Raw genomic sequence first — 56,846 nt, 5'->3', positions numbered from 1 at the left:
TTGACAGTTGCAAATCATTCCTAAATGCATGTGGGGCGACAGGGAGAATCCGATGATCTGCAGACGAGCAATTTTGAGTATGGCCACAGGCCTTGCCCTGACCGGCCTGACAGCGGCCGCGGCCGCCGCGCAGGAGCGGCTGAAGGTCGTGACCACCTTCACCATCATTGCCGATATGGCGCAGAATGTGGCCGGTGATGCGGCCGAGGTGGTTTCGATCACCCGCCCCGGTGCCGAGATTCACGGTTACGAGCCGACGCCGCGTGATCTGGTGAAGGCGCAGGGGGCGGATCTGATCCTGTGGAACGGGCTGAACCTTGAACGCTGGTTCGAGAAATTTTTCGTGAATCTGCGCGATGTACCCGCCGCGACCGTTTCGGACGGGATCGCGCCTATCGCGATTGCGGGTGGAGATTATGCAGGCAAGCCCAATCCGCATGCCTGGATGGCGCTCGACTCGGCCGAAATCTACATCGACAACATTCGGGATGCGCTCAGTGTCGCAGACCCGGACAATGCTGCCGTCTATGCCGCAAATGCCGATGCCTACAAACGGCAGGTGGCTGCGGTCATCGGCCCGCTGCGCGAGGCAGCGCGGGCCCTGCCGGAAGGGCGCCGCTGGCTGGTGACCTCGGAGGGCGCATTTTCCTACCTCGCGCGGGATTTCGGATTGCAGGAGGTCTACCTCTGGCCGATCAATGCCGATGCGCAGGGCACGCCGCAACAGGTGCGGTCGGTGATCGACACCGTGCGGGCCGAAAGCATCCCGGTGGTCTTTTCCGAAAGCACCGTATCGGACAAGCCCGCGCGGCAGGTCGCACGCGAGACCGGCGCCGCCTATGGCGGAGCGCTGTATGTCGACAGCCTCTCCGAACCGGACGGGCCGGTGCCGACCTATCTTGACCTGCTGCGCGTCACCTCGGAAACCATCGTGACGGGCCTTCAGCCATGAGCGACGGCATCCGCGCCAGCGGCCTGACGGTTACCTATCGCAACGGTCATACCGCGTTGCGGGATGCCAGTTTCGCCATCCCACGCGGCAGTATCGCGGCGCTGGTGGGGGTGAACGGTGCGGGCAAATCCACGATGTTCAAGGCGCTGATGGGGTTCATCCCCGTTTCCGCCGGAAAGATCGAGATTCTGGGCCAGCCGGTGCAGGCCATGATGAAGAAACAGGCCGTCGCCTATGTCCCGCAATCCGAGGAAATCGACTGGACCTTCCCGGTGTTGGTCGAGGACGTGGTGATGATGGGGCGCTATGGCCATATGGGCTTTCTGCGCCGCCCGCGCGCGGCGGATCATGCGGCCACGACAGCGGCGCTGCAACGGGTCAATATGGTTGAATACCGGCACCGCCAGATCGGCGAGCTGTCGGGGGGCCAGAAGAAGCGCGTCTTTCTGGCCCGCGCACTGGCCCAGAATGCGCAGGTGATCCTGCTGGACGAACCTTTCACCGGCGTGGATGTGACGACCGAGGAACAGATCATTACGCTGCTGCGCGAGATGCGGGCCGAAGGGCGGGTGATGCTGGTGGCGACGCATAACCTCGGCTCGGTGCCCGAATTCTGCGACCGGGTGGTGCTGGTGAAGGGCACGGTTCTGGCACATGGCCCGACCGAGGAGGTCTTTACGCCGGACCGGCTGCGCGAAACCTTCGGCGGCGTGCTGCGGCACTTTCTGCTGGAGGGGCCACGGCTGCATGACGATGCCGACCCGCGCCGTCTGGAAGTCTATTCCGACGACGAACGGCCGCTGGTGGTTTATGATGACCGGGCCCGCACCCTGAAGGGCCGGCAATGAACTGGTTCGAGCCCTTTCAGTATGGCTACATGACCAATGCGATCTGGGTGTCGGCGCTGGTCGGCGCAGTCTGTGCCTTTCTTTCGGCCTATCTGATGCTGAAAGGCTGGTCGCTGATCGGGGATGCGCTGTCCCATTCTGTCGTGCCGGGGGTGGCCGGGGCCTATATGCTGGGCCTGCCCTTCGCCCTTGGCGCCTTCCTGTCGGGCGGCCTTGCCGCACTGGCGATGCTGTTCCTGCGCAGCCGTTCGGGTTTGAAGGAGGATGTGGTGATCGGCCTGATCTTCACAGCCTTCTTCGGGCTGGGGCTGTTCATGGTGTCGCTGAACCCGATGGCCGTCTCGATCCAGACCATCATCATGGGCAATATCCTCGCCATCACACCCGAGGACACGCTGCAACTGGCGCTGATCGGGGGTGTGTCACTGATCATCCTGCTGGCGAAATGGCGGGATCTGCTGGCGGTCTTCTTCGACGAGGCGCATGCGCGTTCCATCGGGCTGAATGTCACGGCGCTGCGGCTGGTCTTCTTCACCCTGCTTTCGGCCTCGACCGTGGCGGCCATGCAGACGGTGGGGGCGTTTCTGGTGATCGCGCTTGTCGTTACCCCGGGCGCGACCGCCTATCTGCTGACCGACCGCTTTCCCCGGCTGCTGGCGCTGTCGGTGGCCATCGGATCGGTCACTTCGGCCTTCGGTGCCTATCTCAGCTATTTCCTCGACGGTGCGACCGGGGCGGTGATCGTCTGCTTTCAGACGCTGCTGCTTCTGGCCGCGTTCTTCTTCGCCCCCAAACATGGCATGCTGGCGGCCCGCGCCCGCGCGAAAGCTGCCCTGAAGGAGCCGCTGTGATGGCCGACCTGCTGTTGCCGTTCCAATTCCCCTTCATGCAGAATGCGCTGCTGATCATCCTGCTGATTGCTCCGGCGGCCGCGTTGCTGAGCTGTTTTCTGGTGCTGAAGGGCTGGTCGCTGATGGGCGATGCCACCAGCCACGCTGTTCTGCCGGGCGTTGTCCTGGCCTATGTGGCCGGTATTCCGCTGCTGATCGGCGCGTTTCTCGCCGGTCTGGTCTGCGCGCTTGGCACCGGCTTCATCAAGGACAATTCCCGCATCAAGCAGGATACCGTGATGGGCGTGGTTTTTTCCGGCATGTTCGGTCTGGGCATCGTCATCTACACCCAGATCGAGACCTCGCTGCATCTGGACCACATCCTGTTCGGCAACATGCTGGGCGTTGGCGCACAGGATCTGTGGACCAGCGGGCTGATCTCGGGCGGGGTGGCGCTGATCCTCGGGGTGAAGTGGCGCGACTTCCTGGCCCAGAGCTTTGACCCCGTGCAGGCGCGGATGATCGGGTTGCGGGTGGGGGCGCTGCATTACGGGCTGCTGGCCATCCTGTCCGCCACCATCGTTGCCATGCTGTCCTCGGTCGGGATCATCCTCTCCGTGGCCTATCTGATCGCGCCGGGCGCCATTGCCTTCCTGCTGACACGCCGGTTCGTGACCATGATGATGGCCTCGGTGGCGGTTGCGGTGCTGGCCGGTGCGGGCGGCGTTTATGCGTCTTTCTGGCTGGACGCCGCCCCGGCGCCAACCATCGTGCTGATCCTGACCGGGCTGTTCGTTACGGCGGTTCTGGCCCGCAATCTGCGCAATGGTCGCGCTGCCCTGTCTGCCTCCGGTGCAGAGCGGGGGTCTGGCCTGTAACGGCTGGGGGCGCGCCCTCCTGGTTCACGCCGCTTCTGCGGCGTGGGTCAGATCCACCTGCACGACATCGCAGCGCCCGCTGGCGAAGGTGGCGGCGCAGCCCTCCAGATAGAATTGCCAGCAGCGGAGGAAGGCATCGTCATAGCCAAGCCGCCGGATGCGGGCGCTTTCCTGCATCATCCGTTCAGACCAGATCCGGCAGGTGCGGGCATAATCCTGACCGAAGGCATGGCTGGATTTCACCCGCAGCCCGGCCTTTGCCGCCTGATGCCCGATCACCGTATCGCAGGGGAGCATGCCACCGGGGAAGACGTGCTGGCGGATGAAATCCGTCCGCCGCCGATAGACCGAGAATTCGGCATCGGGCACGGTAATGGCTTGCAGAACGATCCGCCCGCCCGGTGCCAGCCTGTTCTTCAGCGCGGTGAAATAGGCAGGCCAGTAGGCCTCGCCCACCGCCTCGATCATCTCGATCGAAACGATATTGTCGAACCTGCCCCCGACATCGCGGTAGTCCTGAAGCCGCACTTCCGCTCGACCATCCAGGCGCGCATCTGCATAGCCCTTCTGCTGATGCGACAGCGTGATCGCGGTGACAGCGTGGCCACGTTCGGCGGCGGCCTCGGCAAAGCCGCCCCAGCCGCAGCCGATTTCCAGCAGCCGCTCGCCTTTCCCCAGCCGGGAGAGGATGCGCCCGTTCTTGCGGGCCTGCGCTTGTTCCAGATCGTCGCCGGGCCCGAAAAGGGCCGAGGAATAGGTCATGCCGGGATCAAGCCAGAGCTGATAGAACTCGTTCCCGACATCGTAATGGGCGCGGATATTGCGCGCGGCACCCCGGCGGCTGTTGCGGCGCAGGAACAGATCGGACAGCCGCATGCGGATGGCCTGCACCGGCCCCGGCGTTCCCAGTCCGGACAGCGCGTCAAGATTGCGCAGCGCGAGCGTCAGCACGCTTTCCAGCGTGTCGCTGCGCCAGTCACCGGCGATCCAGCCCTCGCCAAACCCCACATCGCCGCGCAGCGCCAGCCGGTGCAGGAGGCGCCAGTCACGGATATGCAATTCAGCCTCGGGGCCAGCATGGCCAAACCTGTGGCGCGTGCCCTCGGGCGTGGTGAGCGTCAGAATCCCGTGCTCTATCCGCTCCAGCGCCGCAAGGAAGCGGCCGGAGAGTGCCCGCTGCGTCATGGTGGTCATCAGGTGATCTCCTGTTCGGGCGGGGTGGGAAGACGGCGGTAGGTGGCGCCCTTGATCCTGAGGCGAAGGGCATGCCAGTAGATCTGCACAATCACCCGCAGTGCGCCGCCGGGGCGTTGCAGCGCCGCGCGCAGGATGCCGCCCGAGGTCAACGGGCGCAGCGGGCCGCCCATGGCGGTATCAATCCCGTCCGCACCGTCCTTGCGCGCAATGCGGATGGCAAGGCGGTCGGGGTGCAGGTCGAAAGCAAATTCATAGTCCCCCGACAGATCCTGAAACGGCGAGACATGAAACATCTTGCGGGCGGACAGCCGCGTTGCGGCGGTGATCGGCGCCTGGCCGGGCGGGATCAGCAGATAGGAATGCCGCTGCCCGAAGGTATTGTTGACCTCGGCGATGGCGGCAATCAGCGCATCCCCCTCGATCAGCAGCCAGAAGCTGACCGGAGCGAACCAGTATCCCAGAAACCGGGGCTGCGTCAGCAGGGCAAGCACGCGGCCCGGCGCGCGGTCTATCCCGGCGGCGGCAAATTGCTGCCAGGCCCAGCCCGCGCCGGAGCCTTCGCCGCGTCTGCCGCCGTGGTCTGCATCGTGAAAGGCAATCAGGTTAAAGCAATTGTGCCCCATCAGGCGGGGTGGGCGACAGGTTTCGGGGGCCAGCAGTACATGGTCGGCAGAGGTGCGGAACGCATGATGCGGCGGCGCGCGGCGGGCATGGGTAATCACTGCCCGCAGGCCCAGCACCTCGCCCGCGTCCAGCCGTGCGGCCAGTGTCATGGCGTCACCTGTTCCGGCCGGAGGCGCCGGGCGATCCGCATGGCACTTGCAAAGCCGTCTTCATGGAAGCCGTTGCGCAGCCATGCTCCGGCAAACCATGTGTTGCGCTGGCCTTGCATCGCCGCGATTTGTGTCTGCGCCTCCAGCGCCGCCTGATCGAATACCGGATGGCGAAAGACCGTCTCGTCCTGGATCAGCCGGGGATCAATCTCCTGCCCCGGGTTCAGCGTCACAAACAGCGGATCATCCTCGGGGATATTCTGAAGCCGGTTCATCCAGTAGGTCACGCCCACCCCCGTCGAGTCACCATGGCTGACCCACGAGCTCCAGCACAGGCGGCGTTTCGGCATGATGGATGGATCGGCATGCAGCACGGCCCGGTTCGGCTGAAACCGGATGGCCGACAGCGCCGCGCGTTCTTCGGCAGAGGCATCGGTCAGCAGGGACAGCGCCTGATCCGCATGTGCGGCCAGAATGACATGATCGAATTCCTCTGGCTCCGCCCCCTTGGCGCGCAGTGTCACGGTTCCTGCGTGGCGCGTGACAGCCCTGACCTCGGCCCCGCGCCGCAGTTTGACCCCGGATTTTTGCAGCGCCGTCGCAAGACGAGCGACATAAACGGTCGAGCCACCCGCCACGGTCCACCACTGATGATGTCCGGTGCGCGACAGCAGCCCGTGATTGCGCATGAACCGTAGCAGCGCCTGTGCGGGAAAGCCCCCGATCTCGCGGTCGGGTGTAGACCAGATGGCGCCGCAGAAGGGGAAAAGGTAGTGATCGCGGAACCGCGGTCCCAGCCCCATTTGCGCGATCAGTTCCGCAATCGACAGATCCGGCGCGGCGGCGACCAGATCCTCTGCCCTGCTGTTGAAGCGCAGGATGTCGCGGATCATCCGGTAGAAGCGCGGGTCAATCAGGTTGCGCCGTTGCGCGAACAGCGTGTTGCCCGACCGCAGTGCATATTCCACCCGCCCGCCGTTCAGCGACACGCCATAGCTCATGTCGCTTTTCTCGACAGGAATATCGAGGTCACGGAACAGCGCGGTCAGATGCGGATAGTTCACATGGTTGAACACAATGAAGCCTGTATCGACCGGCTGGTCGCCCCGGCGTCCGGCCACGACTGTGCGGGCATGGCCCCCCAGCCGGCTTTCACTTTCAAACAGTGTGACATGGTGGCAGGAGGACAGGGCCCAGGCAGAGGCCAGACCGGCAATGCCGCCTCCGACAATAGCGATGCGCCTCGGGGCGCCTTTGGAAAGGTCGAAGGGCATCAGGGCTCCACTTGGTTTGTCCCTGTCCTACGCCGCCGCGCCCGGAACGGATCACTTCGGCAGAAAATTTCCCTGCGCGGTGATCCATTTGATGGGCTTCGGCGTATATTGCACATGGAAACCGCAATCGAGCCCGCCGGACCACGGCCCCGCGCCAGATACAATCCGCCCGAGCATCTGGCGGAGCAGCTTTGCGCGCAGGGGGCGCAGGGAATGGACGAGCCAGTAATACAGGCGCTTTCCAGCCAGACCTGCGATCTGATCGCCGTGCGCGATCAGCGTGACAGGGCCGCCTTTGGCCGATTGTTCGACCATTTCGCCCCGCGCCTGAAGGCGATGATGGTGAAGGGCGGGCTGCGGGACGGATCAGCCGAGGATGCGGTGCAGGATGTAATGCTGGCGGTCTGGCACAAGGCAGCACAGTTCGACCCTCATCGCGCCGATGCCGCAGGCTGGATCTACGGCATCGCCCGCAATCGCCGGATCGACCTTGCGCGGCGGCGGCCTCTGGCCCAGCCGGAAGACCTGCCCGAGATCGAAAGTGATGCGCCCGATCCGGCGCAGATTCTTGCACTGCAACAGGAAGCCAGCCATCTGGTCGCCGCCCTGTGCCGGCTTGCCCCCGAACAGGCAGAGGCACTGCGGGCGGCTTATTTCGACGATATTCCCCACAGCCGTATCAGCGAGATGACGGGTCTGCCGCTTGGCACTATCAAATCCCGCATCCGGCTTGGCCTTGAACGCCTCAGGCATGAACTGAGGAAGATTGCCCCATGACCCAGATCACACACCATATCCCGGACGATATCCTTGATGCCTGGCGCGCGGGCGCCCTGTCACACCCCTATGCCGTCGTCGTCGCGGCGCATCTGTCGCTCTGCGATGAATGCCGCGCTGCGGTGGAAACCGCTGACATGATCGGCGGTGCTCTGCTGGACGGTCTGGAGGGGCAAGCGCTTGGTGCAGGGGCGCGTCAGCGCATGATGGATGCGCTTGATACGCCCGCGCCGCCGCCTGTCCGGGGGTCCGGTGTCTTTCCCGCGCCGGTCGTGGCCGCGCTGGGGGGGCAGCCGCCGCAATGGCGGATGCTGGGTGGCGGTATCCGCCAGCAGATCCTTTCCGCCGACAGGGAAGGGGCATTGCGGCTGCTTTACATCCCGCCGGGACGCGCCGTGCCGGAGCATGGCCATCGCGGCCTGGAACTGACGCTGGTCTTGCAGGGCAGTTTTTCCGACAGCGAAGGGGCTTTCCTGCGTGGCGATGTCGAGACAGCGCATGACTCGATCGACCATCAGCCTGTTGCCGGTCCGGGGGCGCCCTGCATCTGTCTCGCCGCCACTGATGCGCCGCTGCGCTTCCACGCGCTGTTGCCACGTCTGCTGCAACCGATCTTCCGGATCTGAGCGATGGATTTCGCGGGCCAGCGCATCTGGATCATCGGGGCCAGCGCCGGAATAGGGGCGGCTCTGGCCCGCGCACTGGCCGGGCAGGGTGCGCGGCTGGTTCTTTCGGCACGGGATGCAACGGCGCTCTCCGCCCTTGCCGCCGAATGCGGCGAGGCCCGTATCGAGCCTCTGGACCTTGGCGAGGCCGGGGCGCTTGCCGCCACGGTGGCGCGGCTTGCCGATCTGGCGCCGTTTGATGCGGTGATCTGCACCGCGGCGCTTTACGATCCTGCCCGCGTCGCCGATCTGGACCCCGCCCGCACCGAGGCCATGGTGCGGGTAAACCTTCTGGGGACACTTGACGTTGCGCGGCTCTGCCCGCCGCTGATTAAAGAGGGCGGGCAATTGGTGCTGTTCGGCTCAGTGGCCGGATATATGGGGCTTCCCGGCGGGCAGCCCTATTCAGCGACAAAGGCCGCCGTCAACAATCTGGCCGAAACGCTGGCGGCAGAACTGGGCCCCCGCATCCGGGTGCGGCTGGTCTGTCCGGGTTTTGTCCAGACCCGCCTGACAGCCAAGAACCGTTTCGCCATGCCCGCGATCATCACGCCCGAGGAAGCCGCCGGGGCTGTTCTGCGCGGTTTGGCCCGGCGCGGGTTCGAGATCCACTTTCCGCGCCGCTTCACCCTCGCCGTGAAACTGCTGCGTCTGCTTCCCTATGGCCTGTCGCTGCGCCTGACGCGGCGGCTGGGCTGATCTGTCAGGCCAGCCGCCCGCTCAGCGCCGCGACACCGGCCCAGGCGGCAAAGCCGGTCAGGACCGTGCCCCAGATGCCGTCGATGATCACCTGTTCCAGCGACCATGCGGCCAGCGTGGCATAATTCGTCATCTCATAAGTGCCATAGCACAGCAGCCCCAGCACCATGCCGCCGATCAGCGCCTGCAACGGATCACCCGCCTTCAGCGCGGGCCAGCTGACCATCCAGACAAGGCCCGCGACATAGGCGAGATAGAACAGCGCTGCCGGACCCAGCCGGAGCGGCTGGGCCAGAAGATCGCCGATATGGCGTTCAAAGACCGGGCGGATCAGGAACCGGATGCCCAGGGCATCAAGGCCAAGAAACACCCCGGCGGTGACAAGATAAAGCAGCGCGGCTTGCAGCATGATACATCTGTCCTCTGTCAGTCGCGGTCTGCCCGGAACAGTGCGAGCGGGTCGCGCCGCAATTCACCATCGGTCCGCATGCATTCTGGTGGTCTTGTCCGCCGGGCGAGGGGGAGTTTCCAGGGCACCGGCAGTCTGATCGTCCATCCTATACGCGGCATTTTCCGGGGTGGATCACTCGGGCGCCGGCGAGATGGTGCGAGTTCTGAAAGCGAGGCGATGTGCGCGCGGCGTCAGGGCGCCGTTCGGTTTGACGAGGAATCGCGGGGGGGCGTCGTGCCCAGCGGCAGGGGGGAGGCATATCGCGTGCCGCCGCCCCGGCGCTCCAGTTCGGCCCAGGCGCGGGTGCGCAACTCGGGGTCGCGGACCACGCGGGCGGCCGTGGCGGCCATCACCTTCGCTGCCGTCACCATCGCTTTGTGGGCATGAGGCATCGTGCCCTGCGTCACCGTCTGCCATGTATGGAACGGCGTGCCCACAACGGCGGTCGCAGTGAGGCATTGGGCGGTGGGGACGATACAACTGACATCGCCCACATCGGTCGATCCGTAGAACTGCCGTGGCTCCGGCGGCAGCGGCAGGATTTCATCATGCAGGTTGCGCGGAAAACCCGGAGGCGCATTGAAAGCCTCGGCACTGGCGCGGCGGTCGGCATCGGTCAGCGCCGCGGCGGCCAGCCGGTCGGCATAGTCGAAGTCGGCGGCATCGAAGGGCGGGGGGCCGATGTGTTCAAATTCCTGCTGCATCACCTCTTCCAGCGCGCGATTGGGCATGATCCCCGAGGTGGCGCGGTCAAAAATCATCTCAACACGGGTTTCCGTCATCAGCGCGGCGCCCTCGGCGATCTTCTGCACCCGGAGGAAGAGATCCTGCACATCCTGCATCCGGGGCGCCCGGATCAGGTACAGGCCCTCGGCATGGGGCTGCACCACATTGGGTGAAACGCCGCCCGACTGGGTAATGGCGTAATGCACCCGTGCCTCGGAGGGCATGTGTTCGCGCATGAAGTTGATGCCGACATTCATCAGTTCCAGCGCATCCAGTGCCGACCGCCCGACCTGCGGGCTGACGGCGGCATGGGCTGCGCGGCCCGTGAAGCGGAAATAGGCCTGGATATTGGCAAGCGTCGCTGCCGACATGACATGGTTGTAATCGGCAGGGTGCCAGCAGAAGGCGGCGTCCAGCCCGTCGAAAGCCCCGGCTTGCGCCATATAGGTCTTGCCCGATCCGCCCTCTTCGGCCGGGCAGCCGTAATAGCGCACCCGGGCCGCGACCCCTGCTTCTGCCAGCGCATCGCGCAGCGCAACCGCCGCCAACAGCGAAGCCGCGCCCAGAAGGTTGTGATGGCAGCCATGGCCATTCCCCCCGGCCAGCACCGGATCGGGTTCCAGCGCGCCCGCAACCTGTGACAGGCCCGCCAGCGCGTCAAATTCCCCAAGAAAGCCGATGGTTACATCGCCGCTGCCCGCCTCGGCCATGAAGGCGGTGGGCATGCCTGCGATATTGCGGGTGATGGTGAAGCCTTCCGCCTCCAGCGCGGTGATATGTTCCTCGACCGAGCGGAATTCCTCGAACCGCAGTTCGGGCATGGCCCAGACCCGGTCGCTGAGGGCGATGAAAGTGGCGGCCTTGCGGTCTGCGCAGGCAAGGATCTGATCAGTGTTCAGCAAATCGTTGCGGCCCGGAAGCGGCGAGCGGTCCATGTCAAATACTCCGGTCGGGGAAGGGTCAGGCCGCAGTGCGGTCGTTGAGGTGGCAGGCTGACAGCCGGTCCGCTGCGATGGGGCGCAGGGCAGGGGCCTCGGCCCGGCAGCGCGCGGTGGCGGCGGGGCAGCGCGGATGGAAGGGGCAGCCGGGCGGGGGCGCCAGCGGCGAGGGCAATTCACCCCGGATCGGCTGATAGTCCCGCGCGCCTGGCTCCAGGACCGGCAGTTGTTCCATCAGCAACCGGGTGTAGGGATGGTTCGGGTCGGAAAACAGCGCCTCGGTCGGAGCGATTTCCACGACCCGGCCCAGATACATGATCACCACCCGGTCCGAGATATGTTCGACGACCCCCAGATTGTGCGAGATGAACAGGTAGGTCAGGCCGAACTCATCCCGCAGGTCCATGAACAGGTTCAGCACCTGCGCCTGAATGGACACATCAAGCGCGGCCACCGCCTCGTCACAGATAATCAGCTTCGGGTTCACGGCCAGCGCACGGGCGATCCCGATGCGCTGGCGCTGACCGCCGGAAAACTGGTGCGGAAAGCGGTCGGCATAGGCGCCGGACAGGCCCACCTTTTCCATCAGCGCGGTTACATAGGCCCGCTTTTCCGAAGCAGGGACGATGCCGTGACAGACCGGCGCCTCGCCGATGATGTCCAGCACCTGCATCCGGGGGTTCAGCGAGGCGAAAGGATCCTGGAAGATCATCTGCACCTGCAAGGCGAAGTCGCGCTTTTGACCTGCGGTCATCGCGCGGTCAGAGACGCCCTGCCACAGGATATCACCTTCCGTCCGGCTGCTGATGCCAGCCAGCATCCGCGCCACGGTGGATTTGCCGCAGCCGGACTCACCGACGATGCCGACCACCTCGCCGGGCAGGACGGCCAGATCGACCCCGGTCGCCGCGCGGACCTCGATCTTCTTCTGTCTGGCGCCGAACAGATTGGCGATATGCCCCGCGACGGAGACGGGCTTGACGAAGGTCTTGGTCAGGCCGCGCAGTTCAAGGATCGGCTGGGTCATCGGCGGTCTCCGACAGGATGCCAGCAACGGAAGGCGCGCCCCGCGCCGGTCTCGGTCAGTTCGGGGGCAGTGCGGCAGGTTTCGGTGGCATGAGCGCAGCGGGCACTGAAGGCGCAGCCCGGCGGCAGGTTCAGCAGCGAAGGCGTCATGCCCGGAATTTGATACAGCCGGTGTCCCCGCGTCTCGCGCGAGGGGACCGAGGCGATCAGCCCCTGCGTATAGGGATGTTGCGGATTGCGGATGACCTCGGCGGTTGTGCCCGTTTCGACCACGCGGCCCGCATACATCACGGCGATGCGGTCGGCGAGACCCGCCACCACCGCCAGATCATGGGTAATCCAGATCAGCGCGGTGCCGGTCTGGCGGCACAGGGCCTTCACCTCATGGATGATCTGTCCCTGGATCGACACATCCAGCGCGGTTGTCGGCTCATCCGCGATGATCAGGCGCGGGCGGTTGATCATCGCAATGGCAATCGCGATCCGCTGGCGCATCCCGCCGGACAGTTCGAACGGATAGGCTTGCAGCCGTTCGTCGGGCGAGGGGATGCCGACGGCGACCAGCACGTCGCGGGCGCGGCGCAACGCCGCCTGCCGACTGATCTTTTCATGGGCCTGAACCGCCTCGATCATCTGGGTGTCGATGCGCAGAACCGGGTTCAACGTCATCGACGGGTCCTGAAAGATCATCGCGATGTCCTTGCCGCGCAGGCGGCGGCGCTCGGCCTCGGGCAGCGTCACCAGATCGCGGCCGTCAAAGCCGATGCGCCCGCCTGAGATGCGGCCTGGCGGGTCGATCAGACCAAGGATCGAGAAGCCTGTGATCGACTTGCCCGAACCGGATTCCCCGACAAGGCCCAGGATTTCGCCACGCCTGAGCGTGAGGTCGACCCCGTCCACTGCCTTCACCACGCCAGCGCGGGAGTGGAAGTGCGTCTGAAGGTGCTCGACCGACAGAAGGGGCTGTTCGGCTGCGGTCATTGGGCATTCCTCGGGTTCAGGATGTCGCGCAGATGATCGCCCACCAGATTGATCGCAAGGATCAGCAGGGCCAGCGCCATGCCCGGAAAGAACGAGATCCAGTATTGCCCGGACATCATGAATTCAAAGCCGTTGGCGATCAGCATGCCCAGCGAGGGTTCGGTCACCGGGACGCCGATCCCCAGAAAGGACAGCGTTGCCTCGGCGGCGATGGCATGGGCGAGGTCGATGGTGGCGATCACGATCAGCGGCGGCAGGCAGTTGGGCAGCATGTGGCGAAAGATGATCCGGCGCGACCCCAGGTTGAGACAGCGCGCGGCCAGTACATATTCCCGGTTCCGTTCCACCATCGCCGTGCTGCGGGCCGTGCGGGCGAAATAGGCCCATTGCACGATGACCAGCGCAAGGATCACCTTGTCGACGCCTTGGCCCAGTACCGACAGCAGCACGAGCGCGACAAGAATGGCGGGGAAGGACAGCTGGAGATCGACAATGCGCATCAGCACCGCATCGACCCAGCCACCGATATAGGCCGCGACCATGCCGATTGTCGTGCCGATCAGCAGTGCCCCCAGCACCGATGTCACGGCGACGATCAGGCTGGTGCGCATGCCGTACAGCATCGCGGACAGTACATCCCGCGCCTGTCCATCGGTGCCCAGCCAGTAGGTCGTGCCGGTGAATTCAGAGACTGATCCGGGGGGAAGCTGGGAATCGAAGATCTCCAGCGCGCCGATGTCATAAGGGTTTTGCGGCGCAACCCATGGGGCCAGTGCAGCAAAACCCAGAAGCAGCAGCAGCGTCCCGAGGCCCAGTACGGCCAGCGGGCTTTCGGCAAAGCGCTGCATCAACAGGCGGCGCGGACTGGCGGTCTTTGCCGCAGGGATCATCGGAGCTGCCATCAGTCGCGCACCTTCTCGCGGGAGCTGGGGTCGATGGCCATGTAAAGCAGGTCCACCACCAGGTTCAGGATGACCAGGAAGAACACCATGATCAGGACGTAGGCCACGACCACGGGCCGATCCAGCGTGATGATGGAATCGATCAGCAGCTTGCCCATGCCGGGCCAGGAAAAGACGGATTCCGTTACGACCGCAAAAGCGATGGCCTGCCCGAATTCCAGCCCGCTGACTGTCAGGATCGGGATCATGATGTTCTTCAGCAGATGAACGCCAAAGATGCGCCGCGCGGGCAGGCCCTTGGCGCGGGCGAATTTGATGTAGTCCATCGGCAACACCTCGCGCGTCGCGGCGCGGGTGACGCGGATCAGCAGCGCGGCCTTGGCAAGGCCGAGCGTCAGGGCAGGCAGTGCCACATGATACCAGCCTTGCAGCGTCAGCAGGCTGAGCTTCAGCGGCCCCACCTCGACCGCCGGCCCCCGCCCCGAGGCGGGCAGCAAGCCCAGCTGCACGGCGAAAACCATGATGAGCATGAGCCCGATCCAGAAGGTCGGCAGGCTGAAGCCGAAGATCGACAGGGCCATGATGGCGCGCGAGGACGGCGCCTCGGGCCGCATCCCGGCAAGCATGCCCAGCGGCACGCCCACGAGCACGGCAAAGCCCATGGCGACGATCACCAGCTCGAATGTGGCGGGCATCCGTTCGAGGATCAGCTGAAGCGCGGGCTGCCCGGTCAGGAAGCTGCGCCCGAAATCGCCCTGCAAGGCATTGCCCATGAAAGACAGGTATTGCACCAGCATGGACCGGTCGAGGCCAAGCGCCTCGCGCACCATCTGGCGTTCCAGATCGGTTGCCTCGGGGCTGACCAGCATCGCGGTCGGATCGCCGATGAGGAAGATGCCGACGAATACCAGAACCGACATCACCAGAAGGACGATGACGGACTGGAGCAGCCGGTTGATGACAAAGACAAGCACGGGGCGGCGGTCCTCAGAAAGAAAGGGGCGGCATCACAGAGCCCGAAAACCCTGTGATGCGGCCAGTCGGGGAGCGTCAGTTTTCCGTCGTCACGAATTGCGGCAGGGTGAACTGGTCGGCGCGCGCCGCATAGGTCAGCCCGCTGCGCAGCGCCCAGGATGGCACTTCGAAATGCAGTGGAAGGATGGCGTAATCTTCCATCGCCAGCGCATCCGCCTGTTCCAGCAGAGCCTTACGGGCCGCGTCGTCCATCGTGCCGCTGGCCTCGTCCAGCAGGCGATCAAGCTCGGGGTTGGAATAACGCCCGCCATTCGCCGTGCCCTGGCCCTTTGCCTTGTCATAAGTCATCAGCTGCGCCGTCAGCGTCGTGCCGATTTCGGCCGTGTTATTGCCCCAGCTGCCCAGATAGGCGCTGTAATCCAGCGCATCACGGTTCTTGAAGTACACCGGGGGTGCGACAGCATCGACGGCGGTGGTAACGCCGATCCGGCTCCACATCGCGGCGACGGTCTGGCTGACGCGGGCATCATTCACATAACGTCCGCTGGGCGAACCGAGGGTAATGGTAAAGCCGTTGCCCCAGCCTGCTTCGGCCAGCAGCGCCCTGGCGCGTTCAGTGTCCGGCCTGGGCGCGTCGACATGCGCCGGGCTGGTGCCGAACATGGTGCCGGTGCCAAGGCTGCCCGCTGCCACCGCCGCACCGCCCATGATGCGCTCGACAATGGCCGCGCGGTCGATGGCCAGTGACAGGGCCTCACGCACGCGCTTGTCCTTCAGCGGGTTCTTGCCCCCGGCGCCCCCGATGCCGGGGCTGTCATCCCGCTCCTGATCCAGCGCGATATAGATGGAGCGCGCAGGCGGGGCCGAAACCACATTGACCGCCTTATTCGCCCTGAAATCCGCGATGCTGGCGGTGGGCAGGTCTTCCATCATGTCGATATCCCCGGCCAGCAGCGCCGCCGCCCGCGCGGCGGGGTTGGTCATCGGGCGCATGACCACGCGGTCCCAGGCCGGGGCAGTGCCCCAATAATGTTCGTTGCGGGCCAGAACGAGGTCAGCCCCCTTCTGCCAGGACACGAAGGTGAACGGGCCAGTGCCGATCAGGCCCTCGCCGCGGTTCATCTCGGTCGTGGTGCGGCCTTCGGGGGCGGGGCCGGAGGCGGCAGTCTTCGACAGGATCGGAATGTTCACGATGTCGACCAGCAGCAGCGGATAGGGCACTGTCGTCGTGATCCGCACGGTTGCATCATCCAGCGCGGTGACAGAGGCGATCTTGCGGGTGAACAGGGTGAAGGCGGTCGGGCTGTTCGGCACCTTGGCGACGCGGTCGAAGGTGAAAACCACATCCGCTGCCGTCAGCGGGCTGCCGTCCGAGAAGGTGACGCCGGGCCGCAGCTTGAAATCCCATTCGGTCGGGCTGGCCAGTGCCCAGCTTTCCGCCAGCAGGGGTTTGACCGCGCCGGTCGAATCTTGCGTGGTCAGGGCCTCGAAGATCGACAGGGCAACCTGCATATTCGGCGACAGCACATGGAACTGCGGGTCCAGCGACGAGGGCTCGGATTTGAGGCCAATGGTCAGATCGTCGGCAAGGGCGGGTCCGCCAAGCGTCAGCCCGGCGAAAGCGGTGGCGGTCAGAAGGCGGTGTCTGGTCAGGCGCATGTCAAATCCTCTTCGCCGCAGGCTCGGGGCCACGCGGGCATCGCTGTTGTCTTGTATTGCTGCGCGCAGTGGGCCTGCCCGGCCTGCGCATGGCCCCGTTTCCCGGTGTACCTGCTGCATTAGCCCGCCGGTGCCGGTTCGGAGCCGTGGCGGGCAGGGGAAATCTGGGTCGGTTCCTGCCGGGATGCAATGAACTTACCCGCCCGCAGCGATGAATATAAGTTATAATGACATGGCCAAAACTTGATGTAATAACGGGATGGCGCCATAAATCATTGTTATTCCGGTCAGAGGATCGCAGGAGGCCATGGATTTCCGGCAGTTGAGAAATCTTGTCTTTGTCGCCCGTTACGCCAGCTTCGGTGTTGCCGCCGACAAGCTGAACGTCACTCAGCCCGCTCTGAGCAAAAGCATCCGCGCGCTGGAACAGGCGACCGGGGTGCGCCTTCTGGACCGTGGGCCATGGGGCGTGCGCCCGACCGCGTTCGGCGAGCGCCTGATCGAATATGCCGAGGCGGTTCTGGCCCTGACCGACGAGGCGCGGGACGAGCTGGATGCGATGCGGGGCGCGCAGCGCGGGCGGCTGCGGGTCGGTGGGATTGCCACAACCTTGCGCACGATCCTGCCGAATGCGGCACGGCGCTTTCTTGCAAGCCACCCCGGCGTGAACCTGACCCTGAACGAAGAGTTGAGCCCCGCCCTGCAACATCAGGTGCTGAACGGAACCATCGACATCGCGCTGATGTCGCGCCCCCGCGACTTTCCCGATGAGGAACTGGAATATCGCGATCTGATCAAGGTGCCTCTGGTGATCGTGGCCGACCGGGCGCATCCCCTCGCCGCCCGTGACAGCCTCCGGCTGGCCGACCTGCGGGACTGGCTGTGGATCATTCCCGCCCGCCCTGACCCGGACCGCACGGCGCTGGATGCGCTTTTCGCCAATGCGCTACTGCCGCTGCCGCAGGCGATCTGCGAGACGACCTCCTCCACCTTTCAGGTGTCGATGCTGGCTGGTTCGCCCTGGCTCAGCTATTTGTCGAACACCAGCGCCTTCGCGCGCGGCGCATCGGCGCAGCTGGTGCCGCTGAAACTGGATGTGCCACTGTGGACGCGCAGTATCGGCATCGTCTACCGCCGCCGTCCGGCGCATCGCCCGCTCGTCACCAGTTTCATCCGCGAGATGACGGAGGTCTGTGCCGAAATACAGGTCTGACAGTCTGATCCCTGACGGCGTGTCGGGGCGTCATCCTGTTCCCGGCAGAGGTGCTGCAAAAGCAGAAAAATCATACCCGTCCACATGATCCCGAAAGGCCAGCTGGGCGCGGGACGGGTTTTCCCGGCTCGGGAAGATCATCGTCATCTCGTAGGGCGCAGGGGTCCAGCCCGGCAGCAGGCGGACGAGGGCGCCGCTGGCCAGTGCGGGCTGACAGACATAGGCGGGCAACAACGCGATGCCGCTGCCAAGCAGGGTGGATTGCAGCAGGAACCCCATGGAATCCGAGGAAAACGAGGCCGGTGGTCGCAGGCTGACCTGTTCCGCCCCGCGGAAGATCCAGTCGGGCTGGGTGTCATGGACAAGACAGCGGTGCTGCACAAGCTCGGCGGGATGGCTTGGTGAGGTGCAGGTTGCCAGATAGGCCGGGGCGGCGACCAGCAGCCGCTGGATGGCGGAGATCCGCCGCAGGATCATGTCCTGCCCCTGTGGGACGCCGACACGGAAGGCAAAGTCGATCCGTTCGCGCAGCAGGTCCAGCGCACGGTTGGTGGCGAGCAACTCTACCGTGATTCCCGGATGGCGGCCTGTAAAGCCGTGCAGGAAGCGCGGCATGAAATGGCTGGCGGTGATCTCGGGGCAGGTGATGCGCAACTGGCCTTCCGGTTGCGTCTTGAGATGGCCCATGGCCACGGCGGCGTTCTGCGCCTCTTCCCTGACCCTCCGGCAATAGGCCAGATAGACCTCGCCCGCCGCCGTCAGCGTCACCTGCCGGGTGGATCGGTTCAGAAGGCGCAGGCCCAGCCGGGCCTCAAGCTGGGCAATGCGTTGGCTGACGGTCGATTTCGGGATGCCAAGACGCTGGCCGCCTTGTGTGAAGCTGCCGGTTTCGGCCACCTCGGCCAGAAGGATCATGTCATCCAGACTGTCCACCTTGTCACCCGTAATGTCCGGCTCGTGGGACAGTATCCGGCATGACCGGCAGCCCGCAATGGCCTCTGGATCAGAGCTTCACCAGCTGCTTGCCGAAATTCTCGCCCTTCAGCATGCGAATGAAGGCTTGCGGCGCGGCTTCGATGCCTTCGGCCACATCCTCGCGCGCCTCCAGCAGGCCCTGCTGATACCAGGCGGTCAGATCGCGGCGCGCCTCGGCATAATGTGCCTCGAAGTCATTCAGCAGGAAGCCCTCGATCCGGGCGCGGGTGACCAGAATGCGGCGCAGGAAGCGCGGCCCGATGTCGGGCTGGTCGAACCTGTCGGCAAGCGCCACAGTGCCAACGACGACGATCCGGCCAAAGGTGTTGAGGTTCAGCAGGGCTGCGTCATGCAGCGGGCCTGCGGTATTGTCGAGGAAGACATCGACGCCTTCGGGGCAGGCGCGCGCGATGGCGGCGGTCAGGTCGCCCGCTGTCCGGTGGTTGATCCCGGCCTGATAGCCGATGCTCCTGCACCATTCGACCTTGGCATCGGACCCGGCGATGGCGACCGGATTGAACCCCTTGATCCGGGCAATCTGGCCGGCAATCTGACCCAGCGCGCCCGAGGCGGCCGAAATCAGCACCGTCTCGCCTGCTTTGGGGTGGCCGACATTCAGCAAGGCGAAATAGGCGCTGAGGCCCGGCATCCCGAGGCATCCCAGCGAGGTTTGCACAGGCGCGGCATCAGGGTCCAGCCGCATGGCGGTATCCGCCGCCACGGTGGTGTAGGGCTGCCAGCCGAAATCATCGGCCTGAATGATATCGCCCGGGCGAAACAGCGGAGAGTTCGAAGTGACGACCTCGCCCACCCCGCCGCCCTGCATCACCTCGCCTATCTGCTGCCCGGCAGCATAGTTCTTCGCCGGGCTCAGCCTCGCGCGTATGTAGGGGTCCACCGACAGCCAAAGCGTGCGCACCAGAAGCTCGCCGGGTCCGGCAACGGGGGCAGGCCGGTCCTCAAGGCTGAAATCCTCCGGGGCAGGCATGCCGGTCGGGAAGCGTTTGAGGGTCCAGGTGGGGTTTGAGGTCATGGCTTTGTCCTTGGTGTCAGGATGCACGGGCAGACTAGCCGCCGCCGGGGTGGCGAGACAGCCCTTGCTTGCAGACACAGTGTTCAGCCTGGCGAACAGTTGCCCCCAATTCCGCGTGGCTCTCCGGGGGGCCTTCGGGCCGGATGATTCGTCGGCTCGGGTTTGCTCTGGGACGTCCTGAAAGTGTCCGGCGCGTCGGATTTATAGAAATGTTAACATTATCAATATGATGCTTCCATGTCGCGGCAAAAATTTCAAAAGTCATCATTTAATTGACATTAGTCAGTTCAGAGATATCTTACAAATGTCGACCATATGGTGACTTATGATCGATACCGGGGAGGGGAAGATGGCGGCACTGCTGGAGGTCTCGGACCTCGTGAAAAGCTTTTCAGGTGTTCCGGCGTTGCGGGATGGGCGGTTCCGGCTGGAACCCGGCTCGGTCCATGCGCTGTGCGGCGGCAATGGTGCGGGCAAATCGACCTTTCTGAAGATCGTCATGGGCATCCAGCCACGCGACAGCGGCGTGATCCGGCGCCGCGGGGACGAGGTCAGCTTTTCCAGCCCGGCCGAGGCGCTGGCCAACGGCATCGCCATCGTTGAGCAGGAGCTTTCGCCGGTGCCTGCCATGTCGGTGGCCGAGAACATCTATATGGGGCGCGAGCCGGTGGGCCGTTTTGGCCGTATCGACTTTGCCACCCTCAATCGTCAGACGCAGGATTTGCTGGATGGTTTCGGCTTCTCCATCCGGGCGACCGATCTGATGATGGATCTGACCGTCGCGCAGACCCAGCTGGTCGAGATTGCCAAGGCGCTGAGCTATGATGCCGAGGTCATCATTCTGGACGAGCCGACTTCGGCGCTTGGCGAGGCGGAGGCCGGACATCTGTTCGCCGCGATTGCCACGATGAAGGCGCGGGGCAAGGGGGTGATCTATGTCAGTCACCGCCTGTCGGAAATCTTTTCCATCGCCGACAGCTACACCGTGTTCCGCGATGGCAGCTTCGTCCAGACCGGCGCCATGGCAGAGATCAGCAAGGACCAGTTGATCCAGCTGATCGTCGGCCGCCCGCTGACCGAGGAATTCATCAAGGAAAACACGCCGGGCACGGAAGCCGTGCTGAGCGTCAGCGGTTTGTCGGCGGCGCGCGGAGTGCGCGATATCTCTTTCACCGCGCACCGGGGCGAAATCCTCGGGCTTTATGGCCTGATGGGATCGGGCCGGACAGAGATTTTCGACCGCCTGTTCGGCCTTTGCGCGGAAACCGGCGGGCAGATCGCGGTGGGGGGGCGGCAGGTGCTGCTGCGCTCGCCTGCCGAGGCCATTGCCGCGGGCATCGCCTATGTGACCGAGGATCGCAAGGGCTCGGGCCTCGTGCTGTCGGGCAGCGTGCGCGACAACCTTTGCCTTGCCACGCTGGCGGCGCTGTCCCGCGCGGGTGTGATGCGCGCGGCGCAGGAGGGCGATGCGGCGGCGCGGATGATCGACGAGCTGAAGATCAAGACCGCCAGCGATGCGCTGGGTGTCGGGCATCTGTCCGGTGGCAATCAGCAGAAGGTGGTGTTGGGCAAGTGGTTTCTCACCGCGCCGCGCATCCTTTTGCTGGACGAGCCGACACGCGGCGTCGACGTCGGCGCCAAGCGCGAGATCTATCGCGTGATGTCCGATTTCGCCCGCGCGGGCGGCACCGTGCTGATGGTGTCCTCGGAAACCGACGAAATGCTGGGCATGGCGGATCGGGTCATCGTGCTGAAGGACGGTCGCATGGCCGGAGAACTGGGCCGGGATGCGCTCTCGGCGGAAGGATTGCTGCATCTGGCCGCGTGACGGCAGGCGCAGAGGGAGGACAGGGATATGGAACTCAAGGCAAAGACCCCGGCGGGCGGTGGTCTGTCGGCCGGACAGATCGTGCAGAAATACGGCATCGTCTTCGCGCTGCTTCTGGCCTGTCTGGCTTTGACGCTGATCAACGAGAACTTTCTGACCACGCGTAACGTGCTGAACGTTCTGCGGCAGACCTCGATCAACGGGGTTCTGGCGATTGGCATGACCTTTGTCATCCTGACGCGCGGGATTGATCTGTCGGTCGGTTCGGTTGTGGCGCTGACCGGGGTTGTTGCCGCCTCTTTTGCGACCACATCCTCGGCCGGGTTCATTCCGGGCGCGCCATGGCCTGCGCTGGTGGCCATCGCCATCGGGCTGCTGGTCGGCATGGGCTGCGGCGGCGTTTCCGGGGTAATCGTGGCGCGGTTCCGCGTGCCGGCCTTCGTGGCGACACTGGGCATGCTGTCGGCGGCGCGCGGGCTGACCCTGCTTTATTCCAGCGGCCGCCCCATCCCGGCGCTGAGCGATTCCTTCCGCTGGATTGGCACCGGCAGCGTTCTGGGCATCCCGGTCCCGATCTTCGTCCTGCTGGGCACCTTTGCCGCTGCGCATTTCGTGCTGACCCAGACTCGGTTCGGTCGCCACATCTACGCCGTGGGCGGCAATCCGCATGCAGCCAAGGTTTCGGGCCTGCCGGTGAACCGCATCCGCTTCATGGTCTATGTGATCTCTGGTGCGCTCGCCGGGCTTGCCGGGATGATCCTTGCCGCGCGCACCGGATCGGCGCTGCCGCAGGCGGGTATCGCCTATGAACTGGACGCCATCGCGGCGGTGGTGATCGGCGGCACAAGCCTTGCGGGCGGGGTGGGGCGGGTGTCCGGCACGCTGATCGGGGCGCTGCTGATCGGCGTGATGAACAACGGGCTCGATCTGATGGGGGTCGAATCCTACTACCAGCAGGTCATCAAGGGCTTCCTGATCGTGGCTGCCGTGATGCTCGACCAATCCAAGAACAAGCAGGACTGACCGTCCTCGACTTGAGGCGCGGGCGAACGGCCCGCCGCCATGACCGCGTGATCCAAATGGGAGGAAGAACGCAAATGACCAAGAAGACGCTGATGCTTGCGACGGCGCTGTCGCTGGTGGCCGGTCTGGCCGGGGCGCAGGACAAGCCGAAGATCGGGGCTGCTGTCTACGGGCTCAATGCCGAGTTCATGCAGATCTGGGCCCAGGCGGCCGAGAACCACCCGGCGGTGAAGGAAGGCCTGGTGGACCTGACCGTATTCGACGGCCGCTATGATGCGCTGGTCCAGCAGGAACAGTTCGAGACGATGATCACCCAGGGCTACAAGGCCATTGTCTTTGTGCCCATCGACATCGAGGCCGGTGCCGCCGCCGTTGATGCCGCCGCTGCGGCAGGCATCCCGGTTTTCGGGTCGAATACCCGCGTGAACAGCGACAAGCTGACGGCCTATGTCGGGTCGGACGACGTGCAGTCGGGCTATATGGAAGCCAAGCATGTGCTCGACAAGATCGGTTGCAAGGGCAATGTCGTGATCATCGAGGGGCCGATTGGTCAGTCGGCGCAGATCCAGCGGCTTGAAGGCAACCAGAAGGCCCTGGCCGAATGCCCTGATGTGAAGGTGATCGAGCAGCAGACCGCGAACTGGAGCCGTGCCGAGGCGCAGACCCTTATGGAAAACTGGCTGACTGCGCATCCGGGTGAGATCGCCGGGATCATCGGCCAGAATGATGAAATGGCACTTGGCGCGATCGAGGCCGTGAAAGCCGCGGGTCTCAAGCCGACCGATTTCGCCATCGCGGGCATCGACGGCGTGACCGACGCGCTGCATGCGGTGAAGGCTGGCGATATGGCCTCGATCCTTCAGGATGGCCATGCGCAGGCGCAGGGTGCCCTGGATTTGGCCATTGCCGCCGTGCTGCCGGATTACAAGCCGATGTCGGAAATCTGGTCGCAATATCCCGACATGCCCTGGGCTGATGGCAAGGCCAAAGAATACAATGTGCCGTGGACGCCGGTGACGGCGGACAACGTGGACGCGCTGCTGGCCACCCGCCAGTAACCGACACGGGCCACAGACCCGAGGGCCGGGCTTCTCGCTCCCGTCCCGGCCCCGGGTGCCTTTCGACAGGGCTGCAATCTCAAGGAACAGAACCATGGTCGCTCCGACTTTCGACTTTTCACTTGCCGGCAAGCTGGCCGTCGTGACCGGCGCGGCCTCGGGCATCGGCGCGGCGATTGCCGAAGCCTTTGCCGCCAAGGGCGCGCGCGTCGCGCTTCTGGACATGAACGGCGAGGCAGCTGCCGCCCGCGCGGCGGACCTGCCGGGGGCTGCGGCCTTTGCCTGTAATGTGACCGATGCGGATAGCGTCGCCGCTGCCGTGGCCAGGGTGCAGACCGAGATGGGCGCCATCGACATTCTGGTGAACAGCGCCGGGATCGTCGATCTTGCCCCGGCCGAGGATCTGGGACCCGTCGCATGGGATCGCACCATCGCAGTGAACCTGACCGGCAGCTTTCTGATGGCGCAGGCAGTGGGCCGGGCGATGATCGCCGCCGGGCGCGGCGGCCGCATCGTCAATCTGGCAAGCCAGGCGGGATCGGTGGCGATTGACGGCCATGTCGCCTATTGCGCCTCGAAATTCGGGATCATCGGCGTCACCAGAACGCTGGCGCTGGAATGGGGCCGCCACGGCATCACGGTCAACTCCATCTCGCCAACAGTGGTGCTGACCGATCTGGGTCGCAAGGCCTGGGACGGGCCGAAGGGTGAGGCGATGAAAGCGCAGATCCCCGCAGGCCGTTTTGCTGAACCGCATGAAATTGCGGCGGCAGCTGTCTTTCTGGCCTCCGCCGAGGCCGCAATGATCAATGGCGCCGACCTTCTGGTCGATGGCGGCTATACCGTGAAGTGAGACGAACATGCAGAGATTCATTAACAATCCCGACGATCTGGTCGATGAAACCGTCGCCGGTTTCGTGAAGGCGCACCGGGATCTGGTGCATCTGGATGCCGGAAATCCGCGTGTGGTCGTGTCGAATGCCGCGCCGCAACAGGGCCGCGTCGGCATTGTGACCGGCGGGGGCTCCGGCCATGAACCGGCCTTCATCGGCTATGCCGGGCGCAATATGGTCGATGCGGTGGCGGTGGGTGAGCTGTTTTCCTCGCCCACGGCGAAAAGCTTTGCCGATGCGATCAGGGCCGCAGATGGCGGGGCCGGGGTCGCGGTGCTGTATGGCAATTATGCGGGCGACAACATGAATGTGAAAATGGCCGCCCGGATGGTGGCCAGGGAGGGTATTGAGGTCGCTACCGTCGTCGCCAATGATGACGTCTGTTCGGCCCCGCCCGGGGAACGCGCCAAGCGGCGTGGCGTCGCGGGCGAGATTTTCATGTGGAAGATCGGCGGGGCGAAAGCCGCGCAGGGTGCGAGCCTCGCCGAAGTGCAGGCGGCGGCGCAGAAGGCGATTGATGCCTGCCGGTCTGTCGGCGTGGGCCTTGGTCCCTGCACGCTGCCGGGCGTCGGGCACCCGAACTTTCAGATCGAGCCGGGCACGATGGAAGTGGGCATCGGCCATCATGGGGAGCCGGGCACGCGGATCGAAGCGCTCAAGACGGCCAACGAAGTGGCCGATGACATGCTGAAGATCGTGATGGAAGATCACGCCCTGCCCGCAGGGACCGAGCTTGCCGTGCTGGTTTCCGGCCTTGGTGCCACGCCGGTGAACGAGCTTTATGTGCTTTACGACCGGATCGAGGCGGGGCTGACGGCCATGGGCATGGGGGTCCACCGGGCGCTGGTCGGCAATTATTTCACTTCGCTCGAAATGGTTGGCGCCACGCTGACCGTGATGGCGCTGGATGCCGAACTGAAGGCGCTGCTTGATCTTGAAACCGCATCTCCGGCACTGTGAGGCTGACATGACCACAATCCAGAATGCAGATCAGGCCACCATCGTCGAGGAACTGGCCGCGGTGATCGTGGCCAACAAGGCCTTCCTGTCGGAAATCGATGGCAAGATCGGTGATGGCGACCATGGGATCAACATGGCCAAGGGATTTGGCCGCGCGGCGGAACGTATCCATGGCAAGGACATGACGCTGGATGCCGCCATGCTGGTGCTGTCCGATGTGCTGATGTCAGAAATCGGCGGCTCAATGGGTCCGCTTTACGGGCTGATGTTCGAGGATATGGCCGGGGCGCTGACAGGTCGGGAGATGATTGACGCTGCGGCCTTCTCCACCATGCTGAATGCCGGGCTGGAGGGCGTGCGCGGCGTCGGATCGGCCGAGGTGGGCGACAAGACGCTGATGGATACGCTGGTTCCCGCCGTCGCGGCCTTTGACGCAGCGCAGGGGCAGGGTTTTGCCGCAGCGCTTCGGGCTATGGCTGCGGCGGCGGAAACCGGGCGCGACAGTACCATTGATCTGGTGGCGAAGATCGGGCGGGCCAGCCGGCTTGGCGAAAGGTCACGCGGGGTGCTGGATGCGGGGGCGACCTCCTGCTGCATGATCCTCACGACCCTCGCGCAATCGGTACAGCGCAGGCTGGCCTGAGCGAGGAGGCCGCTCCCGCTTCGGCTCTTGCGTCGGGGCGGGGATTGGGGCCAAGTGACCACATGAGCCCGCTGGACGCCAATCAGATTGTTGCCCTTTTTCGTGTGATCGCCCGGCGTCTTGCCGAGGCGCGGTCGGAACTTGGTGTGCTGGACGGTGCTATCGGGGATGCGGACCACGGCAATTCCATGGCCGATGGCTTTGCCGCCGTGGTGCGGGCCAGTGCCGAAGCGGCGGCAGCGGGTTGCGCAGCGGGGGATCTGTTCGCCGTTGCGGGCCGGGCCTTCCTGAATGCCGTTGGGGCCACGACCGGCCCGCTTTATGCCAGCGCCCTGTTGCGGGCGGGGCAGCAATTCGCCGGACGGGCCGAAATCGCGGCAGAGGATGTGCCTGCTCTGGTTTCGGCCTTCGCGGCGGGCATCCGGGATCGGGGCAAGGCCCAGCCGGGTGACAAGACCATGATGGATGTCTGGGCGCCTGCTGCGCGGGCGGCGGAACTGCCGGGCGATCCCCTGACGCGACTGGACCGCGCGCTGCGCGCAGCCGAGGACGGGCGTGATGCGACGCGCGCCATGGTCGCCTCTGTCGGTCGTGCCGCCCGGCTGGGCGAGCGCAGCCTTGGCCACATCGACCCCGGCGCCGCTTCGGCTGTCATCGTCATCGCCGCCCTGCGCGACGGGCTGGCGAGGTATCTGTCCGAGGCACGGCCCTGATGGCGCCGCGTCCGGGCAGCAAATCAGGTGACGGGGATACCGCTTCTGCCATGCCGCTGCGCTATGGCGACGATCCCCTGCTCTGGGCGGCATGGCTTTATTACGAGGAAGGGCTGACCCAGGGCGAGATCGCCGAGAAGATGGGTCTGTCCCGCGCCTCGGTGAATGCCTATCTGGCCGATGCCCGCACGCGCGGCATCGTGAATATCGAGATCGCGCCCGACAAGTTCCGCAGCCTGTCCATCGCGCAGGCGCTGCGCGATCATTTCGGCTTGCAGGATTGTCTGGTGATCCCGACCGAGGGCGGTGACCGTTCGCTGATCGCCCGGCTGGGGGCAGCCGGGGCACAGACCTTGCAGCGCTTCGTCAAATCCGGGGACACGCTGGCCGTGACCTGGGGCCGCACCGTTCTGGCGCTGGCCGAGGCGCTGGACCGTCCGGGGTTGCAGGATGTGCGGGTGGTGCAGGCCACCGGCGGCACCACGGCGAAGATCCCGTGGACACCCGAGGCCTGCGCCTCGCGTCTCGCCGAGGCGCTGAACGCGCGCAGCATCCCGATTTCGGCCCCCGCGACAGTGTCTTCGCCCGAGATCCGCGCCATGCTGATGCAGGAGCCGGTTCTGGCCGAGCAACTGGCCATTCTGGCCGAGGCTGACCGGATCGTGATGGGGATTTCCTCGCTGCGGCCGGAAAGCACGATCCACAGCAGCGGCTTTCTGGATGGCGGCGTGCAACATGCGCATTATCAGGATGCCGTGGGCAGCATCATCGGCCGCTTCATCAACGCGCGCGGCGAGCCGGTGATCGGGCCGATGCATGAACGCACCATCGGCATCGACCTCGACGCCCTGCGCCGCATCCCGCAACGCATCGCGGTCGCAGGCGGAGTGGACAAGCTGCCAGCCATTCTGGCGGCATTGCGCGGGGGCTATGTCAATGTGCTGGTCACCGATATGGTGACCGGGCGCGGGATTCTGACCGCAGAAGGCTACAAGGACACGCCGCGCCGCAGCCCGCCGCCGGTTCAGGCGCCGCTGACCGCGCGCAGCTATGTGAAAAAGCTGATCAACGCGCCGCAGGACGCGGTGGACGAGGCGCTGAAAGGCGCGCTTCTGGCGCATGAGCATCTGATCGCCGCGCTGCCGGGCAGCCCGCGCGCCATCCGTGCGCTGGAAGGCCCGCGTGCGGGCAAGGTGGGCATCGTGATCGGTGGCGGCGCCGGGCATGAGCCGGGGTTCTGGGGCTATGTCGGCCGGGGGCTGGCCGATGCCGCAGCAATTGGTAACCTGTTCGCCTCGCCGCCGCCCGGCCCGATCCTCGCCGCGACACAGGCTGTGGATGGCGGGGCAGGTGTTCTGTATATCTACGGCAACTTTTCCGGCGATGTGATGAACTTCGACATGGCGGCAGAGCTGGCCATGGCCGAGGGAATTGCGGTGCGTGCCGTGGTCACGACCGACGATATCGCCTCCTCCCCGGTAGAGAGCCGCGCGGCGCGGCGCGGGGTGGCGGGCAATGTGTTCATCTTCAAGATCGCTGGGGCGGCGGCCGACCGGATGCTGCCGCTGGAAGCCTGCGACGCGCTTGTGCGGCGGGCCAATGCGCGCACCTACACCATGGGGCTGGCGCTGGAACCGGGCAGCCTGCCGGAAACCCGGCGACCCAGTTTCGAGCTTGGCCCGAACGACATCGAAATCGGCGTCGGCGTACATGGCGAGCCGGGGGTGGTGCGTCAGCCACTGGCCCCGGCGGATGATTGTGCCGACCTGCTGCTGGATCGCATCCTCGCCGAAATGGCCCCGCATGAAGGAGAACGGGTGGCGGTTCTGGTCAATTCGCTGGGTGGCACACCGGCGATGGAGCTTTACATCATTCTGCGCCGGGTGCGGCAGCGACTGAAATCGCGGGGGATCGAGGTCCACAGCAGTCTGGTCGGGCCTTACTACACCTCCCTCGACATGGCGGGCGTGTCGCTGACGCTTCTGCATCTGGATGACGAGCTTGCAGGCCTGCTGGAGGCGCCCTGTCGGTCGGCGGCGCTGGTGGTTCCCTGACGCATCACGCGCCTGTCGCAAACCCTGCTTCTGCGGCCGTTCGGCGGACTGACTGCGGGTTGCCGGGAATTTTGGCATTCTCCCGCTGCGGGAAACCCTGCTAGCATCCCGTGGGAAGCTGGGCTGCTGCAATGTCGATCCGCGAACTTCTTGATAACCTGCACAATGTCGTGCGCGATCCGCGCGGCGAGACCCGCTATTGGGGTGATCCGGCGCATAGCTTCAACCTGTTGCCAGGCATCGAGCTTGCAGGCCAGATCGTGCCCGCGCTTTATTTCTCGCACTGGCGCATTCTTGCGCCGCCAAACCTGCCCGCCGAAATTGCCGCGCCGGTTGCCGCCGGGCAGGCGATGGTCGATCAGTTGCGGGAGGGACGGCGCGATCCCTGCGGGCTGATCAACGGTCAGCTGCTTGTGATCCGGCCGGAGGCCGAACGCGGCATGGGCATGGTGGTCTTTCTGGACATGCCTTCGCTCACGCGCTGCCTCGCCGCAGATTTTCCCGACGTGCGCCTGACACCAGCCCTTTTGCAACTGCTTGCAGCGGTTCTTGCAGGTATCCCGATCAAGACCGGCCATCAGGATGACCTGCGATCCGCCGAGACCCGCAAGACACAAGCCCGTGCGTTGCGCGACAGGTTCGGTCTTGCCACGACCGAAGAGGTTGGCCGCATTGTCGGTGCTTTCATCCTGCGCCGGGTCGAGGCTGCGGCGAGCCAGCGTCAGCGCGCCGACAGTCAGGCCTTCCACGCCCATATCGACCGCTTCTACCCCGAGGGCGTGCAATCGCTCGTCCTTTTGGGCCGCGATGGTGAACCGTGCCGCGTTCTGGCGATGGGGCCGGTGGCGGGGCGGCCCGTCATCATGCTGCATCCCCTGATCCTGCCAAGTATCGCCGGTGAGGATATCGAGGAACTGCACAGGCTGAACCTGCGGCTGTACTGGCCGCTGCGGATCGGTCAGCTTGCCCCGCACGACAGGCCCGCATCGGAAGAGGAAACGATCCGCCACGCGTTGCGCGGGATTGACCTTGTGCGTAGTTGTTTTTGCGGGCCGACGGCGACACTGGTCAGCATTGCGGCGGCCTCGAAGATTGCCCTTGCCTATGCCCGGCGGCATCCCGAGCGGGTGAACATGATCTGCACTGCGGCGGCCTGTGTGTTGCGCGGGCGGCCGCAGACCGCGAACCGGCGGCTGGCCAAAAGCATTCTCGACATTCTGGACCGGACGCCCTGGCTGGCAGAGGGTGCCCTGCGGATCGCGACGAGCCACCTGCTGTCAGAGCGCCGGTTCCGCCGCTTCCTTACGGACCAGTTTGCCGAAAATCCGGCGGATGGGGCGATCATCCGCTACGAGTTGGACGAAGTTGCAGGCGGGCACCGTATCAAGGAAGCGATCGAGCTTTCGCTGCATTCAATCCGCAACGATTTCGCCTTCCAGCTTGATCTTGAGTGGGATCAGGCCCGGCATCTGAAAATGCCGCTTCATATCCTGCATGGCGCGCAGGACAGCATCCACCCGCTGCCCATGATCCGCGCGCTGGCTGCCGGATTGCCCGACGCAGAGTTGCATGTCATGCCTGAAACCGGGCAATTGCTGATGGGGCCAAGCCTGCGGCGGATGTTTCGCCTGCTGGCGGGCCTCGTGCCCCGGACCTAGCCGGTTCCCGATGTAACGAGAGTTCCTGATGTTGCGCCGACTTGTCTTTGCCACGCCTGAGCTTTCGCAAAACCTGATGTTTGCCTCGGTGAATGGCTGGTTTCTGTACTACCTCGTCACCGTGCTCGGGCTTTCGCCTGCACTTGCGGGGGCGGTGTTCCTGATCGGGCGCGTGCTGGATGCGGTGCTGGATGTTCCGGTGGGCTTCCTGTCCGACCGGATGGCGCGCAGGGGCGGGCGGGTGCGGCTGATCGGCGTCTCGCTGCCGCTTGCGGCATGTGCCTTTGTGGTGATGTGGCTGGCCCCGGCGATGGGCACCTCGCATACCGTGGTTTTTCTGGCGGCGACGGCAGGGTTCTCACTGTTTGCCCTGTTCTACACACTGGTTGCCGTGCCGCGCATCGCGCTGTTGCCGGGCTATGCCCGCACGCGGCCCGAACGGATCCGTCAGGTCGCCATCGACATGGTTGTCGCATGGTTTGCGGTCGGGATGGCCTCGGCGGCATTTCCCGCGCTGGTCGGCCAGGCTGCCCGCCATACCGAAGCCCCGCTGACCTGGGGGCTTGCGGCTGCGGTCGTCGCAGTCATCGGACTGGCGTTCTATCTGCCGTTTCTGCTGCGGGTTGATGACAGGATGCTGCATCCGCAGGGTGCGAAGGCCCCCCTGACATTGCGGCAGGGTCTCGCGCGGCTGCGACGGCTGCGGCAGAGGCTGCCATTCGGCCGGTTCTTCCTGCTGGTGCTCGCGCCATTCCTGCTGCAATCTGTACTGCCCTTCTATCTGAGCCTGCATATCGGCCTGCCGGCTGAGCGGCAGTTTCCGGTGCTGGGCGCAGTCTTCGCCATCGCTTTGCTGGCTTTTCCGGTCTGGTCCCGCATCGCGCAGCGTGTCAGCGCCAGAAGCCAGACGCTTGCCGCGCTGGGGATAACGGCTTCCGCTCTGGTGGTGATGCCCTTTCTGCCCGCCGGGCTGTCTGCCCCGATCTTCGCGCTTGCAGTGATCTGCGGTGCGGGCCTGTCCGGTCTGGCGCTTGCGGCCTGGGTGCTGATCCCGCAGACGGTCGACCGGGCGCAGCAGATGGCAGAAGCGCCGGGGGAGGGGCTGACCTCGGCGGCCTTCACCTTCATCAACAAGCTGGCGGCAGGTGGGGCGGCGATTATTAACGGCATCGCGCTGTCGCTTGTTCCGCCCCGCGCCGGGGGTGGTGACAGCCTGATCGGCTGGGCGGCTTCGCTGCCCGCGCTGGCCTGCTGCCTGATCGCGGCGGCGCTGCTGTTGCGCGGTGCCCGGTAAAACCGGCCTTCCCGTGGCAGCGCCAGACCGACAATCGCCCGGCTATCCCCCCCAAGGGGGAAGCGGGTGGCAGGGCTTTGAGTTAAATTCTCAATCAAATCTGTTGGTTGCCATGCTGACCGAGGGCGCATGCCCCGGTGGATCAGGGCGTGCCGTCCCCCTGTGACGTCGCATGTGATTGCGTGCGTCCGGCGATTCCGGAGGAATTTGAATGAGCTTTTACATCCCCGTCTCCATGCGCATTGAATACACACTGGATTCGCGATCAGCTTTTTACAGTTACGCAGAGACCTACGATCCTTACAGCTTCAGCGATTCCGGTGACCCGACCGGGGCCTCGCTGAACGAGGCGGCGCAGGATTTGATGTTCACCGGCAGTGTGGAAGGGCAAGCGTTCGAGTTCATTCTGGTCGAACAACTGCGGCACATGCTTGGCACGCTGAATACCTCGCTCAGCGAGACCTATGCCACCTATTCACATTCTTATTCAAACACCTGGGACATGTGGTACGCCAACGGCGCCATCACGGAATGGTTCGTGGGATACGGCCCGGGAACCAATGCCTACGACACCCTCTTTGGCACGGCAGAGTGGTATCGGAACGATTACGGCAACGTTTCCAGCGGGTCGGACGAGACCTCGCTCGTCTATCAAAGCTGGACCTGGTGGACCGACTCCTTCGAGGTTGACTACGATCTTTATGATGAAGTGGTGAACTTCAATGCGCTGTCCGGGCTGCAATCGCTTGCGATCCTCTATGGTGATCACCCGCTTGCCAGCGGTGGGGAGGACGCCGATGTCGTGGTGCTTTCCGATACCGGCAGGATCGAGGTCAGTTATCAGGGCAATACCCGGATTTACGATCTGGAAAGCATCTTCGATGCTGCCGGTGGCAATGACAGCATCACCGGCGGCCTGCGCGAAGATCAAATCTCGGGCGGTGAGGGGCATGACACACTGAGCGGCGCGGCGGCTTCCGACAGCCTTTATGGCGGCGGCGGCGCCGATCTTCTGTATGGCGGCCTGGGCGATGATGAATTGCAGGGCGAGGGCGGAAACGACTCGGCCTATGGCGGTGAGGGGCAGGATTACCTGCTTGGCGGTGATGGGGATGACCTGCTGGATGGCGGCGCCGGAGACGATACGCTGGACGGGCAGGGCAGCGGAAATGACACGCTGTTCGGCGGTGATGGGAATGACAACCTGTCCGGCCATGACGGCGGCTCGATCTACGGCGGGGCGGGGAACGATACGATCTACGGCACGCTTTATGGCGGCGAGCTGGTCGCCGATGGCGGGGCAGGGAGCGACTATTTCGACGTTTCAGCAACTTCCGCCGGTGTCGTCACCCTGTCGGGGGGCGATGGCGATGATACGCTGCTCGTCTGGGCGGATGTTTCCGGCGAGGTCGATCTGGGGGACGGGGCGGATACGCTGAACGTCGATGCGCAGAACGCGATCCGCGTGACGACCGGCGCCGGGAAGGACCGGATCGTGCTTCAGAACTGGTCGGAAGCCGTCGACAACAAACTGGAAATTACCGATTTTCAGGCAGGAACAGGCGGTGATGTGCTGGTGCTGGACCGGCTGTTCGGCGCGGGCCGTGATCCCTTTGCCGAGGGGATGCTTTCCCTCCGCCAGGCGGGGGGCGATTCGGTTCTTTGGCTGGACAGCGACGGGGACGGGGCGGCTGAGGCAGTCAGGCTGGTCACCTTCCGCGACACGGATGCCGCGGCTTTCGCGCCGGGAAATATCTCGCCCTTGTCAGCCTCGCTGGACGATGCGCCCGTTGTGACCCGGCCGCTGGCGAACCGCAGGTTTGCGGAGGACAGCGGCAGGTTCAGCTTCACCCTACCGTCCGACAGTTTCACTGACCCCGAGGGCAAGATGCCCGTCCTTTCGGCAAGGCTGGCAAACGGGCGGGCCCTGCCTGCCTGGTTGAGCTTTGATACCGCGACAGGCAGCTTTACCGGGACACCGCCCGCGAACTTCAACGGCGCTCTTGATATCCGTGTGACGGCAAGCGATGGCCGATGGAAGGTCAGCGATGAATTCAGGCTGGCCATCCTGCCGGTCAACGATGCGCCGACCGGGCGTATCCTGATCGACAAGTCAGTGCATGTCGGCACTGCCGTGCGTGCCGATGTCTCGGCGCTTGCCGATGCTGACGGGCTTGGCGCATTTGCGTTTCAATGGTTGCGCGACGGCAAAGCGATCCGCAGTGCAACGGAGGCCGCCTATATTCCGTCGGTGGCGGATATCGGGGCAAGACTGTCTGTCCGCGTGCGCTACGAGGATGGCGATGGCACGCGCGAAACCATCACCTCTGCCGCTACAGCGCGCGTTCCGCTGGAACCGCTGGTGGGAACATCCGCAAAGGACACGCTGACCGGATCGCATCGGAATGACACGATCCGGGGGGGCGGTGGCAATGACACGCTTGATGGCCGGGCCGGAAACGACAAGCTGTTCGGCGGTTCGGGCGGCGACGAGCTGAAAGGCGGAACCGGGGCCGACACGCTGGATGGCGGCAGCGGCAACGACAGGCTGTTCGGCGGTTCGGGCCAGGATCTGTTGCGCGGCGGGGCAGGGGCCGATACGCTGGACGGCGGCGGTGGAGCGGACAGAATGGCCGGAGGCAGCGGAAACGATACCTATATCGTGAATGCGACGGGCGATCTTATCAGCGAGGCGCGGCGGGGCGGCGTGGATCATGTGCGGACCTCGGTTGATCTGACGCTTGCCGCAAATGTGGAAAATCTGACGATGACCGGAAAGGCCGATCTGACGGCCGTCGGCAACGGCTCCGCGAACCTGATGACCGGCAACAGCGGCCGCAACACGCTGAATGGCGCGCGCGGCAACGATACGCTGGATGGCGGTGGTGGCAATGACCGGCTGACCGGAGGGCAGGGCAATGACCTTCTGAAAGGTAGCACCGGGGCCGATACGCTGGATGGTGGCTCTGGACGCGATGTGCTGACAGGTGGCAGCGGGGCGGATGTCTTCGTTTTCACCGCAGGCTCGGGGCGCGATGTCATCACCGATTTCCGCAAGTCTGCCGACATGATCCAGCTGCGTGACCTGGGTGTATCCTCGTTCAGCGAGGTGCGGGCCCTTGCCACTCGGGTTGACGGCGACGTGGTGATCCGGTTCGGCGAGGGCGATACCCTGATCCTCCGCGACACCACGATCCAGGCGCTGTCCGAGGCGATGATCTTCGTCTGACCGTCAACCGCCGGACGCCACCCTGATCTTACGCGGCCCGGCTGAATGCCGGGAGCCGCCGGGGCCATGAAGGCCCCGGCGGCAGTTGCACAGGCCGCACTCCTGCGCGGTGGTCAGTTGCCCCGCATCACGCGCGGCACCGGCCAGCCGGTCAGGCGCTCGCGCCCGGTTTCGATGGTGACACGGCCGTCATTCAGTTCTGCCACTTTCAGGCCCTGGGCCGTGACGGTTCCGGCGAGTTTGATCGTGATCAGCATGTCGGTCTCTTTCGTTTCGGGGGCCGGGCGATGCGCGGCAAAGCGAGGGGAAATGGGCAGAAGCCCGAGCGGGATGGCAGGACAGGCCATGGTCATCGGTGTGCCAGCGGGTCAAGCGGTTCGATAAGCGCCTCCCAGACCGCAGGGTCGCGACCCTCCAGCAACTCTGCTGCGGCTTCGGCCGGACGGCGCGAGAACAGGGTCAGTGGCCTCCCGTTGATCCGGTGCAGGGCCCCGGTGCGCCGGTCGACCAGACGCACGGCACAGGTGCGCAGATCGCCTTGCATCTTGTGCATCGACACGGGCTGCGCATGGGCGGCAAATACGGTCATCTTGCGATCTCCTTTGCTTGGGGCGGCGGGCTGCCGCCGTTGCCCATTAATAACGACATACTTGATCGAGTATTTCCAGAGAAAATTCACGTTCATTTTTGTCGTGTATATGGAATTTTCCTGCTGTGGGTGCTCTTCTGGCTGAAGGCCCATTCTTTAAAATAAAAGAATCAATATCTTGTGAGTAATCTGAGCGCCAAAAAAATCACGATCAAATATATAGACATTTCTTCAAACCCTGCCATGCTGGAGGTGTTGGCCCGGAAGTTCATCGCAGCCCATCCCGTCAGGAGGACCAAAGATGGAGGCACTTGATCTGATCGACCGCAAGATCGTGGCCGAACTCATGCGCGACGCCACACTGCCTCTGGCCCAGATCGGCGAGAAGGTCGGCCTGTCGCAGACGCCGTGCTGGAAGCGTATCCAGCGGCTTCAGGAAAGTGGCGTGCTGACTGCAAGGGTGGCCATGGCCGATCCGGCCAAGCTGGGCTTTGGCCTGACCATCTTCGTCGGTATCGAGGCGCCGGACCATGGCGCAGACTGGCGTGCGGCCTTCACCCGGGCAGTGGCGAGCCTGCCCGAGATCATGGAAGTCTATCGTATGGCGGGCGAGATGGATTACCTGCTGCGCATCGCGGTACCGGACATGACGGCGTTCGACACGCTGTACAAACGGCTGACCGATGCGGTGCCGATCAGGAATGTCACCTCGCATTTCGCGATGGAACGGATGAAGTTCACCACCGCCTATCCGGTGGATACCCGCAGCCGCTGAGAAGGATTTTTCCTGCAAGGGGGGAGTCTTTGGAAACAAAAACACGACAAGATTGATAGATTTATCTGGTGCAACCCGAGGAAAGGAGCCCGCCATGACCATGACCAAGACGCTGATCGTGCCCGGCCTTGATGGCTCACCCGCGCCGCACTGGCAGCATTGGTGGGCGCAGACCGATCCCCATGCGCAGATGGTAGATCTGTCCTTTCCGCATCATCCCTCGCCCGAGGTCTGGGAGTTTGAGCTTGCGGGCGCAATCCTGCAACATCCCGATACGGTGCTTGTCGGTCATTCGCTTGGTGCGGTGCTGATCGCGCGGCTGTTGACGAAATGGCCGCATCTGCGCGTGTCGGCGGCCTTGCTGGTGGCCCCGGCGGAGACGGCGGGAAATGATCACATCGGCCATTTTGGCGCCATTCCAGAGCAATCGCTGGATCTGCCTGCAATTGTCGTGGGCAGTCGCAATGACCCGTGGATGTCGTTCGAACGCGCCAGCGCGCTGGCTGGGGTGTGGGGGGCGCAACTGGTTGATCTGGGCGACGCCGGTCATGTGAATGTCGCCTCGGGCTATGGGCCCTGGCCGCAGGGGAAAGCCCTGGCCGCCATGCTGCGCCCGGAGCCGCTCGCCACTGCGCCGAGGCGGATGCCGCATCAGGAGGGCGGGCTCTGGCTGTGACCTTCAGCCACGGACCGGCATGCTGCCTGCCGTGGCCGCGCGAAACGGTTCGCTCTGCACAATGTGCGGCAGATCACGGGTTCGGGGCGGCTGCTCCGGGCATTTGACATCCCCATGCGGCCGGATCGGCAAGGTCCGGTCGCATAAGTATGAGCATCGGGTGTCCCGCAAAACGTCCCGCGAAAGATCCCGGTTGACAGAAGGTTGCAGTGAAGGTTAAACGTTTAACAAATGAAGTTAAACGTTTTGCCAAGCGAGGCGCCGTGTCAAGAATCACCATCAAGGATGTGGCGGCACAGGCGGGCGTGTCGATCGCAACGGTTTCCAATGCGTTCAGCGGGCGGAAATCCGTCAGCCCCGATATCATCCAGCGGGTCGAGGACGCCGCCCGCGCGCTTGGCTATCAGAAGAACATCGCCGCCTCGCAGTTGCGGTCGGGCAGGGTGCGGGTGGTGGGCGTGCTGGTGCCCAGCCTCGCGGATACATTCTTCGCCTCGCTGGTGTCGCATCTTGAGGAACTGGCCGAGGCTGACGGCTTTCAGGTGCTGGTCGCCACCTCGCGCGATGATGCCCGCCACGAAAGGGCGCAGCTCGACGCGCTGCTGGGGTGGAAGCCTTCGGGCCTGATCGCAGTGCCCTGCACCAACCAGATCCCCGAAAATCTGCGCCGCGAATTTCCGGGCCTGCCAATGGTTCTGGTCGACCGTATCGGTGAGGACGACCTGCCGGTCGACACCGTGACAGTGGATAACCATGCCGCCGGGCGCGAGGCGGCCGAGCATGTGCTGGATCTGGGGCACCGGGATATCCTGATCGCGGCCTCCGTCGCGGCCCTGCGTCCGATTGCCGAGCGTATCCGTGGCATCAGCGGAGCCTGCCATCACCACGCAGGCCAGCCGCCCCGGATCATCGAGCTTGGTCCCGACGTGGAAACCGGGGCGGCCCGGCTGGAGGCATGGCTGGCCCGGAACAGCCATCCGACAGCGGTGATCGCAATGACCAACGTGACCACACTCGCGGTTCTGACCGCCTTTGCACAGCGCGGAATCGACATTCCGGGGGCGGTCTCGCTGGTGGGATTTGACGACTACGCCTGGATGACGGCCCGCAAGGTGCCGCTCTCTGCCGTACGCCAGCCGATCCGCGACATCGCGGCTGCGGCCTGGACCAGGCTGATGGAAAGAATGGACGGTTCCGAGGAAGCACCGGCCCGGATCGTGCTGGAGGCGCCGCTGCAACGCCGCGATTCCGTGGGGGCGGTTCCGGCCTGACCGGACCGGCCGACCGAAGGAGAGACCGGCCTCGCGCCGGTCGGGGAGATATGCCGTGAGGAAGACCACGTTTCTGGGGGTAATACCCCTGCTTGCGCCCGTGCAGCTGTTGCTGCTGTGCGTCGTGATCCTGCCAGCGCTCTATGTCGTCTGGCTGAGCTTTCATCTGTCGAGCTTCGGTCAGGCACCGGAATTCGTCGGGTGGCAGAATTATCTGCGCGTCCTGTCGGACCCGGCGTTCCGCAGTGCGATGTGGAACACGGTGATCATCGTGGTGGTCGCGGTGCATCTGGAAATGCTTGTCGCGCTGGGGATGGCGCTGCTGTTCAACAGCGGGGTGAAGTTCCGCCGCTTCCTGCTGGTTGCCGTTCTGGCGCCCTATGCGGTGTCCGAGGTGGTCGCGGTCGCGATGTGGCGCTTTCTGTTCGATCTGGACATCGGCCCGGTCACGCTTGCCTTGCAGGCGCTGGGTCTGCCCGTGCTCGAATGGTCCTACGAGCCCAGCCATGCGATGATCATGATCATCCTGCTGACCATCTGGATGCATCTGCCCTTCACCTTCGTCATCCTCTATGCGGCCCGGCTGGCCATGCCTGCCGACCTGTACGAGGCGGCGCGGATCGACGGCGCCACGCGGCTGCAATGTTTCTGGCGGGTGACGCTGCCGCTGATGGGGCCGGCGATCATCGTGGCACTGCTGTTCCGCTATATCTTTGCGTTCCGCATGTTTTCCGAAGTCTGGCTGCTGACCGGGGGTGGCCCGGCCCGCTCGACCGAAGTGGTGGCGGTTTATCTGTATCAGGAGGCGTTCAGCTACAACGCTTTCGGCACCGCCTCGGCCACGGCGCTGCTGATGGTGATCGCCTCTCTGGTGCTGGCATCCGGTTATATCTGGCTCTTGCGTCGGCAGGTGAAGAATGCGCGCTGAATCCCTTCTCGTTCCGATTGGCAAGACGCTGGCCGTGGCCGCGATCCTTGTCTGGTCGCTGTTCCCGATCGTCTTCATCGTCGCCTCGTCGGTGAAGCCGGGACAGGACATCTTCGCCGTGCCGCCGCAATGGGTTTTCGAGCCGACCTTGCAGCATTACACGACGCTCTGGGCGCAATGGGGGGTGTTCTTCCGCGGGCTCTGGAATTCGCTCCTCATCACCATCGGGGCGACGGTGCTGGCCGTCGTGGCCTCGACCTGCGCGGGCTATGCCTTTTCGCGCCATGCCGCGCGCTGGCTGGACCTGTCGGTCGTCGGGCTGATCGCGGTGCGTCTGATCCCGCCCATCGTGGTGACGCTGCCGCTGTTTCCCATCGTGAACCGTCTGGGGCTGGCCGACACCCATCTGGTGCTGATCGTGCTTTACGCGACCTTCTTCGTTTCGCTGGGCACGGTGCTGATGCGCACCTTCATCGACCAGATCCCCCGCGATCTGGACGAGGCGGCGGCCATCGACGGTGCATCGCGGCTTACAATCCTGTGGCGGGTGATCGTGCCGCTGGCGGCGCCCGGTATCTTTGCGGTGGCGGTCTTCGTGATCGTCTTCGCCTGGAACGAATTCCTGTTCGCTTTCATCTTCACCGGGACCAATGCCAAGACCGCGCCGCTCGTGATTTCCGAGATGATCGGCTCGATCGACGGGGTGGACTGGGGCGTGCTGTTCGCCGCCTCGACCGTCCAGCTCGCGCCGGTTCTGGCCTTCGTGATCCTGATGAACCGCTACCTCGTGGCCGGGCTGACCGCCGGTGCCACCAAAGGCTGATCCATGTTTCTGGGAGGAGACACCATGACAAGACCGATGCAGATGAACCGCCGCGGATTTCTGGCCAGCGCAACCGGGACGCTGGCGCTGCTGACGGCCGCCCCGGCCCTCGCGGCGGGCAAAGTGCTGAATATCCTCAGTCACCGGGTCCATCAGGCGGTTTTGGGCGAGGGTGAGGGCGATCTGATGGCGGGCTGGAAAACGGCCAATGACGCCGATCTGGCCTTCACCACCTTCGATTCCAACCCGCTGATGGACCGGCTGTTCCGCGAGGCGAGCCTGCCGGAAACCGAATTCAGCGTGGGATACATGGTCGACAACCGCCCCACCTCGGATATCGCACGTCTGTTCGAACCGCTGGATGGCTGGCAGGAAAAAGACCCGATTGCCGATTTCGCGGATCTGGCCCCCGGTCTGATCAAAGGCATGACCATCGACGGCAAGCTGATCGGCATTCCGGTGCGCACGGCGACGCAGGCGCTGTTCTACAACGAAGATCTGCTGGAACAGGCGGGCTTCACCGCACCGCCCGCCACGCTGGAGGAGCTGGTCGCGCAGGCGCAGAAGATTTCGGCCGACAAGATCGCGACCGGCATGGTGCTGGCCTCGGATCTGGCGGTCTTCCCGGTGATGTTTGCCCGTGCTTTCGGTGGCGATTTCCTCACGCAGGATTTCAGGCTGCTGCCCGATCCCGCCGCGATGGAACAGGCACTGACGGTGCTTGCGGGAATGTTCGCCGACGGCTCATTGCCACGCAGTTATGCCACCACCAAGAATGACGATCAGGTCACCTGGATGCAGCAGGGGCGTGCAGCCTTCACCGTGCTGCCCTTTGCCCGTGCGGCGCAGCTCAACAATCCTGAGCAATCCAAATTCCCCGGCCGCATCAAGGCGGTGGGCTTCCCGGTGACGGGGGGACTGGTCGGCAAGACTCCGATGGCGGCGGTGGTGGAGGCCTGGGCCATGGTGATCCCGGCCAATGCCAGGGACAAGGATCTGGCCTGGAGCTACATCAGGCAGGTTTCCTCACCAGAAACCACGCTGGGCATGGCGCTGAACGGCAATGGCGCGGCGCGGGTCTCGACCCTCTCGGACCCCAGGCTGATCGAGAAGAACCCGCTGGCTGCCATTGAGGCTGAGGCGCTGGCCAATGCGCGCGGTGCCTTCCCGCCCTTCCCCGAAGCCGCCCGCGCGCAGGCGCTGTTCCTTGAGGAAGTCCAGCTTGCCGTCATGGGTCGCAAGACCCCGGCCGAGGCGGTGGCCGCGATCTCCGAACGGGTGGCACCGCTGCTGCCCTGACCCTCAGGCTTCGGGCGGGGCTGTCATGGCCCCGCCGTCCTTCCCCTTTTCCGAATTCCACGATTAGGATCTGCGAAACATGGCACAGACTGCCACCATCCACGAACCCGCCCGCGAAATCCCCGTCAGCGCGGACTATGATGTGCTTGTCGTCGGCGGCGGTCCGGCGGGGCTGACTTCGGCGCTGGCAGCGGCGGAAAGCGGTCTGCGGGTCGGTCTGCTGGAAAGCCGCAGCTTCGTCGGCGGCAACATGACCATCGGCCTGCCGGTGCTGGGCTTCCTTGGGCAGAAGGGCAACCAGATCATCGAAGGGCTGCCACAGAAATTCATCGACCGGCTGAAGGCGCGCGAGGCGGCCTCGGAACACCGGGCCTGCCCGCTGCATATGGGCATCACACTGGTGGAACCCGAGGCCGTCAAGACCGTGGGCCTTGAGATGCTGACCGAAGCCGGGGTGGATGTGGTGTTCTACACCTTCGTCGCGGGCGTGGTGATGGATGAGGACGGCCACACGATCCGGGGCGTCATCACCGAAAGCAAATCGGGGCGCAGCGCCGTGATGGCCCGCGTCGTGATCGACTGTACCGGCGATGCAGATGTGGCCCACCGCGCCGGGGTCGTGACCGAAAAGGGCAATGAACATGGCGGGATGCAGCCGCCCACGCTGATGTTCTGCCTGTCGGATGTGGATACCGACAAGCTGCGGATGGCCATCGCCAATGCCCCGAAAGAGGCGCGCACCTATCTGACCGATTTCATCCCCGCCGATTACTTCGGCCAGAACCACCAGTTCATCGTGGTGGGTCTGCGCGAGTTGATGGCGAAGGCCAGGCAGGAGCGCGATCTTGATATTCCGAACGAGCGCACGATCATCATCACAGGGCTGAAGAAAGGCGAGGCCTGGATCAACATGACCCGCGTCGCGGGCACCGATGGCACCGATGCCCGCTCGTTGTCCAATGGCGAGATCGTGGCCCGGCGGCAGATCGACGATATCGTGGAATATCTGGTCAACTATGTTCCGGGGTTCGAGAAGGCGCATTTTACCAAGACCGCGCCTTTCCTCGGCATTCGCGAAACCCGGCGCATCGTCGGGCGCTATGTCATGAACGAACAGGATGTCCTGGGGTGCCGGCATTTCGAGGATGCGATTGCCGTTGCCTCTTACCCCATCGACATTCACCGCCCCGGCGACGAAGGCTGTACCCTGATCTGGTGCGGGGATTGCTACGACATCCCCTATCGCTCGCTTCTGCCGCAGCGGGTGGAAAACCTGATCGTGGCCGGGCGCGCGATTTCCACCACGCATGAGGCGATGGGTGCGATCCGTGTGATGGCGACCTGCATGGCGATGGGCGAGGCTGCGGGTCGCGCGGCCGCGCTGGCGATCCGGCAGGATATCCGGCCACATGAGGTGGATATTCATGCCCTGCGCCGCGACTTGCTGACCCACGGTGCCTATCTGCGCGGCCTGATGGGCGAGCGGCTGACCCCCGAAACCGAGGCGGTCGCCATTCCCGGCTGATCCGCCGCCAAAGGGCCCCGCAGGCCGGGGCCCGTCACCTGCCTAACAACGGAGGACACCATGGCCGATCTGCGGCTTACAGGTGTGAAGAAGGATTACGGCGGACATTCCGTCATCAAGGGCGTGGATCTGGAGATCCGCGACGGCGAGTTTGTCGTTTTCGTGGGGCCTTCCGGGTGCGGCAAGTCCACGCTGCTGCGGATGATTGCGGGGCTTGAAGAGATCTCGAACGGGACGCTCGACATCGGTGGCAAGCGCGCCAATGACCTGTCGCCACGCGACCGGGGCATTGCCATGGTCTTCCAGTCCTATGCGCTTTATCCGCATCTGACGGTGGCCGAAAACATGGGCTTCGGACTGTCGCTGCGCAAGACGCCGCGCGCCGAAGCCACCGCCCGCGTCGCCCGCGCCGCCGAGATCCTGCAAATCACACATCTTCTGGACCGCAAGCCCAGCCAGCTTTCCGGGGGCCAGCGCCAGCGGGTCGCCATCGGCCGCGCCATCGTGCGCGAACCTTCGGTCTTCCTGTTCGACGAGCCGCTGTCGAACCTCGACGCGGCGCTGCGCATGGACATGCGGATGGAGATTGCCAGGCTGCACCGCGATCTGGGCGCGACGATGATCTATGTGACCCATGATCAGGTCGAGGCGATGACGCTGGCGGACAGGATCGTCGTTCTGAACGGCGGGATCGTGCAGCAGGTCGGCCGCCCGATCGACCTGTTCCGCGACCCTTGCAACGCCTTTGTCGCGGGCTTCATCGGCAGTCCACGGATGAACTTTCTGCCGGTGACGGTTGACAGTCTCAATGGTGGTATGGCGCAGGTCTCTGCCGCCGGGGTCGGGCCGGTGGCCGTGGCCGCCGGGCGCATCACCATGCCCGGCCCGGCCATTCTGGGCATTCGTCCGCAGGCGTTGAAACCGGATCAGGCCGCAGACCGCCGCCCCCTGCACGGCCATGTTGTCCTGCTGGAGCGGATGGGCACGGAAACCGTGGTCAATCTGCGCCTGCATAGCGGCCAGTCGGTTCTGGCCGTCGTGCCCGGCGACCTGGAACTGCAACCGGGGCAGGACATCACCTTTTCCTTCGCCCCCGCCGATGCCCGCCTGTTTCCGGCGAGCGACCTGCCGGATCAGCCCGGCACCCCCCATTGAGATAAAGCGACATGGCACAGACACTGAACGGAAAGACAGCGGCAATCACCGGAGCCGCCTCGGGGATCGGGCTGGAATGTGCGCGGCATCTGGTGGGGGCCGGGGTGCGAACCTTCCTCATCGACCGTGATGCCGCTGCGCTGGACCGGGCGGTAGCCGAACTCGGGCCTGCGGCCCTTCCGCTGGTCGTCGATCTGCTGGACGCCGAAAGCGTGGCCGGGATGATGCCCGCCATTCTGGATCGGGCATCGGGGCTGGACATCTTCCACGCCAATGCCGGGGCCTATGTCGGCGGCGCGGTGGCCGGGGGCGACCCCGCCGTCTGGGACCGGGTGCTGAACCTGAACATCAACGCGGCCTTCCGGTCGGTTCATGCGGTTCTGGGCCATATGGTGCAACGCGGTTCCGGCGATATCATCATGACCTCGTCAGTGGCGGGCGTCGTACCAGTGATCTGGGAGCCGATCTACACCGCCTCCAAATTCGCGGTGCAGGCTTTCGTTCATACTGTCCGGCGGCAGGTGATGGGGCAGGGCATCCGTGTGGGCGCGGTGTTGCCCGGCCCGGTGGTGACGCCCCTGATTGACGACTGGCCGCGCGAGAAGCTGGAGCAGGCCCTGGCCGAAGGCAGCCTGATGCAGCCCGCCGAAGTGGCGGAGGCGGTGATGTTCATGCTGACCCGCGACCCGAATGTCACGATCCGCGATCTGGTGATCGTGCCCCGCAATCTTGACCTGTAAGGAGGCTGCGATGACCCCGGCCTGTTACATCGGCGTCGATGTCGGAACCGGCAGTGCGCGGGCCGGTGTCTTTGACGCAAGCGGACAGCTGCTTGCGACCGCCAGCCACCCGCTGAAGATCTGGCGCCCCAGGCCGCATCATGTGGAACAATCCTCGGCGGATATCTGGGCAGCGGTGTGTCAGGCCACGCGCAGTGCGCTGGCGCTGTCGGGCCGGTCGCCGCAGGCTGTGCGTGGCATCGGCTTTGACGCGACCTGCTCGCTGGTCGTCCTTGGCCCTGAAGGCTGTCCCCTGCCAGTGAATGACGCAGGCGAGGCGGACCGCAATGTGATCGTCTGGATGGACCACCGCGCCGAGGCGCAGGCCGGGCGGATCAACGCAACCCGCCATCGGGTGCTTGACCATGTGGGCGGGCGAATCTCACCCGAGATGGAGACGCCGAAGCTTCTGTGGCTGAAAGAGCATCTGCCCGACACCTATGCCGGGGCGGCGCATTTCATGGATCTGACGGATTTCCTGACGTGGAAAGCCACCGGCAGCCTGTGGCGATCCACCTGCACGGTGGCCTGCAAATGGACCTATATGGCGCATGAGCAGGCATGGGATGCCTCCTATTTCCGGGCCATCGGCCTCGCGGATCTGGCGGAGGCGGGTTTTGCCCGCATCGGGCCGGAGATCCGCCCGCCCGGCACCGCCATTCCCGGCGGGCTGGAGGCCGCAGCCGCGACGGAGCTTGGGCTTCCGGCCGGGCTGGCCGTGGGCATGGGGCTGATCGACGCCCATGCCGGGGCGGTGGGCACGCTGGGGGCGCAGGGCCTGCCGGGCGATCTGGCTCAGCGCATGGCCTATGTCTTTGGCACCTCGGCCTGCACGCTGAACGTTTCGGCTGAGCCGGCGTTCGTGCCGGGCGTCTGGGGGCCTTACTTCTCGGCACTGGTGCCCGGTCTCTGGCTGAACGAAGGTGGGCAATCTGCGGCAGGGGCGGCGATAGATCATCTGGTGCGACTGCATCCGCTGGCCCCGGAGGCAACGCGGCAGGCCGAAGCCGCCGGGCAGAGCCTCGTCGGCTGGATTGAGGCACAGGCCGCGCGCGCACTGGTGGACCGGCCACTTGCCGGTCTGCTGGATGATCTGCATGTGGTTCCGGAATTTCTTGGCAACCGCGCGCCTTTCGCCGATCCGGGCGCCCGCGCCATTATCGCGGGCCTCGGGCTGGAGGAAGACGAGAACAGCCTGATCGCGCTTTACCTCGCCGGGATCTGCGCCATCGGCTACGGGCTTCGCCAGATCGTTGCCGCGCTGAAGGCGGGCGGCGCCGATCTGCAAACCGTGGTGATCAGCGGCGGCGCGGGGCGCAGTGCGCTGGTGCGGCGGTTGCTGGCCGATGCCAGTGGCACCGCCATCGCGGTTTGCGCGACGGAAGAGCCGGTCCTGCTGGGCGCGGCGATGACTGCCGCGATTGCAGATGGCGCCCGGCCCGACCTGCCGACGGCCATGGCCGCGATGTCGGTGGCGGAGGAGACGATCACGCCGGACCCGGCCTGCCGCGCCCTGCACGACAGACGTTTCGCCGCCTATGAAAAGCTGCAAGCCCTGTTCCGCGAGTTCCGCCAGCCCTGACCGTGCTACTATCCGGCGGCGCCGTGAAGGCAGAGGAAGCACATCTCGGTTCCTGCCTTCACCTTGCCGCTGGCAAAGATCACCGCCCCGTCATGCGGCGCGGTGATCGGGCTGCCGTCCGCACGCTGACCGATCACCTCGCCCGCGCGGACCGGCTCGCCGGTGACGAAGCTGCGCAACAGACGATCGTCATCGCTTTCGGCAAAGATCGCATCGCCGATCTGGAGGATCTGCGGCGGGGGCGGCGGCGGGCCTGCTTCGGCCATGATCATGTCAAGTGCCGCCAGACCGCGTGCAATCACGTCATAGGCCACACCGACCGAGGCCGGGTCCTTGTGCGAACCGCATTCCACCGTGATCGCCGCCCCGCCGACAAACCGCATGAATTCGGTGGTGCCGACGGCATGAGCGATGTCCTGCGCCCGGCCCTGCTGCGCCAGCGCCTTCAGATGGGCGGGCATCCAGCCCTGCACCGCGAAGGGCAGACCCAGCGCGCGGATCAGGCGGCGTTCCTCGTCCGGGCGGGCATGGGGTTCCAGCGCGCCGCCCGGCGCATCGGGGCCAAACAGCGCAAAGGCGGGCCCTTCCGACCCGAAGGAGTGCAGGTCGATCAGCACGTCATGGGCGCGCAGCAGCGGACACAGCACATTCGCCACCCGGTCCTCGTTGACCTGCGGCACCGGATAGTCGCGGAGGTTGCGGTTCAGGTTCCGCTCACCCTCGCGCTGGTCAAGCCGATAGGCCAGGGCATTGACCACCGGCACGAAGGTCACCGAGCCACACAGCAGCTTGCGGCGCCCGCTGCGGAATTCGGCGATCATCCGGGCAATAGCCTTCGGCCCGCAGACCTCGTTACCATGGACGGCGCCGGTCACGATGACGCGCGGGCCGGGCCGCAGGCTGTGGAAGCTGACGCTTTCCAGACTGTCGGGCAGGGCAAGCGGCCCTGCCGTCTGATCGGGCGCGGCGATGTCGATGATCATGCCCGGCCGCAGGCGGCGCGCAAGGTTCAGCAACTGGTCATGCGGCACGGCGACACAACCGGCGGTGCCCGTCATCTCGGGGCGGGCGGCATGCAGGAAGATCGCGCTGCCCCCGGCCGCGCGTGGCACCGCATCGTTCCAGCCCAGCGGGATGAAGATGTCGAACAACTTCGGCGCGCGGTCGGGCGGCGGCTCGTTATGGCTGCGGGCGCGCATCCGGTTGTAATCGGGGCTGGCCGGGTTCTCGATCCAGTCATAGCTGTCGGGCTTAGGCTTGAACGGAAAGGCCATTTCGGCCATTTCGGCGTCGGCAAAGACGCCCGGCTCGTAGTACCCGTAGCGCAGGGCAAAGCGCCCTGCCGGGGTGGCACCATCACCCTCGCGTTTCAGCGCCGGATCGACGATGCCCGACCGGCCGACGGCACAGGGCACGGACCAGTCACCGATGGTCAGCGTGCCGCGATGCGGGGCGGCAGGATCATCCCCCGCGCGCACCGTGATGATCAGATCCGGCCCGATTTCGGGAATGGGGGCGGCAAAAAGCTCAGACATGGGGGTTTCCGGTTTGCAGCAGATGACAGCGCGCCCGATGATCGGCGCTGATGCGGGTGAATTCGGGTCCGTCCCCGCTGCGGCAGCGGGGCATGGCCAGCGGACAACGCGGGTGAAAGGCGCAGCCTTCCGGCGGGCTGAGCGGGCTGGGAATTTCGCCCCCCAGCCGGGCGGGCGCCCGGTCTCGGTGCATCGGATCGGGGATCGCGGAGATCAGTGCGCGCGTGTAGGGATGGGCGGGGGCGGTGAAAATCTCGCGCCAGCCGCCTTCCTCGACGATCCGGCCCAGATACATGACAGCGATCCGGTCGCTCATGTGTTCGACCACGCCCAGATCATGCGAGATGAGCAACAGCGCAATGCCCAGCCTGTCCTTCAGCTCCAGCAGAAGGTTGATGATCTGCGCCCGGATCGAGACGTCCAGCGCTGACACGGGTTCGTCGCAGATCACCAGTTTCGGCCGCAGGATCAGCGCGCGTGCGATGCACAGCCGCTGGCGCTGGCCGCCGGAAAATTCGTGCGGGTAGCGGCTGGCGACTTCCGGCGCCATGCCGACCAGCGACAGCATCTCGGCCACACGGGCCTCACGCTCGGCCCGGTCGGTCATGCCATGCAGACGCAGCGGACCGGACAGGATCTCGCGGATGGTCTGGCGCGGGTTGAGCGACGACATCGGGTCCTGAAACACCATCTGCGCCGACCGCGCCAGCGCCATGGCCGGAACCCGCGCATTGCCGGTGATCTCGTGCCCGTCCAGCCGGATCACGCCTTCGGTGGCGGGCACCAGACCCAGCAGCGCCTGCGCGATGGAGGATTTGCCGCAGCCGCTTTCCCCCACCAGACCAAGGCACTGGCCCGTGTGCAACGTCAGATCGACCCCATCCACCGCCTTGACGGCAAGTGGCTTGCCGCGCCAGCCGTGCCGCACCGGATAATGCACCCTGAGGCCCTGTACCGACAGCAGGGGTTCGGCTTCGGGGATCATTGCAGCCTCAGACATGATGCAGACACCGGACCCGGCCCCCCTTGTTCAGATCGGTCATCGAAACGGGCGCCGCGCGGCATTCAGGGGTGACGCGGCCACAGCGTGGCGCGAAGCGGCAGCCCTGCGGGAAATCGCGGATCGCAGGCACCACGCCCCCGATCTCTGTCAGCCGTTTCTGCCCACGCTCCAGCCGACGCCCCAGCCGGGGCAGGGCATCGACCAGCCCGCGGGTATAGGGATGGGCCGGGGCGGTGAAGATATCCCCTGCACTGCGCTGTTCGACGATCTGGCCCGCATACATCACCGCCACACGGTTGCAGATGCGCGCCACCAGCCCGAGGTCGTGCGAAATCATCATCACCGCCGTGCCCCGCGCGCGGCAGAGGTCCAGCACCAGTTCGACGATCTCGGCCTGAATGGTGACATCCAGCGCGGTGGTCGGCTCGTCTGCGATCAGCAGCGCCGGATCGCAGGCCAGCGCAATGGCAATCATCACCCGTTGCCGCATCCCGCCAGAAAGCTGATGCGGATAGGCCCTGATGCGCCGTTCGGGGCTGGAGACCTGCACCTGTTCCAACGCCTCGATGGCTTTCATCCGGGCGGCACGGGCGGTCAGACCGCGATGCAGCACGAACATCTCGCCGATCTGGTCGCCCACCGTCATCAGCGGGTTGAGCGCCGTCATCGGCTCCTGAAAGATCATCGACACCTTGTTGCCGCGCAGATGGCGCATCTCGCGTGTGGGAAGGGTAGACAAATCACGACCCTCCAGCAAAATTTGCCCGCCGCTGATCGCCATGGGCGCCTTCAGAAGCCCGGCCAGAGCCAGTGCGCAAAGACTCTTGCCGCAGCCGGATTCGCCGACAAGGCCAAAAACCTCGCCCCGGTTGATGCTGAAATTCACGCCCTCGACCGCCGCGACGGGCGTGGGACCGTCACACAGGCTGATTGCAAGATCGCGGACGTCCAGAACCGTTTCGGTCATTTGCGGCCCTTTCCATGCGGGTCCAGCAGGTCGCGCAGACCATCGCCCAGAAGGTTGAAGCCCAGAACGGCGGCAAACAGCGCCAGCCCCGGAAAGATGGCGACCCAGGGCGCGACCATCAGTTGTTCTCGCGCCGAGGAGAGCATGCCGCCCCAGCTCGGGTTCGGGGGCACCACGCCAAGGCCCAGAAAGGACAGCGATGCCTCCGCCATGATGGCGGAACCGACACCCATGGTGGCCACCACGATCAGCGGCCCCGCGATATTGGGCAGCAGTTCGCGGAACATCACGTGCAGCGGGCCGAAGCCCATCGTGCGGGCCGATTGCACATAGTTCAGCGACTTCTGCGTCAGCACCTGCGCACGCGAAATCCGGCAGCTATAGGCCCAGTCGGTCATGCCAAGCGCGATCAGCAGACTCAGAAGCCCCGGCCCGAGGATCGCCATGAGCGCCAGCGCAAAAACAATGGTCGGGATCGACAGCATGAGGTTGGTCAGGCCCTGCACCATCTCGTCCCACCAGCCGCCGATATAGCCGGCCGACAGGCCGAGCGAGACACCGATGGCCGTGTTCATCACCTGCACCGCCAGACCGATGAACAGTGAAATCCGCGCACCATAGACCATGCGGGAAAAGATATCGCGGCCCTGTTCGTCGGTGCCCAGCCAGAACTGGGCGCCGGGCGGCTCTTCGGCATACATCAGATTGGCCGAGGTGATGGGGTCATAAGGGGCGATCAGCGGGGCAAAGATTGCCAGCACCGCGATCAGCAGGATGATCCCGCCACCGACGTAAAGGTTGGCTCCGGCTTTCATGGTGCCTCCTCAGCGGTAGCGGATGCGCGGATCGACCACCAGATAGGCAAGGTCGACCAGCGTGTTGATCAGAAGGAAGAACAGCACGATCACCAGAATGGCCCCCTGAACCGCAGGCAGATCCCGCAGCCCGACCGAATCGATCAGCAGCGAGCCGACGCCCGGCCAGGCAAACAGCTTTTCGATGACGACCGACCCACCCAGCATCGAGCCGAATTGCAGCCCGATCGTGGTCAGCACCAGCACGAAGGCATTCCGCGCCAGATGGCGCAGCACAAGCCGCCGCTCTGACATGCCCTTGGAGCGGGCGGTGCGGATGAAATCGGCGTTCAGAGTCTCCAGCACGGCGGCGCGGGTGGTGCGGGCCAGAAGCGCCATGGGCGCGATGCCCAGCGTGATGGCGGGCAGGATCAGGTGACGCAGCCCGCCCGAGCCATAGCCGAAGGTCGGCAGCCAGTGCAGCTTCAGCGAGAACAGATACATCAGCACCAGCCCCGCCCAGAAGGCCGGGATGGAGAGGCCTGATACCGCCAGCGACATGGTGGCGGTGTCGAGCCAGGTTCCCCGGCGCATCGCGGCAAAGAACCCCAGCGGCAGTCCGATGCAGACCGCGAACAGGATCGCACCGCACGCCAGCCGGAACGACGCCCAGATCCGCCCCGCCAGCATGTCGGCCACCGGGCGCTTGGTGGCGTAGGAGATGCCCAGATCGCCCTGCGCCAGCCCCGCCATGTAGCGGCCAAAGCGTTGCGGCAGCGGATCGTTCAGACCCAGCTCGGTCTCGATCCGCTCCAGTACTTCGGCAGAGACATCGCGCTTGTCGGCCTGAAGCGACGAGGCATAGGTGCCCGGAATCACGCTGAACAGCAGGAAGACAAGGGTGATGACGACAAAGACAGTCAGCGCGGCCTGAACAAGCCGTCTGAGCAGGACATTCAGCATGGCGGACCCACGGGCTAGGAAAAGCGGGCAAGGGGGCGGTCAGCCGCCCCCCGGCAGGCAGATCAGCGCGAAGGCGCGTTTTCGTCCAGCCAGACCTGATCGACCTCGATGATCGCGGCCTCGGTCACATTGGCATCGACGCCATGCACCCAGGGCTGCGTCGCCAGCACAGCCTTGTTGTAGTTGTGGAACCAGACCGGCGCCTGTTCGAAGATATAGGCATCGGCTTTCTTCACCAGCTCAATCCGCTTGGCCGGATCGACCGTCGCCATGGCCTCGTCCAGCATCGCGTCATAGGCCGCATCCTTGAAGCCCGCCCGGTTGGTCGAACGCGGGCGGCGGCTGTCAAAGCTGCGCAGCGCCGAAATCGGGTCCGGCCCGGTGCCGTTGGAGCGGAACCACGCGGGGGCCTCGCCCTTGTTGATCGCCTCGACCAGCACGCCCGCCTCGACCACCTTGGGGGTCACGGTGATGCCCACGGCGGCAAGGAAGGGGGTCATGGCCTGCAACACGCCCAGCGACGAGGTGGCATCGGTCACCCAGGCTTCAAAGCTGACGCCATCGGCCAGCCCGGCCTCGGCCAGCAGCGCCCTGGCCTTTTCGGGATCAAAGGCATAGGGCTTGCGGTCGGGATCAAAGCCCGAAGACGGCGTAGGCAGCCAGCCCACCGCCTTGAACGCCTTGTTCTTCAAAAGCTTTTCGATGATGATGTCGCGATCCACCGCATAGTTGATCGCCTGCCGCACCCGAACATCGTCAAAGGGTTTCATGTCGAGGTTCATACCCATGTGGCGGGTGAACATCTCGGCAATCTCGATCAGACCCTTCGACAGATCCGGGTCTTGCGCATACATCACATAGCCGTTTTCCGACAGAACGGTCGCGTCGATCTCACCGGCGCGGAAAGCCACATCCAGCGCCGAATAATCGTCGGTGATGGTGAATTCGATGGCATCGGCATAAGGCTTGCCGGGCTTGAAATACTTGTCGAACTTCTTGCCCGAAATGCGCGAACCCTCGATATGTTCAACGAAGGTGAAGGGGCCGCAGCCGACCGGATTCGACAGGAAGGCGCCGCTTTCCACCGCCTCGCGCGGCAGGATCGCCGTGACCGCCTCGAACAGCAGATAGCCGGGATCGGCGAAGCTTTCGAAGGTGATCGAAAAAGTCATGTCGTCGATCTTCGCCAGACCCGCCACATGATCGGCCTTGCCGTCCAGATAATCCTGCGCGCCAAGGATGTTTTGCAGGTTGGAAATGGCCGAGAGGCTGCTGCCCGGCGCAAGGATGCGCGAATAGGACCAGATCACGTCATCGGCAACCATCTGGCGGCCGTTGTGGAAAAAGATGTTGTCGAGCAGCTTGTAGGTGAAGGTCTTGCCATCCTCGCTGACCTTCACCTCGGAGGCCAGTTCCAGCACGACCGAATTGGTCGCCGAATCCCAGTTGTACAGCGAGCGGTGGAAGGCCTTCGACACCGCCATGTCCTGCGATTCATAGGTGGCATGCGGGTCAAGGCTTTGCAGCGCCGAACCGAAGGGCGCCACCATCTGCAACTTGCCGCCCGGGCGCGGCGTGCCCGCGTCCTGCGCGCGGGCGGCGAAGGGGGCAAGGCCGGTGGCGGCAGCCGCAGTGCTGGCAAGCATGGCGGCCAGCATGCGGCGGCGGCTCAGGATCAGGGATGCGGGCGAATGGGTCATGGTCAGCTTCCTGTTGTGTATCTTGTTTGTTGTCTTTGAAGGGTCAGCCAAAGGCTTCGGTGATGAAGGCGCGGGCGAAGGCGGGCAGGGTGCCCGGATGGGCGGCGGCGGCGGGGCCTTCCGTCATCACCGCCAGCGTGGCCGAACGGCCATCGGGGGCAGAAATCGCCGCCACATCATGTCGCGTCCACGAGGTATGCCCGGCTTTGGACCAGACGCGAAACCCATCGGGAATGCCGCCGGTCAGGTAACCGGCAATCTGGTCACCCTCGGGGTCCGGGGCTGCGGTGCGCTGCCAGTCGCGCGACAGATGCCCGGCCATCCAGTCACGCCCGGGCAAGGCACCGCGCAACATTTCATGCAGCATCGCGGCGCAGGCGCGGGCGGAAAGCTGGTTGCCGGGCCGCACCTGACGCGCCTGACGGGCGCGGCCATAGGGGCTGTCCTCATAGGTCGAATGAATCAGCTGGATGCCCGCCAGCGCCGGAAGGCCCAGCCCCTCCAGCCAGTCCTGCACCTGATGGCGCGCAGTCACCCATTCCTCCAGTGCGGCGGGGTCCAGCACCGGGCCATCGAAAGCGCCTGTCAGACGACCCAGCAAATAGGTGGTCGCATCGTTCGAGGATATGCCGATCATCGCTTTGGTGGCCCGATGATCCTCGTCATCCAGCGCAAGGCGGCCCCCGGCCTCGAAAGCGGCCAGCGCGGCCAGATAGAACATCTTGCAGACCGAGGCCGGATAGATCTGTGCATCGCCGCGATGCTCCCAGACAGGTTGCGCGGCGAAGGGGCCGGGATCGGCCTCGACCAGCGGTCGGTCGTTCAGCACGGCACAAACTGCCACCTGCCCGGCCCCGAAGGCCCCCCCGGCTTCGCGCAACAGGGCGTCCAGCCCGGCTTGCGCGGCGCGGTTCAGGCGAAAGGTGCTGGCTTCGGCTGGCATGGTCACAAGATGCGTTCCCGGCTGAAAGGACGACGAAATCCCGACGGAATGCTAAGCGGCAGGTGGCGGCGGGGGATATAGAAAAGGCTATGGAAGTTCATTCATTATGGATATGAATGGCGGCGATGATCGGAGGCCCCCGTGAAACCAGAACTGAACCTGCGGCAGGTCGACGTGTTCCGCGCCATCGTGAAGTTTGGCACCGTCACGGCCGCCGCCGCTGCGCTGGGATCGTCGCAACCCACCCTGACGCGCGAGGTGTTGCGGCTGGAAGCCTCGGTCGGTTTCCAGTTGTTCGAACGCCGCCGGCAGCGGCTGCACCCGACGGCACGGGCGCTGAAGCTCTATCACGCCATCGAAGAAGCTTATTCCGGCCTCGACAAGATCAATGCCTCGCTGCACCGGATGCGCGCCGCCTCTGGCGAGATTCTGCAGGTCTCGACCCTGCCGACCTTCGCGCAAAGCCTGCTGCCCGAGGCGGTGGCGCGGCTGCACCGCGAGGCGCCGGGCCTGACCATTGAGATAGACAATGGCGATCCGCGCAACCAGTCGCCCATTTCGGGGTTCAACTTCGACATTGGCCTGATCGAAGGAGAATATGATGACCCCACGACCGAGGTGATCCCTTTGGGACTGTTTCGCCAGGTCTGCCTGATCCCTGCCGGGCATCCCCTGGCCAGTGGCACGGGGCCGTTGCGCCTTCAGGATTTCGAGGATCAGGCCTTTGTCTCGCTGGGACCGAAAGATCCCTACCGGCTGATCCTCGACCGGCTGTTCGACGAGGCAGGGGTGACCCGGCGCCTGCCGGTCACCATGCAATCGGCCAACGGCGCCTGCGAGATGGTGCGCAGCGGCATTGGGGTCAGCATCCTCAACCCCCTGACCGCGCTCGGCTATCTGGGGGATCGGGTTGTGCTGCGCGCATTTGCGCAGGCACCGGGCTTTGTGGTTTCGGCCCTGCATCCGGTGGACCGGCCGTGGGTCGATACCGCCGGGCGGCTGGCCGGGCATCTGAAGGCGATCTGCGCTGAGGCACAGCAGCGTCTGCAAGCGCTGCACCTGATCTGAACGGGCTAGTGGCCGGTGACCAGACCTGCCCCGGTCTGCGCCTCCAGAAGTGCCATGCGGTTGCGCGCATGATCGAGGATCGGCTCCGCGACCCGTTCGGGAAAGCCGACCGGCAAGATATCTGCGACCCGTTCGATGGCGGGAAGCCCCGCCGCCACAAGATCGGTGAACGCCCGGCGCCGCAGTTCTGGCGGGACCCGTGCGCGCGCAGCCGTTTCGTCGAAATGCCGGGGCTGGATCTGATCCAGCCGGTAGTGCCGCCTGCGCCCGACAGACATGGCCAGCCGCAACTCGCGGTGACGGAAGGCGCCGGACCCCATGGCAGGGGCGGCGCTGAGAATGTCGTAAAGCGGCGTCATCCGAAACCCGCCCGGCCCGAGGAAGACCGAATAGTTCTTGGCGTGTCCGTCGATGGCCGCCAGCAACCAGTTCACGATCTGGGCTTTCAGAAACAGTAGCTGATCGCCCGCCCGTTCGGCCGAACCTTCCAGCAGATGCAGAGCGTCCTGCATCCCCGGACCGCCATGCTCCTGATATTTCTGTGCTGATTCAAGCCCCTGAGCCTGAAGGAAATCTTCTTGCGGCAGGCGCAGGATGCCACCACGCGGACGGGGCGTGCGGTCAAAGCGGGTGACGACCAGAACCGTCTGATCCTCGAAGCTTTCGATCCGCGCCTCGTTTACCGGCAGGCCAAACGCGGCGGCAAGACGCAGGCACAGCCATTCATTCTCGACACTGTCGGTCATGTCGATCCCGTGCGACACGATCCCCATGCGCCGTTTGAAGATATGGGTGGTGGGCGTCAGCCCGACGGGTTTCAGCCAGCGGCCCTCCTGCCACAGAAAGGCGGTCTTTTCCTGTGCCCCGGCCAGCGAGATGCGGAAGGACTCATCCGCGTTCAGGCCCAGCGGTGCGGTGGCAAGCTCGCGCAGCGTGGCTGCGATTTGCGCCTCGTCCTGCGGCAGCCCTTCAATGCGGAAGGGATCGCCCGGATCGCTGCCCTGCGGCAGGAACTGCATCGCGCCGATGCAATCCCGCCCGATGGCGGCCAGCAGGTCATGCGGGCGGTCGCTGTGCGCGGCGGTCCGTTCCGCGATACGACGGCGCAGATCGGCATTGTCGGGCAGCAGGTTTTCAAACACCGCGCTGACATGTGCCCCTGACTGATTGCCCGCCATCAGCGGCAACTGGCGCGAGATCGGGAAGGCAAATTCCCATGCCAGCCAGTCGGCGTCATAGGCAAAGCTCACCCCGCCCGCGGGGGTATAGCGGTATTCTCCGGCCAGCCGTCCGTTGATGCGGACATCCAGCCGCCGCGTGACCGGCGGGCGCCCCATCAGAAGATA

General features: G+C 65.0%; 52 protein-coding genes. 30 read left to right on the top strand and 22 right to left on the bottom strand.

The genetic code is table 11. The annotated features are described in order from the left end of the window. The first annotated feature begins 52 nt into the window (after positions 1 to 52). Genes AO684_RS07590 through AO684_RS07575 form a run of 4 tightly spaced genes read left to right on the top strand, consistent with a single transcriptional unit; the run spans position 53 to position 3,508 of the window. A complete protein-coding gene (locus AO684_RS07590; RefSeq protein ID WP_054302136.1) occupies positions 53 to 952 on the top strand; it encodes a metal ABC transporter substrate-binding protein in 900 nt (299 codons plus the stop codon). Then, the gene (locus AO684_RS07585; RefSeq protein WP_054302135.1) at positions 949 to 1,800 is read left to right on the top strand and encodes a manganese/iron ABC transporter ATP-binding protein; all 852 of its coding nucleotides are present in this window, start codon (positions 949 to 951) and stop codon (positions 1,798 to 1,800) included. Before AO684_RS07590 ends, AO684_RS07585 begins: the two co-directional genes overlap by 4 nt. Further along, positions 1,797 to 2,651 (top strand): metal ABC transporter permease, encoded by an 855-nt coding sequence (locus AO684_RS07580; protein ID WP_054302134.1) that lies wholly within the window; start codon positions 1,797 to 1,799, stop codon positions 2,649 to 2,651. The genes AO684_RS07585 and AO684_RS07580 overlap by 4 nt, the downstream gene beginning before the upstream one ends. Then, a complete protein-coding gene (locus AO684_RS07575; RefSeq protein WP_304437864.1) occupies positions 2,648 to 3,508 on the top strand; it encodes a metal ABC transporter permease in 861 nt (286 codons plus the stop codon). The genes AO684_RS07580 and AO684_RS07575 overlap by 4 nt, the downstream gene beginning before the upstream one ends. 24 nt (positions 3,509 to 3,532) lie before the next feature. Here AO684_RS07575 and AO684_RS07570 read toward each other — a convergent pair whose 3' ends face one another. From AO684_RS07570 to AO684_RS07560, 3 genes are read right to left on the bottom strand one after another with little or no spacing between them, the layout of a single operon-like run. Further along, positions 3,533 to 4,702 carry a cyclopropane-fatty-acyl-phospholipid synthase family protein gene (locus tag AO684_RS07570; RefSeq protein ID WP_054302132.1) on the bottom strand — a complete coding sequence of 390 codons (1,170 nt, stop codon included), beginning with the start codon at positions 4,700 to 4,702 and terminating at the stop codon, positions 3,533 to 3,535. Then, positions 4,702 to 5,478: a DUF1365 domain-containing protein gene (locus tag AO684_RS07565; protein ID WP_054302131.1), complete on the bottom strand. Its 777-nt coding sequence runs from the start codon at positions 5,476 to 5,478 to the stop codon at positions 4,702 to 4,704. The genes AO684_RS07570 and AO684_RS07565 overlap by 1 nt, the downstream gene beginning before the upstream one ends. Beyond that, entirely contained in the window at positions 5,475 to 6,752 is a 1,278-nt protein-coding gene (locus AO684_RS07560; protein ID WP_054302130.1) for an NAD(P)/FAD-dependent oxidoreductase, read from the bottom strand. Before AO684_RS07560 ends, AO684_RS07565 begins: the two co-directional genes overlap by 4 nt. A 114-nt stretch (positions 6,753 to 6,866) precedes the next feature. Here AO684_RS07560 and AO684_RS07555 point away from each other — a divergent pair, with 114 nt between their 5' ends. Genes AO684_RS07555 through AO684_RS07545 form a run of 3 tightly spaced genes read left to right on the top strand, consistent with a single transcriptional unit; the run spans position 6,867 to position 8,893 of the window. Further along, entirely contained in the window at positions 6,867 to 7,529 is a 663-nt protein-coding gene (locus tag AO684_RS07555; RefSeq protein WP_235451236.1) for a sigma-70 family RNA polymerase sigma factor, read from the top strand. Beyond that, complete coding sequence (locus AO684_RS07550; protein WP_054302128.1) at positions 7,526 to 8,155, top strand: ChrR family anti-sigma-E factor; 630 nt, start codon at positions 7,526 to 7,528, stop codon at positions 8,153 to 8,155. The genes AO684_RS07555 and AO684_RS07550 overlap by 4 nt, the downstream gene beginning before the upstream one ends. A 3-nt stretch (positions 8,156 to 8,158) precedes the next feature. Further along, positions 8,159 to 8,893, top strand: a complete 735-nt coding sequence (locus AO684_RS07545) for an SDR family oxidoreductase (protein ID WP_054302127.1) — start codon at positions 8,159 to 8,161, stop codon at positions 8,891 to 8,893. Between the two features lie 4 nt (positions 8,894 to 8,897). On the opposite strand, the gene AO684_RS07540 is transcribed toward AO684_RS07545, so the two are convergent. The 7 genes from AO684_RS07540 to AO684_RS07510 form a co-directional block, all read right to left on the bottom strand. Next, positions 8,898 to 9,299 (bottom strand): DUF2177 family protein, encoded by a 402-nt coding sequence (locus tag AO684_RS07540; RefSeq protein ID WP_161806001.1) that lies wholly within the window; start codon positions 9,297 to 9,299, stop codon positions 8,898 to 8,900. 236 nt (positions 9,300 to 9,535) lie between these two features. Then, entirely contained in the window at positions 9,536 to 11,005 is a 1,470-nt protein-coding gene (locus tag AO684_RS07535) for an amidohydrolase (protein WP_082400816.1), read from the bottom strand. Positions 11,006 to 11,030: 25 nt separating this feature from the next. After that, entirely contained in the window at positions 11,031 to 12,035 is a 1,005-nt protein-coding gene (locus tag AO684_RS07530; RefSeq protein ID WP_054302125.1) for an ABC transporter ATP-binding protein, read from the bottom strand. Next, positions 12,032 to 13,015 (bottom strand): ABC transporter ATP-binding protein, encoded by a 984-nt coding sequence (locus AO684_RS07525; protein WP_054302124.1) that lies wholly within the window; start codon positions 13,013 to 13,015, stop codon positions 12,032 to 12,034. Before AO684_RS07525 ends, AO684_RS07530 begins: the two co-directional genes overlap by 4 nt. Then, complete coding sequence (locus AO684_RS07520; protein ID WP_054302123.1) at positions 13,012 to 13,917, bottom strand: ABC transporter permease; 906 nt, start codon at positions 13,915 to 13,917, stop codon at positions 13,012 to 13,014. The genes AO684_RS07525 and AO684_RS07520 overlap by 4 nt, the downstream gene beginning before the upstream one ends. After that, on the bottom strand, positions 13,917 to 14,891 hold the full coding sequence (locus AO684_RS07515; protein WP_054302122.1) for an ABC transporter permease: 975 nt from the start codon (positions 14,889 to 14,891) through the stop codon (positions 13,917 to 13,919). The genes AO684_RS07520 and AO684_RS07515 overlap by 1 nt, the downstream gene beginning before the upstream one ends. A gap of 76 nt (positions 14,892 to 14,967) precedes the next feature. Then, positions 14,968 to 16,551, bottom strand: coding sequence for an ABC transporter substrate-binding protein (locus tag AO684_RS07510; RefSeq protein ID WP_082400814.1), 1,584 nt, complete (start codon positions 16,549 to 16,551; stop codon positions 14,968 to 14,970). A gap of 307 nt (positions 16,552 to 16,858) precedes the next feature. Here AO684_RS07510 and AO684_RS07505 point away from each other — a divergent pair, with 307 nt between their 5' ends. Next, positions 16,859 to 17,764: a LysR family transcriptional regulator gene (locus AO684_RS07505; protein WP_054302121.1), complete on the top strand. Its 906-nt coding sequence runs from the start codon at positions 16,859 to 16,861 to the stop codon at positions 17,762 to 17,764. Positions 17,765 to 17,794: 30 nt separating this feature from the next. Here the strand turns inward: AO684_RS07505 and AO684_RS07500 are convergent, their stop codons facing one another. Continuing rightward, positions 17,795 to 18,697 (bottom strand): LysR family transcriptional regulator, encoded by a 903-nt coding sequence (locus AO684_RS07500; RefSeq protein ID WP_152968376.1) that lies wholly within the window; start codon positions 18,695 to 18,697, stop codon positions 17,795 to 17,797. Positions 18,698 to 18,767: 70 nt separating this feature from the next. After that, positions 18,768 to 19,772, bottom strand: a complete 1,005-nt coding sequence (locus AO684_RS07495; protein WP_054302119.1) for an NADP-dependent oxidoreductase — start codon at positions 19,770 to 19,772, stop codon at positions 18,768 to 18,770. 349 nt (positions 19,773 to 20,121) lie between these two features. On the opposite strand from AO684_RS07495, the gene AO684_RS07490 reads away from it, so the two are divergent. From AO684_RS07490 to AO684_RS22535, 11 genes are all read left to right on the top strand, one after another. After that, positions 20,122 to 21,600 carry a sugar ABC transporter ATP-binding protein gene (locus AO684_RS07490; RefSeq protein ID WP_054302208.1) on the top strand — a complete coding sequence of 493 codons (1,479 nt, stop codon included), beginning with the start codon at positions 20,122 to 20,124 and terminating at the stop codon, positions 21,598 to 21,600. 27 nt (positions 21,601 to 21,627) lie between these two features. Continuing rightward, positions 21,628 to 22,623, top strand: coding sequence for an ABC transporter permease (locus tag AO684_RS07485; RefSeq protein WP_054302118.1), 996 nt, complete (start codon positions 21,628 to 21,630; stop codon positions 22,621 to 22,623). Positions 22,624 to 22,697: 74 nt separating this feature from the next. After that, on the top strand, positions 22,698 to 23,681 hold the full coding sequence (locus AO684_RS07480; protein ID WP_054302117.1) for a substrate-binding domain-containing protein: 984 nt from the start codon (positions 22,698 to 22,700) through the stop codon (positions 23,679 to 23,681). A gap of 94 nt (positions 23,682 to 23,775) precedes the next feature. After that, on the top strand, positions 23,776 to 24,534 hold the full coding sequence (locus tag AO684_RS07475) for a GolD/DthD family dehydrogenase (RefSeq protein ID WP_054302116.1): 759 nt from the start codon (positions 23,776 to 23,778) through the stop codon (positions 24,532 to 24,534). 7 nt (positions 24,535 to 24,541) lie between these two features. Continuing rightward, complete coding sequence (locus tag AO684_RS07470) at positions 24,542 to 25,534, top strand: dihydroxyacetone kinase subunit DhaK (protein ID WP_054302115.1); 993 nt, start codon at positions 24,542 to 24,544, stop codon at positions 25,532 to 25,534. 7 nt (positions 25,535 to 25,541) lie between these two features. Further along, positions 25,542 to 26,177 carry a dihydroxyacetone kinase subunit DhaL gene (dhaL, locus tag AO684_RS07465; protein ID WP_054302114.1) on the top strand — a complete coding sequence of 212 codons (636 nt, stop codon included), beginning with the start codon at positions 25,542 to 25,544 and terminating at the stop codon, positions 26,175 to 26,177. Positions 26,178 to 26,239: 62 nt separating this feature from the next. After that, positions 26,240 to 26,890 (top strand): dihydroxyacetone kinase subunit DhaL, encoded by a 651-nt coding sequence (dhaL, locus tag AO684_RS07460; protein WP_054302113.1) that lies wholly within the window; start codon positions 26,240 to 26,242, stop codon positions 26,888 to 26,890. Then, the gene (locus AO684_RS21255) at positions 26,890 to 28,944 is read left to right on the top strand and encodes a bifunctional sugar-binding transcriptional regulator/dihydroxyacetone kinase subunit DhaK (protein WP_082400812.1); all 2,055 of its coding nucleotides are present in this window, start codon (positions 26,890 to 26,892) and stop codon (positions 28,942 to 28,944) included. Before dhaL (AO684_RS07460) ends, AO684_RS21255 begins: the two co-directional genes overlap by 1 nt. 131 nt (positions 28,945 to 29,075) lie before the next feature. Next, on the top strand, positions 29,076 to 30,602 hold the full coding sequence (locus AO684_RS07450; RefSeq protein WP_054302112.1) for an alpha/beta hydrolase: 1,527 nt from the start codon (positions 29,076 to 29,078) through the stop codon (positions 30,600 to 30,602). Positions 30,603 to 30,630: 28 nt separating this feature from the next. Further along, on the top strand, positions 30,631 to 31,896 hold the full coding sequence (locus AO684_RS07445; RefSeq protein WP_054302111.1) for an MFS transporter: 1,266 nt from the start codon (positions 30,631 to 30,633) through the stop codon (positions 31,894 to 31,896). A gap of 211 nt (positions 31,897 to 32,107) precedes the next feature. Next, positions 32,108 to 35,125, top strand: coding sequence for a putative Ig domain-containing protein (locus tag AO684_RS22535; protein ID WP_054302110.1), 3,018 nt, complete (start codon positions 32,108 to 32,110; stop codon positions 35,123 to 35,125). Between the two features lie 113 nt (positions 35,126 to 35,238). Here AO684_RS22535 and AO684_RS21800 read toward each other — a convergent pair whose 3' ends face one another. Then, entirely contained in the window at positions 35,239 to 35,382 is a 144-nt protein-coding gene (locus tag AO684_RS21800; protein WP_158640721.1) for a hypothetical protein, read from the bottom strand. Between the two features lie 92 nt (positions 35,383 to 35,474). Further along, positions 35,475 to 35,714, bottom strand: a complete 240-nt coding sequence (locus AO684_RS07430) for a hypothetical protein (protein ID WP_235451235.1) — start codon at positions 35,712 to 35,714, stop codon at positions 35,475 to 35,477. 301 nt (positions 35,715 to 36,015) lie between these two features. Between AO684_RS07430 and AO684_RS07425 the strand changes: the two genes are divergently transcribed. The 10 genes from AO684_RS07425 to AO684_RS07380 all read left to right on the top strand — a co-directional run bounded on the left by AO684_RS07425 (position 36,016) and on the right by AO684_RS07380 (position 46,527). Then, positions 36,016 to 36,489, top strand: a complete 474-nt coding sequence (locus tag AO684_RS07425; RefSeq protein ID WP_054302108.1) for an Lrp/AsnC family transcriptional regulator — start codon at positions 36,016 to 36,018, stop codon at positions 36,487 to 36,489. 94 nt (positions 36,490 to 36,583) lie between these two features. After that, a complete protein-coding gene (locus tag AO684_RS07420) occupies positions 36,584 to 37,165 on the top strand; it encodes an alpha/beta hydrolase (protein WP_235451234.1) in 582 nt (193 codons plus the stop codon). Positions 37,166 to 37,428: 263 nt separating this feature from the next. Next, entirely contained in the window at positions 37,429 to 38,436 is a 1,008-nt protein-coding gene (locus AO684_RS07415) for a LacI family DNA-binding transcriptional regulator (RefSeq protein ID WP_054302107.1), read from the top strand. Positions 38,437 to 38,491: 55 nt separating this feature from the next. Next, a complete protein-coding gene (locus AO684_RS07410) occupies positions 38,492 to 39,364 on the top strand; it encodes a carbohydrate ABC transporter permease (RefSeq protein ID WP_054302106.1) in 873 nt (290 codons plus the stop codon). After that, the gene (locus AO684_RS07405) at positions 39,354 to 40,187 is read left to right on the top strand and encodes a carbohydrate ABC transporter permease (RefSeq protein ID WP_054302105.1); all 834 of its coding nucleotides are present in this window, start codon (positions 39,354 to 39,356) and stop codon (positions 40,185 to 40,187) included. The genes AO684_RS07410 and AO684_RS07405 overlap by 11 nt, the downstream gene beginning before the upstream one ends. Before the next feature lie 24 nt (positions 40,188 to 40,211). After that, positions 40,212 to 41,486, top strand: a complete 1,275-nt coding sequence (locus AO684_RS07400; RefSeq protein ID WP_054302104.1) for an ABC transporter substrate-binding protein — start codon at positions 40,212 to 40,214, stop codon at positions 41,484 to 41,486. Positions 41,487 to 41,565: 79 nt separating this feature from the next. Then, positions 41,566 to 43,011 (top strand): FAD-dependent oxidoreductase, encoded by a 1,446-nt coding sequence (locus tag AO684_RS07395; protein ID WP_054302103.1) that lies wholly within the window; start codon positions 41,566 to 41,568, stop codon positions 43,009 to 43,011. A gap of 60 nt (positions 43,012 to 43,071) precedes the next feature. Beyond that, positions 43,072 to 44,166, top strand: coding sequence for an ABC transporter ATP-binding protein (locus AO684_RS07390; RefSeq protein ID WP_054302102.1), 1,095 nt, complete (start codon positions 43,072 to 43,074; stop codon positions 44,164 to 44,166). A gap of 11 nt (positions 44,167 to 44,177) precedes the next feature. Beyond that, on the top strand, positions 44,178 to 44,906 hold the full coding sequence (locus tag AO684_RS07385; RefSeq protein ID WP_054302101.1) for an SDR family oxidoreductase: 729 nt from the start codon (positions 44,178 to 44,180) through the stop codon (positions 44,904 to 44,906). Between the two features lie 10 nt (positions 44,907 to 44,916). Next, entirely contained in the window at positions 44,917 to 46,527 is a 1,611-nt protein-coding gene (locus tag AO684_RS07380) for an FGGY-family carbohydrate kinase (protein ID WP_054302100.1), read from the top strand. A gap of 8 nt (positions 46,528 to 46,535) precedes the next feature. Here AO684_RS07380 and AO684_RS07375 read toward each other — a convergent pair whose 3' ends face one another. The 7 genes from AO684_RS07375 to AO684_RS07345 all read right to left on the bottom strand — a co-directional run bounded on the left by AO684_RS07375 (position 46,536) and on the right by AO684_RS07345 (position 54,432). After that, positions 46,536 to 48,062, bottom strand: a complete 1,527-nt coding sequence (locus tag AO684_RS07375; protein WP_054302099.1) for a succinylglutamate desuccinylase/aspartoacylase family protein — start codon at positions 48,060 to 48,062, stop codon at positions 46,536 to 46,538. Beyond that, positions 48,055 to 49,062, bottom strand: a complete 1,008-nt coding sequence (locus tag AO684_RS07370; protein WP_082400808.1) for an ABC transporter ATP-binding protein — start codon at positions 49,060 to 49,062, stop codon at positions 48,055 to 48,057. The genes AO684_RS07375 and AO684_RS07370 overlap by 8 nt, the downstream gene beginning before the upstream one ends. Then, the gene (locus tag AO684_RS07365; RefSeq protein ID WP_054302097.1) at positions 49,055 to 50,032 is read right to left on the bottom strand and encodes an ABC transporter ATP-binding protein; all 978 of its coding nucleotides are present in this window, start codon (positions 50,030 to 50,032) and stop codon (positions 49,055 to 49,057) included. Before AO684_RS07365 ends, AO684_RS07370 begins: the two co-directional genes overlap by 8 nt. After that, positions 50,029 to 50,847: an ABC transporter permease gene (locus AO684_RS07360; protein WP_054302096.1), complete on the bottom strand. Its 819-nt coding sequence runs from the start codon at positions 50,845 to 50,847 to the stop codon at positions 50,029 to 50,031. Before AO684_RS07360 ends, AO684_RS07365 begins: the two co-directional genes overlap by 4 nt. A 9-nt stretch (positions 50,848 to 50,856) precedes the next feature. Then, positions 50,857 to 51,789, bottom strand: a complete 933-nt coding sequence (locus AO684_RS07355) for an ABC transporter permease (RefSeq protein ID WP_054302095.1) — start codon at positions 51,787 to 51,789, stop codon at positions 50,857 to 50,859. A 62-nt stretch (positions 51,790 to 51,851) separates the two neighbouring features. Continuing rightward, positions 51,852 to 53,489 carry an ABC transporter substrate-binding protein gene (locus tag AO684_RS07350; RefSeq protein ID WP_054302094.1) on the bottom strand — a complete coding sequence of 546 codons (1,638 nt, stop codon included), beginning with the start codon at positions 53,487 to 53,489 and terminating at the stop codon, positions 51,852 to 51,854. A 43-nt stretch (positions 53,490 to 53,532) separates the two neighbouring features. Further along, positions 53,533 to 54,432, bottom strand: a complete 900-nt coding sequence (locus tag AO684_RS07345) for a serine hydrolase (protein ID WP_054302093.1) — start codon at positions 54,430 to 54,432, stop codon at positions 53,533 to 53,535. A 141-nt stretch (positions 54,433 to 54,573) separates the two neighbouring features. On the opposite strand from AO684_RS07345, the gene AO684_RS07340 reads away from it, so the two are divergent. Next, positions 54,574 to 55,500, top strand: coding sequence for a LysR substrate-binding domain-containing protein (locus AO684_RS07340; RefSeq protein WP_054302092.1), 927 nt, complete (start codon positions 54,574 to 54,576; stop codon positions 55,498 to 55,500). 5 nt (positions 55,501 to 55,505) lie between these two features. On the opposite strand, the gene AO684_RS07335 is transcribed toward AO684_RS07340, so the two are convergent. After that, positions 55,506 to 56,846 (bottom strand): type II toxin-antitoxin system HipA family toxin (locus AO684_RS07335; RefSeq protein WP_235451233.1); only part of this gene is annotated, 1,341 nt, incomplete at its 5' end.

Source organism: Gemmobacter sp. LW-1 (assembly GCF_001303875.1).
In the GTDB taxonomy this organism is placed as follows: Bacteria; Pseudomonadota; Alphaproteobacteria; order Rhodobacterales; family Rhodobacteraceae; genus Gemmobacter; species Gemmobacter caeni.
Note: the sequence above shows the minus strand (reverse complement) of the source record. Positions and strands in the feature narration are given on the sequence as shown.

Bases quoted from the DNA above. Each gene is read 5' to 3' on its own strand.
- AO684_RS07365 (WP_054302097.1), bottom strand. From the start codon at position 50,032: ATGACCGAAACGGTTCTGGACGTCCGCGATCTTGCAATCAGCCTGTGT.
- AO684_RS07530 (WP_054302125.1), bottom strand. From the start codon at position 12,035: ATGACCCAGCCGATCCTTGAACTGCGCGGCCTGACCAAGACCTTCGTC.
- AO684_RS07510 (WP_082400814.1), bottom strand. From the start codon at position 16,551: ATGCGCCTGACCAGACACCGCCTTCTGACCGCCACCGCTTTCGCCGGG.
- AO684_RS07360 (WP_054302096.1), bottom strand. From the start codon at position 50,847: ATGAAAGCCGGAGCCAACCTTTACGTCGGTGGCGGGATCATCCTGCTG.
- AO684_RS07490 (WP_054302208.1), top strand. From the start codon at position 20,122: ATGGCGGCACTGCTGGAGGTCTCGGACCTCGTGAAAAGCTTTTCAGGT.
- AO684_RS07550 (WP_054302128.1), top strand. From the start codon at position 7,526: ATGACCCAGATCACACACCATATCCCGGACGATATCCTTGATGCCTGG.
- AO684_RS07520 (WP_054302123.1), bottom strand. From the start codon at position 13,917: ATGGCAGCTCCGATGATCCCTGCGGCAAAGACCGCCAGTCCGCGCCGC.
- AO684_RS07405 (WP_054302105.1), top strand. From the start codon at position 39,354: ATGCGCGCTGAATCCCTTCTCGTTCCGATTGGCAAGACGCTGGCCGTG.
- AO684_RS07345 (WP_054302093.1), bottom strand. From the start codon at position 54,432: ATGCCAGCCGAAGCCAGCACCTTTCGCCTGAACCGCGCCGCGCAAGCC.
- AO684_RS07430 (WP_235451235.1), bottom strand. From the start codon at position 35,714: ATGACCGTATTTGCCGCCCATGCGCAGCCCGTGTCGATGCACAAGATG.
- AO684_RS07525 (WP_054302124.1), bottom strand. From the start codon at position 13,015: ATGACCGCAGCCGAACAGCCCCTTCTGTCGGTCGAGCACCTTCAGACG.
- AO684_RS21800 (WP_158640721.1), bottom strand. From the start codon at position 35,382: ATGCTGATCACGATCAAACTCGCCGGAACCGTCACGGCCCAGGGCCTG.
- AO684_RS07445 (WP_054302111.1), top strand. From the start codon at position 30,631: ATGTTGCGCCGACTTGTCTTTGCCACGCCTGAGCTTTCGCAAAACCTG.
- AO684_RS07505 (WP_054302121.1), top strand. From the start codon at position 16,859: ATGGATTTCCGGCAGTTGAGAAATCTTGTCTTTGTCGCCCGTTACGCC.
- AO684_RS22535 (WP_054302110.1), top strand. From the start codon at position 32,108: ATGAGCTTTTACATCCCCGTCTCCATGCGCATTGAATACACACTGGAT.
- AO684_RS07535 (WP_082400816.1), bottom strand. From the start codon at position 11,005: ATGGACCGCTCGCCGCTTCCGGGCCGCAACGATTTGCTGAACACTGAT.
- dhaL (WP_054302113.1), top strand. From the start codon at position 26,240: ATGAGCCCGCTGGACGCCAATCAGATTGTTGCCCTTTTTCGTGTGATC.
- AO684_RS07420 (WP_235451234.1), top strand. From the start codon at position 36,584: ATGACCATGACCAAGACGCTGATCGTGCCCGGCCTTGATGGCTCACCC.
- AO684_RS07585 (WP_054302135.1), top strand. From the start codon at position 949: ATGAGCGACGGCATCCGCGCCAGCGGCCTGACGGTTACCTATCGCAAC.
- AO684_RS07380 (WP_054302100.1), top strand. From the start codon at position 44,917: ATGACCCCGGCCTGTTACATCGGCGTCGATGTCGGAACCGGCAGTGCG.
- AO684_RS07475 (WP_054302116.1), top strand. From the start codon at position 23,776: ATGGTCGCTCCGACTTTCGACTTTTCACTTGCCGGCAAGCTGGCCGTC.
- AO684_RS07560 (WP_054302130.1), bottom strand. From the start codon at position 6,752: ATGCCCTTCGACCTTTCCAAAGGCGCCCCGAGGCGCATCGCTATTGTC.
- AO684_RS07425 (WP_054302108.1), top strand. From the start codon at position 36,016: ATGGAGGCACTTGATCTGATCGACCGCAAGATCGTGGCCGAACTCATG.
- AO684_RS07385 (WP_054302101.1), top strand. From the start codon at position 44,178: ATGGCACAGACACTGAACGGAAAGACAGCGGCAATCACCGGAGCCGCC.
- AO684_RS07355 (WP_054302095.1), bottom strand. From the start codon at position 51,789: ATGCTGAATGTCCTGCTCAGACGGCTTGTTCAGGCCGCGCTGACTGTC.
- AO684_RS07545 (WP_054302127.1), top strand. From the start codon at position 8,159: ATGGATTTCGCGGGCCAGCGCATCTGGATCATCGGGGCCAGCGCCGGA.
- AO684_RS07370 (WP_082400808.1), bottom strand. From the start codon at position 49,062: ATGTCTGAGGCTGCAATGATCCCCGAAGCCGAACCCCTGCTGTCGGTA.
- AO684_RS07570 (WP_054302132.1), bottom strand. From the start codon at position 4,702: ATGACCACCATGACGCAGCGGGCACTCTCCGGCCGCTTCCTTGCGGCG.
- AO684_RS07480 (WP_054302117.1), top strand. From the start codon at position 22,698: ATGACCAAGAAGACGCTGATGCTTGCGACGGCGCTGTCGCTGGTGGCC.
- AO684_RS07395 (WP_054302103.1), top strand. From the start codon at position 41,566: ATGGCACAGACTGCCACCATCCACGAACCCGCCCGCGAAATCCCCGTC.
- AO684_RS07580 (WP_054302134.1), top strand. From the start codon at position 1,797: ATGAACTGGTTCGAGCCCTTTCAGTATGGCTACATGACCAATGCGATC.
- AO684_RS21255 (WP_082400812.1), top strand. From the start codon at position 26,890: ATGGCGCCGCGTCCGGGCAGCAAATCAGGTGACGGGGATACCGCTTCT.
- dhaL (WP_054302114.1), top strand. From the start codon at position 25,542: ATGACCACAATCCAGAATGCAGATCAGGCCACCATCGTCGAGGAACTG.
- AO684_RS07555 (WP_235451236.1), top strand. From the start codon at position 6,867: ATGGAAACCGCAATCGAGCCCGCCGGACCACGGCCCCGCGCCAGATAC.
- AO684_RS07375 (WP_054302099.1), bottom strand. From the start codon at position 48,062: ATGTCTGAGCTTTTTGCCGCCCCCATTCCCGAAATCGGGCCGGATCTG.
- AO684_RS07485 (WP_054302118.1), top strand. From the start codon at position 21,628: ATGGAACTCAAGGCAAAGACCCCGGCGGGCGGTGGTCTGTCGGCCGGA.
- AO684_RS07390 (WP_054302102.1), top strand. From the start codon at position 43,072: ATGGCCGATCTGCGGCTTACAGGTGTGAAGAAGGATTACGGCGGACAT.
- AO684_RS07495 (WP_054302119.1), bottom strand. From the start codon at position 19,772: ATGACCTCAAACCCCACCTGGACCCTCAAACGCTTCCCGACCGGCATG.
- AO684_RS07350 (WP_054302094.1), bottom strand. From the start codon at position 53,489: ATGACCCATTCGCCCGCATCCCTGATCCTGAGCCGCCGCCGCATGCTG.
- AO684_RS07565 (WP_054302131.1), bottom strand. From the start codon at position 5,478: ATGACACTGGCCGCACGGCTGGACGCGGGCGAGGTGCTGGGCCTGCGG.
- AO684_RS07470 (WP_054302115.1), top strand. From the start codon at position 24,542: ATGCAGAGATTCATTAACAATCCCGACGATCTGGTCGATGAAACCGTC.
- AO684_RS07400 (WP_054302104.1), top strand. From the start codon at position 40,212: ATGACAAGACCGATGCAGATGAACCGCCGCGGATTTCTGGCCAGCGCA.
- AO684_RS07450 (WP_054302112.1), top strand. From the start codon at position 29,076: ATGTCGATCCGCGAACTTCTTGATAACCTGCACAATGTCGTGCGCGAT.
- AO684_RS07590 (WP_054302136.1), top strand. From the start codon at position 53: ATGATCTGCAGACGAGCAATTTTGAGTATGGCCACAGGCCTTGCCCTG.